Origin of the sequence: Pseudomonas farris, from assembly GCF_019145235.1 — a bacterium.
Lineage (GTDB): Bacteria > Pseudomonadota > Gammaproteobacteria > Pseudomonadales > Pseudomonadaceae > Aquipseudomonas > Aquipseudomonas farris.
In genome coordinates, this window is the sequence record NZ_JAHSTV010000003.1 from 1 (window position 1) to 57671 (window position 57671).

The window sequence follows — 57671 nt, forward strand, 5'->3', positions numbered from 1 at the left end:
TGTGTCGGTCACCGAGGTATCCGCCGACTTGCCGTCGACGTCCAGCTTCTCGTAATTACCGCCCGTTGCGCCGTCGATCTTGACGCTCAGAGAGCTGCCACCGGCCAGCGCATCGTTTGGCGCAACGAAGTCGACAGAACCGCTGCTCGATCCGACCGGAATGGTAATGGTCTGGCCGTTGGACAGGGTGACAACCACTGGCGAACCGGTGACAGGCGAAGTTACGGACGCGGTGTAAACCACGGTCCCGCCCTCAGCGACAGTAGACGTCGCCGTCAGATTGACCGTCGAAGTGTCGAGGGTGTCAGTCACATCGGTGACCGCGGCCGCCGGGTCCGTCACCAGGTTCTCAAAGTTGCCACCGGCGGCGTCCGCGATGGTCACTTCAACCTTGCCGGCATCTTTATAAACATCATCGGCAGGCGCATCGACGCTCACGCTGCCGGTGGTTGCGCCGGCGGCGATGGTGATCACCGCTCCGTTCGACAAGGTCACGGTGACCGGCGTACCGGCCGGATTGGTCAGCGTCGCGGTGTACAGAATCTGACCACCTTCGGCCACTTCGGTGGATGCCGACAGGCTCAGGCTGGTGTCGTCTTTCGAATCGGTAATGGTGGTGAGCGCCGGCTCGGTGCTCGGGGTCAGTTGCTCGAAATTGCCGCCGGTGGTGCCGGTGATCGTAGTGCTGACGGTGCTGCCATTGTTGTAGACGTCGTTGGCCGCGGTATCAACAGTCACGCTGCCGGTGGTTTTGCCCGCTTCGATGGTAATGACCGAGCCGTTGCTCAAGGTCACGGTCATCGGCGTGCCGGCCGGGTTGGTCAGGGTGGCGGTGTAGGTGATCTGGCCGCCTTCGACGACGGTGCCGGTGGCGCTAAGGCTCAGGCCGGTATTGTCGATCGAGTCGGTGATGGTGGTGACTGCCGGCGTGGTGCTCGGTACGAGGTTCTCGAAGTTGCCGCCGGTAGCGCCAGTGATCGTGGTGCTGACGGTGCTGCCGTTGTTGTAGACGTCATTGGCCGAGGTATCGACGTTCACGGAGCCGGCGGTTTTACCGGCTTCGATGGTGATGGTCGAGCCGTTGGACAGGGTCACGGTGACCGGTGTCTGCGCCGGGTTGGTCAGGGTCGCGGTGTAGGTGATCTGGCCACCTTCAGTGACGCTGCCGGTGGCGGACAGGGTCAGGCCAGTATTGTCGACCGAATCGGTAATGGTGGTGACGGCCGGAGTCGGGTTCGGCACCAGATTCTCGAAGTTGCCGCCGGTAGTCCCGGTGATCGTGGTACTGACGGTGCTGCCATTGTTGTAGACGTCGTTGGCCGGTGTTGGAACGTTCACGCTGCCGGTGGTGTTGCCGGCATCGATGGTGATGGTCGAACCGTTGGACAGGGTGACGGTGACGGGCGTCTGCGCCGGGTTGGTCAGGGTCGCGGTGTAGGTGATCTGGCCGCCTTCGGTGACGGTCGAGCCCGCCGTCAGCGTGACGGTGGTGGTGTCGACGGAATCGGTAATGGTGGTGACGGCCGGGGTCGGGTTCGGCACCAGATTTTCGAAGTTGCCGCCGGTAGCGCCGGTAATCGGGGTGCTGACGGTACTGCCGTTGTTGTAGACGTCGTTGGCCGGTGTTGGAACGTTCACGCTGCCGGTGGTGTTGCCCGCGGCGATGATGATGGTCGAACCGTTGGACAAGGTGACGGTGACCGGCGTCTGCGCCGGGTTGGTCAACGTCGCGGTGTAGGTGATCTGCCCGCCTTCAGTGACGGTCGAGCCCGCTGACAGCGTGACGGTGGTGGTGTCGACGGTGTCGGTGACCTGGGTCACGGCCGGAACGGTTGGCGGGGTGACCACGATACCGCTGCCGCCCGTGGTGCCGGTGACGGTCACGGTGATTTGGGTTGGATCGTTATAAACCGTGTCGTTCGGTGCCAGCGGAACGTTGACGGTGCCGGTGGTTTGGCCGGCTGCAATCACGATCACCGAGCCATTGGACAGGGTGATGGTCAGGTCGGTCAGCGGTGCCTGGGTCAGGGTCGCGGTGTAAACCAGCACGCCACCGGCCTCGGTGATGGTCGGCGTGGCGCTCAGGCTCAGGGTCGATTCGCGCAGGGCATTGGCGCTGGTATCAGCAGTCTGGCCGCCGGTGGTGTCTTGGGTTGCCAACGCGGCAGTGGCGAGACCCTCAGTCGGGAAGCCGATAGTTGGGTCGACCCGGCCAGCGGTTGCCTCCAGGGCCACGAAGGTGTGGCCGCCACCGGCAGCGCCGCCTGAGCTCGCAGCCGTAGGGCCGGCCGCGGTGGCTTCAAGAGCAGTGGTCGGGTCGACGCCGGCGGCGATGGCTTGCTGCAATTCGTCAACCGATGGCGCGGCTTGTGCAGTGGCTTGCGCAAGGTCGGTGCTGGAATCCGGATCGCTGCCGCTCCACTGAGTGTCGCGGCCCAGGTCCAGGGTCCGGCCATCAGCCAGCTCGAGCGTAATGGCGCCGGCGCCACCGGTGTCTACCTGATCGCCGACCAACAACCGGTCGCCTTCAACGAGTACGCGGCGGACGCCTTCTGGCGACACCGCGAAAACCTGACCAACAATGCTTTTGACGATGGCAACAACACTGCTCATTGAAGACTCTCCGGGTGTCACGTTCAGTTGACCTCCATGAACCGCTCGGCGTGTTCGCCGATCGGGGCTGGACGTACTTTCTAAGATGTTTGATGCATAACTTTGACGCGGTATTCGTCAATAATTTGGCTATATTTTTTCGAAATTAACTTTATGCCAAACTATTGACCTTATGGGAGCCATCCTAAACAATCGCCCCAGTAATGTCACATTGATATTTAAGCGGCGACCTGTCCTACAGCGTGTGATCCAGTTCCGATTTTGAACTTTCCGACATACGGTCATTCCGGTTGCCATCATCCGATGCAGCGCCACGTTCTGCAGTGATTCAAGACAAGAAGTCTCGGGAAATTCCAACTATGCGTTTGCACCTGTTCAAGGTTCTACCCTTCGCCCTTACCGCCAGCTTTGTTCAGGCGCAAAGCCTCCCGCAGGCCATGCAGCAGGCGCTGGATGTCCATCCGGAAATTCAGGCAGGGGTTAACAGCCGATTGGCCGCGGATTATCAGTTAAAGGCTGCTAAAGGGGGATACCTGCCAAGGGTCGATCTGCTCGGCGGTTATGGTCGCGAAGGCACCGACAGCGTCACCACCCGTGCCGCGGGCAACAACAATCACTGGGAAACGCTGAACCGCAGTGAGTCAAGTTTACGTCTGTCGCAGATGGTATTTGACGGTTTTGCGACGTCCAGCGAAGTGGGGCGTCAACAAGCCACCGTTAATTCCCGCGCTTATTCCTTGCTGGGTACGTCGGAACGTACCGGGCTGACCGTCGCTCAGGTCTATCTCGATGTGTTGACCCGCCGCGAATTCGTGCGCCTGGCCGAAGACAATCTGAAGAACCACGAACGGATTCTTGACCAGATCAAGTTGCGCACCCAGCGCGGCGTGGGCAGCGGCGCCGACCTTGATCAGGCTGACGCGCGCATGGCCCAGGCCCGCAACAACCTGATCACTGAACAGACCAACCTGGCTGATGCCGAAACCAACTTCCTCAGCGCCGTCGGCCAGATGCCCGATCAACTGGAGCGGCCTGCCGATTTCATGGCGCTGTTGCCGGCCAACCTGAATGAAGCCCGGGCGCAGATGCTGGAAAACAGCCCGATTCTGCGCTCCGCCGAATCCGATATCGCTGCCGCCGAGAAACAGTATGAAGCCGCCAAGTCGAGCTTCTACCCGCGCTTCGATGCCGAACTGGGTCGCAGCGCCGACAATGATCTCGATGGTCAGAACGGTCACAGCAACGAATGGCAGGCCATGCTGCGCATGCGCTTCAATTTGTTTGCCGGTGGCAGCAACAAGGCTGATCTGGAATCCAAGTCCTACTTGTCGAACCAGGCGCTGGATATTCGCAACAACGCCCTGCGTGTATTGAACGAAGAACTGGGCCTGGCCTGGAATGCCTTGAATAACGCCAACGCCCAAGTGCCGATCGCCCAGCAATATGTCGATCGCAGCGCCAGTGTGCGCAGTGCGTATCAGAAGCAGTTCAGCCTTGGCGAACGGACCTTGCTCGACCTGCTCGACAGTGAAAACGAGCTGTTCAGCGCTTCCCGTCGGCTGGCTGAGATCAAAAACATTCAGTTATTTACTCAGTACCGAATCAAGGCGACCATGGGCGAATTGCTCAAAAGTCAGGGCGTGGTCGCACCATTGGCATCCGTTGTGCAAAACGACGTGAAGCCCAAGGTTCAGCTGCCCGGGATGAATTGAGTCCTGCCCCATTTTAATCGTTAGCCAAGAGTGTCGAGCGTGGAATCAGAAGTCAGTCGAGTTCAACTCATTCATGATCCGCGCGCGCTGCATGACGATCCGTTACTGGACGGCCTGTTAGCCCTTTGCACTTTGCACCAGAAACCGGCCAGCGCCGCGATGCTGACCACCGGCCTGCCATTACCCAAACAACGCCTGAGCGTCGAACTGCTGCCCCGTGCGGCTGCTCGCGCCGGGCTGCAAGGGCGGGTGTTGCAGCGCAAGCTGGAGCAGATTCCGGCGATTGCCATGCCGGCGCTGTTGCTGCTCAAGGACGGTCGCAGTGCGGTGCTGCTCGGCTGGCACGGTGAAGACCAGGCCCGCCTGCTGCTTAGCGAAAGCGATGGTGGCGAGGTCTGTGTCAGCCGTGAACTGCTCGCCGACGATTACAGCGGCAAAGTCTTCTTCGCCCAACCCCAACACAAATTCGACGTCAATCACGGCACGCTGATCCCGCGCGCGCGTTCGTGGTTTCGCGACACCCTCAAGCGTTCGCGCTGGCTGTACGCCGACGCCATCGCTGCCAGTTTTCTGATCAACATCATTGCCATGGCCGCGCCGCTGTTCGTGATGAATGTCTACGACCGCGTGGTGCCGAACCAGGCTGAGTCGACCCTGTGGGTCCTGGCGATCGGCATCACGGGCGCTTACCTGTTCGACCTGATTCTCAAGAGCCTGCGCAGCCTGTGCCTGGACCTGGCCGGCAAGAAAACCGACCTGATCATCTCCGCGACGCTGTTCGAGCGCATCGTCGGCATGGCCATGAAGTACCGCCCGGCGCGGGTCGGCAGCTTCGCCCAGAACATCCATGAGTTTCAGAGCCTGCGAGACTTCCTCGCGTCGCTGACCCTCACCAGCCTGATCGACCTGCCGTTTACGCTGTTGATCTTCATGGTCATCGCGATTCTGGGCGGGCATCTGGTGTGGATTCCGGTGCTGGCGTTCCCGATTGCCCTGCTGATCGGTTATGCCTTGCAGAAGCCGCTGGTGGCGACCATGGAACGAACCATGGCCCTGGGCGCCGAGCGCCAGTCGAGCCTGATCGAAACCCTCGCCGGTCTCGATGCGGTGAAGGTCAATAACGCCGAAAGCGAACGCCAGTATCAGTGGGAGCAAACCATCGGTACCCTCAGCCGCCTCGAGCTGCGGGTGAAAATGCTGTCCGGTCTGGCGATGAACATCACCTTGCTGATTCAGCAACTGGCCGGGGTGATCATGATCGTCTTCGGCGTGTACCAGATCATTGACGGCCACCTGAGCATGGGCGGCTTGATCGCTTGCTACATGCTCAGTGGTCGTGCCCTCAGCCCATTGGCTTCGTTGTCTGGCCTGCTGACCCGCTACCAGCAGGCCCGCGTGACCATGACCTCGGTCGATCAGATGATGGAGCTGCCCCAGGAGCGCAATTTCGACGAGCGTCCGCTGAGCCGCAAAGTGCTGCAAGGCGCCATTGAATGCCGTCAACTGAGCTTCACTTACCCGGATCAGCAGAACCCCGCGCTGAAGAACATCAACCTGATCATCAAGCCCGGCGAGAAGATCGGCATCATCGGTCGCAGCGGCTCGGGCAAAAGCTCCCTGGCCAAATTGCTGGTGGGCCTCTATCAACCGGACGACGGCGCGTTGCTGGTCGATGGCGTGGATATCCGTCAGATCGACGTCAGCGAATTGCGCCACAACATCGGCTACGTGCCCCAGGATATCCAATTGCTCGCCGGTACCCTGCGCGACAATCTAGTGTCGGGCGCGCGCTATGTCGAAGACGAACTGGTGCTGCAAGCCGCGGAACTGGCCGGCGTCCACGAATTCGCCCGTCTGCACCCGCAAGGTTATGAGCTGCAAGTCGGTGAGCGTGGGCAGAACCTGTCTGGCGGTCAGCGTCAGAACGTCGCCCTGGCCCGAGCGCTGCTGCTCAACCCGCCAATCCTGTTGCTGGACGAACCGACCAGCGCCATGGACAACACTGGCGAAGAACGCCTCAAGCAACGCCTCGCTGCAGTGGTTGAAAACAAGACCGTGGTGCTGGTGACGCACCGGGCTTCGCTGTTGTCGCTGGTGGATCGGCTGCTGGTGATCGACCGTGGGCAGATACTCGCCGACGGCCCGAAAGCCGCCGTGATGGAAGCGTTGAAGAAGGGGCAGATCAGTGTTGCTTAAGTCCGGGGTCAAAGATTCCATCCGCCGCTACTTCAAAGGCTCCGCATCGCTGCAAGGCCAGCCACTTCCCGAGGTCAACAAAGCGCTGATCGAAGACGCCCCGCGCGTGGTGCGATTGACGATCTGGGCGATCATCGGCTTCTTCGTGTTCCTGATGCTCTGGGCCAACTTCGCGGTGATCGATGAAGTCACCAAGGGCGACGGCAAGGCGATTCCGTCATCGAAGATCCAGAAAATCCAGAACCTTGAGGGCGGCATCGTCTCCGAGCTGTTCGTCACTGAAGGGCAGATCGTCGAGGCCGGCGCGCCGCTGATTCGTCTGGACGACACGCGGTTTGCCTCCAACGTCGGTGAAACCGAGGCCGATCGGCTGTCGATGCTGCTGCGTGTGGAGCGCTTGAGCGCCGAAGTTGATGACCGTCCGCTGAACTTCCCCGCCGACGTGCTCCAGGCAGTTCCCACTCAGGCTGCCAGTGAAGAGTCGCTGTACATCAGTCGTCGTCAGCAACTGCACGATGAAATCGGTGGCTTGAAGGAGCAGTTGATCCAGCGTCAACAAGAGCTGCGCGAGTTCACCTCCAAACAGGCTCAGTACCGCAGCGGTCTGGCCTTGCAGCGTCAGGAAATCAACATGTCCGAGCCGTTGGTGGCTCAGGGCGCGGTGTCACCGGTGGAGGTTTTGCGACTCAAGCGTGCCGAGGTCGAAACCCGCGGGCAGCTGGACGCCACCACCCTGGCGATCCCTCGCGCCGAATCGGCGATCAAGGAAGTGCAGCGCAAGATCGACGAGACTCGCGGCAAATTCCGCAGCGAAGCCCTGACCCAACTCAATGAAGCGCGTACCGATCTGAACAAGGCCCAAGCCACCGGTAAGGCCCTGGAAGACCGGGTCAGCCGGACGCTGGTGACATCGCCGGTGCGCGGCATCGTCAACAAGTTGCTGGTGAACACCATCGGCGGCGTGATCCAGCCGGGCAGCGATCTGGTGGAGATCGTGCCACTGGATGACACCTTGCTGGTAGAAGCCAAGATTCGTCCGCAAGACATTGCGTTCCTGCATCCGGGGCAAGACGCCACAGTGAAGTTCACGGCTTACGACTACACCATTTACGGTGGGCTGAAGGCCAAGCTGGAGCAGATCGGTGCCGACACCATCACCGACGAAGACAAGAAGACCACGTACTACATCATCAAGCTGCGCACCGAGCGCAGTCACCTGGGGACGGATGAAAAACCGTTGCTGATCATCCCGGGGATGGTGGCGTCGGTGGATATCATTACCGGCAAGAAGACTGTGCTCAGTTATTTGCTCAAGCCGATTATTCGGGCTCGGGCCGAGGCGTTGCACGAGCGGTAGTTTTCCGGCGCGGTTGATGGCCTCTTCGCGAGCAAGCCCGCTCCCACATGGGATCTGTGTTGATCACAAGACCCCTGTGGGAGCGGGCTTGCTCGCGAAGGCGGCCCCCTAGACGCTGCATGCCAAAAGCCATATCGTTATTCACTAACGGTATTTAAATTTAAATTCTTATACCTATAAAGTCACTCCCCTGCGTACCTGCCGACCAATCGGCGCGCCGCACGACACGAACCAACACGGGACCTCCGTGAGTTTCTGATCGACGCGCGCCTTTGAGCGTGCCGTGCGTGGGAGTGATTTTTATGTCAGCTGTCTCTTTTTCTCCAAAGCCCGCATCAACCAGCGCCGCCACCATCGCGTCGCAAGTCTTCGAAGTCCGACCATTCAGCGGCGCTGTCGGTGCCGAAATCATCGGCCTGGACCTGTCCCGCCCGATCAATGACCAGGACTTCGCCCGCGTCCATCGCGCGCACCTGGACCATCACGTGGTGGTGTTCCGCGACCAGCGCATTACCCCCGAACAGCAGATCGCCTTCAGCCGCCGTTTCGGTGTGTTGCAGATCCACGTGCTCAAACAGTTCCTGCTGGCCGGGCATCCGGAAATCCTCATCGTTTCCAACATCATCGAAAACGGCCAATCCATCGGCCTCGGTGATGCCGGCAAGTTCTGGCATTCGGACCTGTCCTATAAAGAACTGCCAAGCCTGGGCTCGATGCTGCATGCCCAGGAGTTGCCGTCCGAAGGCGGCGACACGCTGTTCGCCGACATGCACAAAGCCTGGGACAGCCTGCCCGAGGCGCTGCGTAAAGCCGTCGAAGGCCGCTCGGCCGCGCATTCCTACACAGCGCGCTACAGCGAGACAAAATTCGAGGGCAACTGGCGCCCGACCCTGACGCCGGAGCAGCTCGCTCAGGTCGCCGAAGTGGTTCACCCCATCGTCCGCACTCATCCGGAAAACGGCCGCAAGGCGTTGTTCGTCAGCGAAGGCTTCACCACCCGTATCGTCGGTTTGCCGGAAGACGAGAGCAAACAATTGCTCGACGAGCTCTACGCCCACAGCGTGCTGCCGCAAAACATTTACCGCCATCAATGGCAGGCCCACGACCTGGTGTTCTGGGACAACCGTTCGCTGATTCACCTCGCCACCGGATGCCCCAGCCATCTGCGCCGCAAGTTGTATCGCACCACCATCCAGGGCGACGCGCCTTTCTGATTTCGGAGAATTCCCATGTCCAAACGTCTTCCATTTGCACCATTGGCTGCGGCCATTGGCCTGGGTTTCAGCCTGCTCGCCGGCAGCCTGGTAGCGCCGTCCGTGGCTCACGCCGAAGGTGAAATTCGTATCGCCGAACAGTTCGGCATCGTTTATCTGCTGCTCAACGTAGTGCGCGATCAGAACCTGATCGAGAAGTACGGCAAGCAGGAAGGCATCGACATCAAGGTCGACTGGACTCAGCTCTCCGGCGGTTCGGCGGTCAATGATGCGTTGCTCTCCGGCTCCATCGATATTGCCGGTGCCGGCGTCGGCCCGCTGCTGACCATCTGGGACCGCACTCACGGCAAGCAAAACGTCAAAGCCGTGGCTTCCCTGGGCAACTTCCCTTACTACCTGGTGAGCAACAATCCGAAGGTCAAAACCATCGCCGACTTTACGGAGAAGGACCGCATTGCGGTGCCAGCGGTCGGGGTCTCGGTGCAGTCGCGCTTCCTGCAATACGCGGCAGCCAAGCAATGGGGCGACAAGGAATTCAATCGCCTCGACAAGTACACCATCGCCGTTCCGCACCCGGATGCCACCGCAGCACTGATCGCTGGCGGCACCGAGTTAAGCGGGCACTTCTCCAACCCGCCGTTCCAGGATCAGGCACTGGAGAACCCCAACGTGCATGTGGTGCTGAACACCTATGACTTGCTTGGTCCGAACTCGCCGACCGTGCTGTTCGCCACCGAGAAATTCCGCAACGAGAACCCGAAAACCTACAAAGCCTTCATCGCTGCGCTGACTGAAGCGGCCGAGTTTGCGCAGAACGATAAAGGTGCGGCGGCCGACACTTACATCCGTGTCACCAAGGCCAAAATCGACCGCGCGGCGTTGCTGAAAATTATCGACAACCCGCAGTTCGAATTCAGCGTCACACCGAAAAACACCTACCCGCTGGCCGAGTTCCTCTACCGCGTCGGCGCGATCAAAAACAAACCGGATTCGTGGAAGGATTACTTCTTCCAGGACGCCCAACCGCTGCAAGGGAGCTGACCGACATGAACGCCCCTTTGCAAGGCCACACGGTCAGCAAACCGATCACGACAGCTCAAGCGCTGTTGTCGGTCGACCAGGTCAGCCTGGAATACCGCACGCCTGCGCGGGTGGTTCGAGCGACCCATCAGGTCAGTTTCGAGATCGATCCGGCGGACCGTTTTGTGCTGCTCGGTCCTTCCGGCTGCGGCAAGTCGACGTTGCTCAAAGCCGTTGCCGGGTTCATTCAGCCCTGTGAGGGTGAAATTCGCCTGCAAGGCCAGCGGGTCGATGCGCCAGGACCAGACCGGATCGTGGTGTTTCAGGAGTTCGATCAGCTGCCGCCGTGGAAAACCGTCAAACAGAACGTGATGTTTCCGCTGCTCGCTTCCAAAACCCTCAAACGCAAAGAGGCTGAAGAGCGGGCGCTGCACTATCTGGACAAAGTCGGTCTGGCGGCGTTTGCCGATGCCTATCCGCATACCTTGTCTGGCGGCATGAAAGCTCGCGTGGCCATTGCTCGCGCCTTGGCGATGCAGCCGAAGATCCTGTTGATGGACGAGCCCTTCGCCGCCCTCGACGCGCTGACCCGGCGCAAGATGCAGGAAGAGTTGCTGCTGCTCTGGGAGGAGGTGCGTTTCACGCTGCTGTTCGTCACTCACTCCATCGAAGAGGCGTTGGTGGTGGGCAACCGGATTTTGCTGCTGTCGCCCCATCCGGGTCGGGTGCGGGCGGAAGTCCACAGCCATCAATACGACTTGCACAGCTTGGGTGGCGTGGCGTTCCAGGAATCGGCGCGGCGGATTCATCGGCTGCTGTTCGATGAAGGTCAGTCGCCGGAAACCGAGCGTGAGCTGGATTTCGCCGACATTCGCATCGCTTATTGAGCCATTGGAGGATTGCCCGATGAGCCATTCATCATTTGCGCGTAAAGAGTACGAAACTGTTTTGCAGCCGCTGACGAGTGTGCCGCTGGAGCGCGAATTGCCGCTCGGCCAGCGCCTCTGGCAGCAGGGTTGGCTGCGCAAAAGTCTGATCCTGATTTTGCTCGCGGTGCTTTGGGAGGCCGTCGCCCGATATCAGAACAACGACCTGCTGCTGCCGAGTTTTTTGCAAACCGCCAGCGCGCTGCAGGAGGGCTTGCTCAGCGGCGAACTGCTGAGCAAGGTGTGGATTTCGCTGGTTGTTTTGCTCAAGGGTTACCTGATTGGCATCGTTCTGGCGTTTGTCCTGACGACGCTGGCGGTGTCGACCCGGTTCGGTCGTGATCTGCTGAGTACGCTGACCTCGATGTTCAACCCATTGCCCGCCATTGCGCTGTTGCCGTTAGCGCTGCTGTGGTTCGGGTTGGGGCAGAACAGCCTGATTTTTGTACTGGTGCATTCGGTGCTTTGGGCGTTGGCCTTAAACACCTATGCCGGGTTTCTGGGTGTCTCGGAAACCCTGCGCATGGCCGGCCGCAATTACGGCCTCAAGGGCATGCGTTTCGTGTTGTTCATCCTGATCCCCGCTGCGTTGCCGTCGATTCTTGCCGGGCTGAAAATCGGTTGGGCCTTCGCCTGGCGTACGCTGATCGCTGCTGAATTGGTGTTTGGCGCTACCAGTGGCAAGGGCGGTTTGGGTTGGTACATCTTCCAGAATCGTAATGAGCTGTACACCGACAAGGTATTTGCCGGGTTGGCAGTGGTGATCTTGATTGGGTTGCTGGTGGAGAATCTGGTGTTTGATACGTTGGAGCGGGTGACGGTGAAGCGGTGGGGGATGCAGCGTTAGGCTTCGAGTTCTCTATTGACTGGGCTGACCTCTTCGCGAGCAAGCCCGCTCCCACATGGGTTCTTTGTCGTACACAAAATCTGCAACCACTGAAGATCAACTGTGGGAGCGGGCTTGCTCGCGAAGGGGCCAGCCCTATCACCACCGCATCTAAAGATGTTTGCTAGCATTGCGTCTGAATCAATCCAGATCAGCCACGAGTGCTCAGCATGCAACTCCCGGACATGAACCTGTTAGTTGCCCTCGACGCCTTGCTCGACGAGGGCAGTGTAGTGGGCGCTGCGCGGCGGATGAATCTCAGCCCGGCGGCGATGAGCCGGACGCTGACGCGGATCCGCGAGGCCATTGGCGATCCAATTCTGGTGCGCGCCGGCCGTGGACTGGTGCCAACGCCCAAGGCACTGGAGTTACGCGAGCAAGTGCGGGACCTGGTGGAGCAGGCCGCTTTGCTGTTCCGTTCCGCCGATGACGTCGACTTGGGCAGTTTGCGCCGGCGGTTCAGCATTCGCGCCAATGATTTCTTTGTTGGCGTCTATGGCGGCAAGCTGTTCGACACGATGGAGCGCCAGGCCCCGCATTGTGAATTGCGCTTTGTCCCCGAGGGCGATGGGGACGACGAAGCGTTGCGTGAAGGACGTATCGATTTAAGTGTCAGCAACAATCGGCCGCTGATGCCGGAAGTGAAAGTGCAGAACCTGTTTTCCACTCACTTTGTCGGGCTGGTGCGTGAAGATCATCCGTTGTTCGATGAAGAGATCACCGCCGAACGGTACGCCGGTTTTTCCCATATCAGCATGTCGCGCCGGGGGATCGCCCGCGGGCCGATCGACACGGCGCTCAACGCCTTGGGGCTGGAGCGGCGGGTGGCGGTGATTGCGCCGAGTTTCCATGCTGCGATGTTCGCCTTGCCGGATTCCGATTTGATTCTGCCGGTGCCCAAGGAAGCATTGCTGAGCGTGCGGCGGCTGGGCTTGAAACTGCGCTCATTCACCCTGCCGATTCCGTTACCGACCCTGATGCTGACCCAGGCTTGGCATCCGCGTTTCGACAAGGATCCGGCCCATCGCTGGATGCGTGAAACACTCAAGACCTGTTGTGATGAGACGTGGCTGGCTGCACAGCCTACCTGAGTTGACGCATACCCTTGTGGGAGCGGGCTTGCTCGCGAAAGCGGTGTGTCAGTCAGCGTTGATGTTGAAGGTGATGGCCTCTTCGCGAGCAAGCCCGCTCCCACAGGGGGTTTGTGTTGTTTCAAAATTTGCGGGCCATTCGGATCTAATTGCTGCATAAAGCGCACTTATAACCTGCCAATAAGTCAATTTTCGTAAGCTTCCACGCTCCCTAAAATGCTTCGGTATTCCCCTTCCGGAGCTTGCAGTACATGACTTCCCTCACGGTCTCGGCGCCTCTCGCTGCGGCCAAGCCAGCGGCCGCCATCACGCCACCGGTCTTCGGCCCGCGAATCATCATCGGCCTGGTGGGCGTGTTGCTGGCGGTGCTGGTGTCGGGCTTGAACGAGATGGTAACCAAGGTCGCCTTGGCCGATATCCGCGGCGCGTTGGCCATCGGTTACGACGAAGGCACCTGGCTGGTCGCCAGTTACACCGCGACCTCGGTGGCCGCCATGGCGTTTGCCCCTTGGTGTGCGGTGACGTTCTCGTTGCGGCGCTTCACCCTGTACGCGATCAGTGCGTTCACCCTGTTAGGTGTGTTGTGCCCGTTCGCACCGAATTACGAAAGCCTGCTGGTCATGCACACCTTGCAAGGTCTTGCCGGCGGCGCGCTGCCGCCGATGCTGATGACCGTTGCCCTGCGGTTCCTGCCAGCAAACGTGAAACTCTATGGCCTGGCCGGTTATGCCCTGACGGCGACCTTCGGCCCCGGTCTCGGTACGCCGCTGGCCGGGTTGTGGACCGAGTACGTCGGCTGGCAATGGACCTTCTGGCAAATCGTCGTGCCGTGCCTGATTGCCATGGCGGCGGTGGCTTACGGTTTGCCCCAGGATCCGCTGCGGCTGGAACGCTTCAAACAGTTCAATTGGCGTGGCTTGCTGCTGGGGTTTCCGGCGATCTGCATGTTGGTGATCGGCATTCTGCAAGGCAATCGGCTGGACTGGTTCGAGTCGAGCCTGATTTGCGGACTGCTCGGCAGTGGGCTGCTGTTGCTGGTGCTGTTTCTGATCAATGAATGGTCGCAACCGATTCCGTTCTTCAAGTTACAGATGCTCGGTATCCGTAACCTGTCGTTCGCCCTGTTGACGCTGGCCGGTGTGCTGGTGGTGTTGCTCGCGGTGGTCATCATTCCCTCCAGTTACCTGGCTCAGGTCCAGGGTTATCGCCCGGTGCAGACCGCGCCGATCATGCTGCTGGCGGCGTTGCCTCAGTTGATCGCGCTGCCGTTGGTGGCAGCGCTGTGCAACCTGCGTTGGGTCGATTGTCGCTGGGTGCTGGGGATCGGGCTGAGCATGCTGACGCTGTCTTGCCTCGGTGGTTCGCAGCTGACGTCGGCATGGATTCGCGACGATTTCTATGTCCTGCAATGGCTGCAGATTTTCGGTCAGCCCATGGCCGTGCTGCCGCTGTTGATGCTCTCCACCGGCAGCATCACTCCAATGGAAGGGCCGTTCGCTTCGGCCTGGTTCAATACCGTGAAAGGCCTGGCGGCGGTGATCGCTACGGGTGTGATCGAGGCACTGACCACTGCAAGGCTGCATTTCCATTCGACCATGCTGGTGGACAACCTGGGTAATTCGCCCTTGGTCCAAAGCGACAACGCAGGCCTGGCTCACCGACTGCATCAACAGGCCTTAGTGCTGACCTCCTCCGATCTTTATCTGTGCATGGCCGGCGTCGCCGTGGCGCTGATCCTGCTGATTTTCTGGCTGCCAACGCGGATCTATCCACCGCGCGCGCCGACTTGAATGCTTCACTGAAACAGAAGGTTTTTATGACGACTCAATCACAGCAAAAAGTCGCTGTCGGCGTTGCCGCAGTGATGGCGGTCGGCGTGTTGATTTACCTGCTGGCGCCGGGCTTGTTCGGCAAGCGCACACAGCAGAGCACCAACGATGCTTTCGTCGCGGCGGACTTCACACGGGTGGCGCCGCGCGTGGCGGGGTTTATCAAGGACGTGCTGGTGGAAGACAACCAGATGGTCAAGGCCGGACAACTACTGGCGTTGATCGACGACCGCGATCTGCGCGCCGCCGCTGAGGCCGCCGACGCTGAAACCCTGGTGGCCAGGGCGCAGTTGCAGAATGCTCGGGCCACCCTGGAGCGCCAGACATCGGTGATCGCTCAGGCCCAGGCCACGGTGGTTTCGGCGAAGGCTGAAATGGCTTTCGCCGAGCATGAACTGAACCGCTACAACCACCTCGCCGGGGTGGGTGCCGGTACGGTGCAGAATGCTCAGCAAGCGCGCACGCGCATCGACCAAGCCTCCGCTCGCTTGGCCAATGCCACGGCGGTGCTGGCGGCGGAACGCAAGCAGGTTGAGATTCTGACCGCCCAGCGTGATGCGGCCGAAGGTGGGCTGAAACGAGCACAAGCAGCGCTGGAAATGGCCAGCTATGAGCTGTCCTATACGCGCATTGTTGCGCCACAGGACGGCATGGTCGGCGAGCGCGCGGTTCGGGTTGGCGCCTATGTCACTCCGGGCAGCAAGATTCTCGCTGTGGTGCCGTTGGAGCGGGCTTATGTGGTCGCCAATTTTCAGGAAACCCAACTGACTGACGTACAGCCGGGGCAGAGCGTGCAAGTACACGTCGACAGCCTCGGCGGCGAAGCCCTGCGCGGTCGCGTCGAGAGCATCGCACCCGCCACTGGCGTGACCTTCGCCTCGGTCAAACCGGACAACGCCACCGGCAACTTCACCAAGGTTGTGCAACGGATTCCGGTGAAAATCGTTCTGGAACCGGGTCAGGCATTGGCCGATCGGTTGCGGGTGGGGATGTCGGTGGAGGCGAGGATTGATACTGCAAGCGCCAGCGAGCATGGGGTCGCGCAACGATGAAGATTTTTGTTGATAGGACTGACGTCTTCGCGAGCAAGCTCGCTCCCATATTTGATCTGCTGGGTGCCCAAGCTTTATGCACAAAAGGAGATCCAGTGTGGGAGCGGGCTTGCTCGCGAAGAGGCCAGTGGCCTCGCATTCCCCTTTATGCCTTGCTGGTCATGAGCCTTTCGGCTTGCACTGTCGGCCCAGACTTCCAGAAACCTCAGCCGCAACAAGTGGCTGAATGGACCAAACCAGCCAAAGCCGCCGCCAGTCAGGTCGTTCCCGCTGAAATGGACGAACGCTGGTGGGAGGTATTCCACGACCCGAAACTCTCTGCCCTGACCCAACGTGCCCTGACCGACAACCTCGACCTGAAACTCGCCAGCAGCCGCTTGCAGCAAAGCCGCGTCGCGCGCCAGGTGAACACCGCCAACCGCTATCCCAATACCGCCGCTAGCGGCAGCTATGGGCGCAAGCGCAACAGTGGTGAAGGCCTGAACGATCCGTCGGGCAACAACGGCGACTCGGCGTTCAACCTGTGGGACGCAGGCTTTTCCGCCTCTTGGGAACTGGATTTCTGGGGCCGGGTGCGCCGCGAAACCGAAGCCGCCGATGCCACCCTGGAAGTGGCGGAAAACGATCGTCGCGGCGTGCTGCTGTCGGTGCTTGCCGAAACCGCTCAGGACTACATTCAGCTGCGCGGTGTGCAAAGCACGCGGGCCGTCACCGAGCAGAACCTCGACGTTGCCCGGCATAGTTTGAAACTCTCGCAATTGCGCCTGGCCGACGGTGTGGCGACGGATCTGGACGTTGCCGAAGCCGCTGCGCAAGTCGCGGCCATCGAGTCACGTTTGCCGGCGCTTGAGCAGCGTCAGTCGCAACTGATCAACGCCCTGAGCCTGTTGATGGGCGAACCGCCGCAAGCGCTGTCCGCTGAGTTATCCACAGACGCCCCGGTGCCGCAAACCCCGCGTCAGGTCGCCATCGGCTTGCCGTCGCAATTGGCCGAGCGCCGCCCCGACATCCGTCAGGCCGAAGCCCGTCTGCATGCCGCGACCGCCAGCATCGGCGTGGCCAAGGGCGACTTTTATCCACGGATCACCCTGTCGGGCAATATCGGTTCGCAAGCCATGCAGTTGAGCGATTTCGGTTCCTGGAGCTCGCGCTCGTTCGGCATCGGTCCGCAGTTCAGCCTGCCGCTGTTCGACGGCGGTCGCCTGCGCGGCATGTTGTACCTGCGCGAAGCCCAGCAACAGGAAGCAGCGCTGGCCTACCAGCAAACCGTGCTGCGGGCCTGGCATGAAATCGACGATCAACTCACCGCCTACAATGCCAGCCAACTGCGCCGCGACAGCCTCGCCGAAGCCGTACGCCAGAACCAGATCGCCCTGCGCACCGCGCAACAGCAATACGTCGAAGGGGTGGTGGATTTCGTCAACGTCCTCACCGTGCAAGGCGAATTGCTGGCGACCCAGCAGCAGTGGGTCGAGAGTTCGACCGGGGTGTCGTTGGCAATGGTTGGTTTGTACAAGGCGTTGGGTGGGGGATGGGAGTCGGTGTATCCGGTGGCAGGTGCCGTTACCAATAATCCGGTTTGATCGCGGGTGCTTTATGAGTAGGCACACGAACTGGAAACTGGTGCGACTGAGGTTCTTCTGAGGTTACGACACGTCGCATCCAGTGTGAGTGCTCCTTCAAGGAGCCAGGCGGTGAGCGTTTGAACTCGGTCCTGCATGGGAGAACAACGCCCACTATCATCTGCGGAAAATCCTCTCGGATGGCTTTTAATGCGGGAGCCATATCTGTGTCCCCGGAAACAAGAACGAGCTGTTGAATGCGCTCCGTGTTGTGGTCTTTGGTTTCTCTCGCCGCGGTGCGATACATGCTGATTGCGATATGGACGTCAGTTTCTTTCTCTTCGAGTTTCCAAATAGCGACTTTGTCCTGGCGTGACGCACCAATTTTTTTGTCGATAAAGCGCGGCGCTCTTGCGGGTTCGAGTTGGTGGCGACCATAGTGAACAGACACATTATTGGCCTTGAGTGCTCGAACATAGGTGTCCTGAGCTTCCTTGGAAATTCTGCCGCGAGTAGCCAGCTCCGGCTTGACGGAAGAAGTGAAGTAATCCATTGAAGCGAGTGAACTTTGAGGATTTTCGACGTAGGCGATGTGGGCCAACAACTTTGGCAAATTCAGCCATTTGTAAGGAGTGCCTGCTAGCAATCCGTAGAACACGTTGTAGCCGTCAACGAAGAACGCAGTACGCACAAATCCAATCCTCAGAAACGAAAAAACCGGCCTAAGCCGGTTTTTTCACCCCAACTGCCAGAGAACCTAATCTCTGCGTACGGGGTTGAGTAGTGGGCTGATCCTAAATTGAGTGCGTTAGCACGTCAACCCTCGACTGACCAAGGTACTACTCGACTGGACGATTTCCAGCACCGGCCGACCAGTTTTGTGCAATTGCATGATCGATGGTCAAGGCATTCCCGGGTTCAACTATTTGTGATTGTTGCAGGGAGAAGGTGGAAATGTCCGACTGTCTCTATATCCGCAAAGTGTCTATTGCCGTCTTCAGTTTAGATTGAATGGACGTTCCTGATTTCGTGTGGGATTTAATACCAATGCTCATTACCCCTAGGAATCAAACGACCACACCGAGAATTTCGTCCTTTTTGAAACATTACATTTCTAACCAATGATGGCCATCCGGCTTGACGCTCACCCCCGCTGTCATAGACTCCGCTAATCCGTCAGGGAGTTACGGTTATGCGGCGTGTTCGTATTTTGGTTATTGGATTGACCTTTGTAACGTGCGTAGTACAGGCGCAAACACCTGCGCCAGACGATCCGTTGCTGGAAAACAGCGCGGTCGGCGGTAATGCGTCGGCCAGCAGTGAAGCCCGTGGTGTGCTGCGAGCCCGGGATCAGGCGGTGCTTGCCAGTGAGTTGTCGGGGCGGATTGTGGAGTTGCCGTTCAGTGAGGGCGAGTCGTTCAAAAAGGGCGACACCCTGGCGCGGTTTGACTGTTCGGCTTATCAGGCTCAGCTCAACGCGGCTCAAGCTGCCAGCCGTGGTGCTGGTGAAGAACTGGCGCACAACAAACAACTGGCGGCGTTGAATTCGGTCGGGCGTTTTGAAGTGGCGCGGGCCGAGGCCAAGGTCAGCGAGATTCAGGCGCAGTCTCAGGTCTATCAGGTTCAAGTCAAACGCTGCAGCGTGGTGGCGCCGTTCGATGGTCAGGTCGTCGAGCGCAAGGTCAAGCGCTACGAAAGCGTTGCCGCTGGTACACCGTTGCTGGACGTGGTCGATAACCGCACTCTGGAAATTCACCTGTTGGTGCCGTCGCGCTGGATGGGCAAACTCAAGCCCGGCCAGACGTTCAGTTTTGTCCCCGATGAAACCGGTCAGCCGCTGGATGCGACGGTCAAACGCCTCGGTGCGCGGATCGACGAAGGCAGCCAGACCTTGCTGCTGGTGGCGGCGCTGCCCAACGCCAACGGTCTGTTGGCCGGCATGAGCGGAACGGCGCATTTCGCGGAGTTCAAATGAACGCCCCGGTGACCGGCGGCGCCGAGCAGGTGTTCGCAAGGTTTCTCGACCTCGAACGCCAGACCCGCGCCGCGCGCACGCCTCCACAACTGGCTTACAGCCTGGTGAATGACGGTCAGGCGCTGTTCGGTTTCCGCCATGCCGCACTGTTGATCGCCGGCAAGGTGCAGGCGGTCACCGGTGTCAGTGCCGTGGAACCGAATGCGCCGTTCGTGGCGTTTGTCGAGCAAGCAGTCGCGCAACTGTTCAAGCTTGAGGTGTTGAAACAGGCGCGGGTGATCGCGCCCGATCTTCTCAGTGAATCGATTCTGGCCGATTGGCAAAGTCTGTCAGCCGCTCAGGTGTTCTGGCTGCCACTGATCGATCATCAGGGCGAGGTGTTCGGCGGTCTGTGGCTGGCGCGGGATGTGCCGTGGAACCCTTCCGAACAAGTGCTGCTGTCGCAACTGGGTGACACTTACAGCCATGCCTGGCTCGCACAGCAACCGCGCAAACCCTGGCGACTGCGCTGGACGCGCAAGCGTCAGGTGGCGCTGGTTGCCGTGTTGTTGCTCGGGTTGCTGATCCCGGTGCGCCAATCGGTGTTGGCACCGGCCGAAGTCGTCCCGTTGGGCGGTCGGGTGGTGGCGGCGCCGCTGGACGGGGTGATCGCCGAATTCCTGGTCAAACCCAACCAGGCAGTGAAAACCGGCGACCTGCTGCTGCGCTTCGAAAGCACTACGCTCAAGGCTCAGGCCGATGTGGCCGAGCGCGCTCTGGGCGTTGCCGAAGCGGAACTCAAGGCCAATTCCCAGCGCTCCTTCGCCGATGCCGAATCCAGTTCGAAAATCGATCTGCTGGCGGCGCGAGTGGAGCAGAAGCGCGCCGAACGGGATTACGCCCGTGAACTGCTCAAACGCAGCGAAGTACGCGCCGAGCGGGACGGCATCGCGGTGTTCGCCGACGCCGAACGCTGGACCGGCAAACCCGTGCAAACCGGCGAGCGGCTGATGGAAATCGCCGACCCGAACCAGGCCGAGTTGCGCATCGAATTGGCCGTGGGCGATGCGATTGCCCTGGAACCGGGGGCGCAGGTCGCGCTGTTTCTCGACAGCGATCCGCTGCAGCGGCACTTGGCCAAACTCGAACGTTCGGCCTACGAAGCGCAACCCACTGCTGCCGGGCAACTGGCTTATCGACTGGATGCAACGTTCGACGCCGCACCGCCACGTATCGGCCTGCGCGGCACCGCGAAAGTCTTCGGCGACCGTGCGCCACTGGCGTTGTACCTGTTGCGTCGACCGTTGGCCGGGTTGCGTCAGAGCGTGGGCCTGTAGATGAGCCTGCCGAGCCTGCGGGCAGACCTGCAATTGTCGATGGCGGCACCGGCCCTCGACGGATCGCCGCGCTGGACCCTGGCCGACCCGGTGCGTGGGCGTTATTTCAAACTCGGTGCGGCGGCGATGCGCCTGCTGCGCCATTGGTCCCTGGGGGATCCGGAGCAAGTGCTGCGTGCTGCCAACCGCGAACCGGGGCTGCCGCTGGATGGTGCGGCGCTTGAGCAATTGCTGGAGTTTTTGCGCGGCCATGACCTGATCAGCGCCCTCGACCCGTCGCAACGCGCCAGCTACAGCCTGAAGGCCGCGGCTCAGCGCCAGAGTCTGTGGCAAATCCTGCTGCATCAATACCTGTTTTTCCGGATTTCGCTGTGGCGCCCGGACGCCTTTCTCAATCGCGTCTGGCCGTGGCTGGAGCGTTTCGGCCCGCGCGCATTGCGCTACGGATTGCCCGCGATACTGGGGCTTGGGGTGTTTCTGGTGTCGCGGGACTGGCAGCGGTTTATCGCGACCTTTCCGCACCTGTTCAGCCTCGGCGGTGCGCTGGCGTTTGCTGTGGCGCTGTTTTTCGCCAAGCTTTGCCACGAGTTCGGCCACGCCTTCATGGCCAAGCGCACCGGTTGTCGGGTGCAGAGCATGGGCGTGGCGTTTATGGTGCTGCTGCCGATGTTTTACACGGACGTCAGCGACGCCTGGCGCGTCAATGATCGCCGTGCGCGGTTGCTGATCGGTGCCGGCGGGGTGCTGGCGGAACTGGTGTTGGCGTGTATAGCGCTGCTTGCCTGGTCACTGCTGCCTGACGGCCCCGGGCGCACGGCGGCGTTCATGCTCGCCAGCGCGACCTGGATCACCACGCTGGTGATCAACCTCAACCCGTTCATGCGGTTCGATGGCTACTTCTTGCTAAGCGATTTTTGGGAAGTGGACAACCTTCAAGGGCGGGCCTTTGCCTTGTGCCGCTGGCGGCTGCGCGAGTTTTTGTTCGGCTACGCAGCCCAGGCACCGGAGCCTTGGTCACCGAAGATGCAGCGGCGTTTGTTGATCTGGGGGTATGGCGCTTGGCTGTGGCGCGCGGCGCTGTTTCTCGGGATTGCACTGGCGGTTTATCACCTGTTCTTCAAGGTGTTGGGGATTTTCCTGATGCTGGTGGAGCTGGTGTGGTTCATCTTTCTGCCGATCCTGAGCGAGTGGCGGCAATGGTGGAGCCGTCGCGAACAGGCGCATGCGCCTCGGGTACTGCTCAGCGGTCTGGCGTTGCTTGGGCTGTTGTTGCTGCTGGCGCTGCCATGGCGCAGCGCGGTGGAGTTGCCGACGATGCTAGAGGCCGGACGCGCCAGTGCCCTGCATGCGCCGGTGGCGGCGCGGGTCAAAACGGTGAATGTGCATGATGGCCAGATCGTCGCTCAGGGTGATGTGTTGATCGAGCTGGAATCACCGGATCTGGACTCACGCCAGGCCATCGTCCGTCGAGAAATCCAGATCCAGCAATTACAGATGCGCCGTCAGGCCAGCCGCAGCGAAACCGCCGCCGATGCCGGTATCGTCGAACAGCGCTTGGCCGAAGCCGTGGCTGAATATCGGGGCCTGGCCGCCCAGCGTGAGCGTCTGCTGCTGCGCGCGCCCCACGGCGGCAAGGTGCGCGATCTACTGCCGCAGTTGACGGTCGGTCGCTGGCTTTCGACCAAAGATCCTTTGGCGCGGGTGGTCGAAGACGGCGCGCGGTTGCGCGGTTATCTGGCCGAAGCCGAACTCTGGCGTGTCGCCCCGGGTGCCAACGGGCGGTTCATCGCCGATGACCCGATGCACCCGGCGATCAAAGTGCAATTGAGTGAAATCGATACCAATGGAGTGGCTTATGTCGATCAGGAAGCGCTGACTTCCGATCACCACGGGCCGATTGCCGTGCGGCGCGATCAGCATCAGCGCGCCGAGCCGGTACAGGCGCAGTACGGCGCGCGATTGAGCATCCTCGAAAATACGCCGACGCCGGTGCAGCCGTTGCGCGGCATTGTGGTGTTGCAGGGCAGTGGCGAGTCGTTGCTGGGCGTTGCCTGGCGGCGATTGGCGGCTTTGGGGGTCAGGGAAAGCGGCTTCTAAGGTGAATAGCTAAGGGAGAACAGCGATGGCGAAAACCGATTCAGTGGCAGCGGACGGCTTGGTGGTCAGGCCTTCGCGGACCAGCGATGGGCCTTTTCTGCACAGCCTTTACCAAGCGGCGCGGCCGGATCTGCAATGGATCGACGGTGAGCAAGAGGTGGTTGAGCAGGTGGTTGCCCAGCAATTCAAGGTGCAGGAGCAAGGGCTGGGGGAGAACTTCCCCAACGCCATGCATTACGTGATCGAGAAACTCGACACGGCCATTGGCGCGCTGACCACCGATTTCGGCCCCAATGAAATTCGCGTGCTGTACCTGGCGTTTATCCCACAGGCCCGAGGCAAGGGTTACGGTCGGACGGTGCTGCAAGGCGTGCAGAAAGCCGCGCAACAAATCCGCTGCCCAGTGGCGACCGTGGTCTGGGCCAACAATCCCCATGCGCGCCAGCATTACCTGGCGCTGGGGTTTCAGGTTGAAGAGCGCAACCCGGCTGCGGAGCGGTTGGTGTGGTACCCACAGGGTTGAACACACCGCCGATCAACTGTGGGAGCGGGCTTGCTCGCGAAAGCGGTATAACAGCCAACATTATTTTTGAATGTTAAGCAGTCTTCGCGAGCAAGCCCGCTCCCCCATTGTTCAGTTGAACGCGATGTAGAAGTACCCCAGTTGCGGATCACGCCCCATGGCCGGTACTCGCGAAACAAAAATATCTTCTACCTGACCCAGTTCCGGCAACTCCAGCACGCACAAGCCATCGACAAAATCGGTGGGTTGCAGGCTGTTGAATTCGACGCTGAACGGCATGCGCTCGCTGTTTGGCATCTGTGAGCGGGGCGTTTCTTCAAGGGTGTCAATATGGATCGCCAATTCACTGCCATCGGGCAGCCGCAGCGTCCCCGTTTTGCCCAGCAGTGCCTGAAAGTGTTGGCTTTGAACCTGTTGCAGCATGGCATCACTCCATCAAGCAAAAGTGGCCGGGGGATTTGAACCCCCAGCCAGACCCTCAGTTGCGCGAAGGGAAAAGACCGTTCAGGGCGATGCTGAAGTTGAGTACCAGGAACGGGTTCATCACCTCCATGGGCAAGCCGTTGCCGGCGGACGAGATTTCCCCCGTTACCGTAGTGGCCACGCCCTTGAGCGGTACGGCCGCAGCACCTTGCTGATCGGAGTAAATACTCGCCGAGCCCGGCCCGCCTCCCGAGGCGCCGATGTACGAGTTGGTGGCGGTCGGGTTGGTGACGGGGTTGCTCGCCGGGCTGGCCAGTTGCAGGGTGGTGGTGGCCGTGAGCCCGGCCATGGCGTGGGTGTGATTGGGCAGGTTGGTGATGGTCGCGGTGACGTTCTCGGTCCCGGAGACTTCGCCGATGACGCGCGGGGTCAGGCCCAAGCCGTTGCCCATGGCGACCGGCATGCGACCCTGCAGATTGGGCAGCATGAAACTGGTGGTGCCATTGCCTCCGAAGTTGACGCCCAACAGTGCGAAAACCGTGTTGTATTGTGAGATCGCCAGCGTCTGGCCGTTGCATAGGGCCCAGCCGTTGGGCGCGAAGTTAAAGGCGAATGGCTGAATAGTGCCGATGAAAACTTCCATAGTTCCTCGTCCCTCAGGTTAGTGTCTGATACGTCACGTTGCAGACCCGGTTATCCGGGCAGTTCGCGCTGATCAGCCGACTCCTTTCATCTCCATGGCTGGGTCACGCCACGCCAAAGCGTAGACGCTGATCGGAATGATTGCCGGACGTCGTCCGTCGCAAGGCCAGCATCGACGTCGGGCTCGTGCCTGTCCTACAGTGCTTGGGAAGCTTCGGTTTTCAGTTGGCCGTTGCAAGGGGAGGTAATGGAGGCGCGCAGAGAAACACCGCTGGGCGATACCCAGGACCCGCATGCGATGCCGGGCTCGTGGGCTACTGCCCGTCGCTTGCTTCGATGGGCGCGAGAGCATTGGCTATTTTCTATCCTGGTATTGGCCACGCTGGTGCGCTTTTATCACCTGACCTCGGCAGCGATCTGGGGCGACGAAGGGTCGAGTCTATTGCTGAGCCAGTATTCCCTGGCCGGGATCTGGGAGCACGCGGCCCATGATGTACATCCACCCCTGTATTTCATGTTGCTGCACGGTTGGATCGGCCTGTTCGGCGACGGCATTTTCTCGATTCGCAGCCTGAGTGCGTTGCCGGGGATTGCCACGGTGGGACTCGGCGTCTGGCTGGTGGACTTGCTCGCTACCCGCCGCGCCGCATTGCTGGCCGGGGTTCTGCTGGCGCTGCTGCCCACGGCGGTGCGTTACAGCCAGGAAGTGCGGATGTATTCGCTGCTGGGGCTGTGGCTGATCGGTGCCACGATCGCCTTGATGTATTGGATCAGGCGGCCGCAACGCACACGCTATTTGGTGATTTACACCCTGCTGATGAGTGCGGCGTTCTACACCCATTACTTCACGGCGCTGTGCGTGCTCTGCCACTGGCTGTATCTGGGACTGATCCGTGTGCAGCCAGGATATCGGTTGCGGCACATTCAGCGCTCCGGCTGGTGGCTGGCGAATGTGGCGATTGTGGCGTTGTACCTGCCGTGGCTGCCCAATCTGCTCGATCTTGTGCAGCATATGGACCAGCTCAAAGCCAATGGCGATGTGGGGTGGGAGGCGCCTGTCACGCTCGGCTCATTGCCTTCGATGATCTGGTCGTTCCTGATCCAGGACGATGGCGAGAACCTCCCCACGCTGGTTTTTATCGCGCTGCCACTGGCGCTGCTGATCCTGGCGGGCGTGGCGCTGGCGCGGGATCGCAGTGTTTTCCGTGGCAGTGCGTTGGCGGTGATCTACACCGTTCTCCCGGTGTTCCTGGTGTTTGTGGTGTCGTTCATATCGCCGGTGTTTATCGAGCGTTACCTGACCGCGTACGCCCTGGGCTTACCGATGCTGGTGGCGTTGGCCATCGATCGCTTGTACGCGGGCTCCAAGGTATTGGCGCTGGCCGTGCTGATGCTGTTTGTCGGCATCGAACTAGTGGGCCTGAAAAACAATGCCACGGTGGATACCGACGATCAGATCAGCGTCATGGTCAACTACGTGAATCAGCACTTCTCCCCCGGCGACCGAATCGTCACCAGCGACATGCTCTGGTACTTGAGTTATGTCTATTACAACCGCACTGACGCCAAACCATTGCTGTATACGCCGCTGCTGGCCGATGGCAAGTCGAGCCGGCCGAACGCTTACGGTTTTGGCACGTTGGTGACCGAAGACGTCTATCTGGACAGCCTCGGCGGTTTGCTCAAAGGCGCTGGTCGCGTGTGGCTGGTCGGTAGCGTCGATGGACCGGACGAGTTCGCCCCTTTGCCCGAGGGCTGGCAACGCCTCGGTGAAATCGGGGCGGGAGGCGCCAGGGCACGCTTGTATGTGCTGAAGTAATCCGAGGTATGGGGCTCGCTATATAAATTGCCTTTTCCAGTCGATTTAGCTCCGATTTGATATCAAAACACCACTAGTCGTATGGCTATTCATGGTCTACGCTCGTCATACAAAAGGACTTTTGGCGGGTGAATGGATGCAGCACTTTCACTTTATTTCCGGCTTGCCGCGCTCAGGCTCGACCCTGCTTTCTGCCATTCTTTTGCAGAACCCGCGCTTTCATGCCGGCATGACCAGCCCCGTAGGTGCGCTCTTTTCCGGTGTTCTGGAACAATGCAGCGCCGGCAGCGAGTTCGGTGCGGTGATCGACACCGACTTGCGTCGCCGCCTATTGCGCGGCTTGTTCGACTCTTTCTACGCCGACAAGGCCGACAAACCGGTGGTGTTCGACACGAACCGCCTGTGGAGTTCGCGCCTGCCGGCAATCAGCGATCTGTTCCCTCAAGCCAAGATCATTGCCTGCGTGCGCAATGTCGCCTGGGTCATGGACAGCATCGAGCGCCTGTACCGCGCCAACCCCTTCGAAAACACTAAGCTGTTCGGCGATGCGGTCGAGCGCAACACGGTCTATAGCCGCTGCGAAACCCTGGCTCAGCGCAATCGGCTGGTGGGGTTTTCCTGGGCCGCCCTCAAGGAAGCCTACTACGGCGAACACGCCGACTCGTTGCTGATCATCGATTACGACCTGCTGAGCCAGGCGCCGGAGCGGGTGATGCGGCTGGTCTACGATTTCATCGGCGAACCCTGGTTCGAACATGACTTCGATCATTTGGCCTACGACGCGCCGGAATTCGATCAGGCCCTCGGCCTCTCGGGGCTGCATAAGGTGAAGGCCAAGGTTCAATTGCAATCCAGGCGCACGATCCTGCCGCCGGACTTGTTCAAGCAGTACGCCGAGTTGTCCTTTTGGCTCGATGGCTCAGCCAGCGCCGCCAATGTCATTCGTATGAAAGCCGACGCCGCGATCAGTTGATCGCGGCGTTTTCATTGATGCGTCAGAAAGTTCGAGTCCGGGTGAGCAGCATGTGGTGGAGCAAAGGCAAGTCGCGGGTTACCGAAGGCGCACGAGCACTGGCCTCGCCAATGATCATGTCCCTGGAGCCACGCATGCTGTTCGATGGCGCGGTGGCCGCCACGGTTGCCGATACTGCCCAGGCTGACAGCCATGCCACCGCCGAGGCGGTCAAGGCACCGACGGCCGATCAACCGGTCGCCAGCAAGGATAGCCACGGCCAGGCCGATGCCACACCGGCGCCAGCACCCGCTGCGGTGCCGGGGCAGAGCGTGGTGTTCGTCGATTCTCGGGTCAAGGACGCCGCCAGCCTGCTTCAGGGTGTTGCGCCCGGTACTCAGGTGGTTCAGCTGGATGCCAGCAAAGATGGCCTGCAGCAAATCGCTGATTATCTGGACGGTCATCAGGGCATCAGCTCGGTGCAGATCATTGCCCACGGCAACGCGGGCGATCTGTGGCTAGGCGATAGTTATCTGTCGGCCGACAACGTCGCGGCCCGCAGCGCGGTGCTGGCGGAAATCGGCAAGGACCTGAACGTCGGCGGCGACATCATGATCTACGGCTGCTACACCGCCGAAGGTGAGCGTGGCTTGAGTTTTATCGACTCGCTGGCTCAATTGACCGGCCGCGATGTGGCTGCTTCCAGCAATCGCACCGGGATCGGTGGCGACTGGGATCTGGAAATTGCCACCGGCAACATCGAAAGCGCCAACGTCCTCTCGACCACGGCCATGAGCGAGTATCAGTGGGGGCTGGCCACATGGACCGCCACCAACAACGCCAACACGGGCGTCGGCTCACTGCGTGCGGCCATCGCCTCGGCGCAGAACGGCGATATCGTTACCTTTAACAGCAGCATGACGGTGCAGCTGACGTCCGAACTGCTGATCAACAAGAACATCACCGTTGATGGCGACTTGAACAACGACGGCGCGGCTGACGTGATTCTCGATGGTCAGTATAGGACCCGTGTGATTGAGGTGGCGTCCGGCAGCATCGTGACTCTCGATGGTCTGGTAATCACCCGTGGCCTGGTGTCGGGCACGGGCGGCAACGGTGGCTACGGTGCCACTGGCGCGATGGCCGGGGGGATTTTCAACGCAGGGATTCTGACCCTGAACAACGTTACCGTGACTTCCAACGGCGCTTCCGGTGGCGGTGGCGGCGGCGGTGTCACCGGCGCTTTTTACGGCGGTGGCGGTGGCGGCGGCGGCGGTTTGGGCGGCCAGGGCGGCGGGCATGGCGGTTCGGCAGGGCCGGGTACCGGCACGTTGGGTGGTGGTGCGGGCGGCGGCGGCGCCGGTGGTTATGGCGGCGGTTATGACGCGACCCACATGGGCGGTCGCGGCGGTACCACCACTGGCGGGGCGGGCGGGGTGGGCGTTTCCTATTACAGCAACGGCGGTAACGGTGCGACGGCCACCAATGGCACGATTTCCATTGGCGGTGGCGGCGGCGGGGCCGGTTGGGACAAGGTGGGGGGCGTCGGCGGCAATGCGGTGGGCGGCATTTACAACGCCAGCAGCGGCACCATCACCATCGTCGGCACGTCGACCATCAGCAACAACATCGGCGCCGGTGGCGGCGGTGGCGGTGGCGGCGGCCAGGGCAGCAATGCCAGCAATGGCGGCGAGGGCGGCCGGGGCGTCGGTGCGATCTGGAACAAAGGCACATTGTTGATCACGGCAGCCAACTTCGCCGCCCTGGCCGGTAATGCCGCGGCCAGTGGTGCCGGTGGCACTGCGCAGGGCGGGGGGGCAACCGGCACCTCGCCGACCTCCGCCGCGACAATCTATAACGATGGCGGTGTACTCAACACCGCGTATTCGCCGCCGCCGACCGCGACCATTGTGGTCGCTGATACCACACTGAGCATCGGCGAAACGTCCTTGGTGACGATCACATTCTCCGAGGCTGTGACCGGTCTCACCAATGCGGATCTGACCATCGCCAACGGTACGTTGACGGCAGTGAGCAGCGGCGATGGCGGCATCACCTGGACAGCAACGTTCACGCCGACCGCCAGTCTTTCCGATACCACCAACGTCATTACCCTGGACAACACCGGGGTGATCAACGGTCTGGGCACTGCCGGCGTCGGTACGACCAACTCCAATAACTATGTCGTCGATACGGCGCGGCCAACCGCCAGCATTGTGTTCACCGACACGGCCCTCAGGGCCGGCGAAACCTCGCTGGTGACCATCACCTTCAACGAAGCGGTCACCGGTCTCACCAACGCCGACCTGACGATTGTCAACGGCACGTTGACTGCCGTGAGCAGCAGCGATGGCGGCATCACCTGGACGGGGACCTTCACCCCGACCGCCAGCATCACCGATGCGACCAACCTGATTACCCTGGACAACACTGGGGTCAGCGACCTGGCAGGTAACGCCGGCAGTGGCACCACCGACTCGAACAACTACGCCATCGATACCGTGCGGCCAACGGCAACCATCGTGGTGACGGACACCGCGCTGAGAATCGGCGAAACCTCTCTGGTAACGATCACCTTCTCCGAAGCAGTGAGCGGTTTCACCAACGCCGACCTGACCATTACCAATGGCACGTTGACCTCGGTGAGCAGCAGCGACGGCGGCATCACCTGGACCGCCACGTTCACCCCGAACGCGAGCATCAATGACACGACCAACCTGATCACCCTGAACAACACCGGGGTCAGCGACCTGGCGGGCAACGCTGGCAGCGGCACCACTGATTCCAACAACTATGCCATCGATACCGTGCGCCCAACGGCCACCATCGTGGTCGCGGACACGGCGCTGAGAATCGGCGAAACCTCTCTGGTCACGATCACCTTCAGTGAAGCGGTCAGCGGTTTCACCAATGCGGACCTGACGATTACCAACGGCACGTTGACCGCGGTGAGCAGCAGCGACGGCGGTATCACCTGGACCGCGACCTTCACCCCGACCGCAAGCATTAACGACACGACCAACCTGATCACCCTGGACAACACCGGCGTGGCCGATCTAGCGGGTAACGCCGGCAGCGGCACTACCGACTCCAACAATTACGCCATCGACACCGTGCGCCCAACGGCCACCATCGTGGTCGCGGACACGGCGCTGAGAATCGGCGAAACGTCGCTGGTGACGATCACGTTCTCCGAAGCGGTGAGCGGTTTCACCAACGCGGATCTGACCATCACCAATGGCACGTTGACTGCGGTGAGCAGCAGCAACGGCGGCATCACCTGGACGGCGACCTTCACGCCTTCCGCGAGCATCAACGACACCACCAACCTGATTACCCTGGACAACACTGGCGTGGCTGATCTGGGGGGTAACGCCGGCAGCGGCACCACCGATTCCAACAACTACGCCATCGACACGCTGCGCCCGACCGCCACGATTGTGCTGGCCGATACGGCGCTGACCGCGGGCGAAACCTCGCTGGTGACCATCACCTTCTCCGAGGCAGTGACCGGTTTCACCAACGCTGACCTGAGCATCGCCAACGGTACGTTGACCGCGGTGAGCAGCAGTGACGGCGGCATTACCTGGACTGCCACGTTTACCCCGACAGCCGGCATCATCAGCGCGACCAACGTCATCAGCCTGGCCAACACCGGCGTGGCGGATCTGGCGGGCAATACCGGTAGCGGGATCAGTTCCTCGGGCAACTACGCCATCGACACCGCCCCGCCGACCGCGACAATTGTGCTGGCGGACACGGCGTTGAGAATCGGTGAAACGTCACTGGTGACCATCACCTTCAACCAGGCCGTGACCGGTTTCACCAACGCCGACCTGACGATTGCCAACGGCACATTGACCGCGGTGAGCAGCAGTGACGGAGGCATCACTTGGACGGCGACTTTCACCCCGACTGCCAGCGTCACCGACACGACCAACCTGATCACCCTGGCCAACACCGGCGTGCAGGCTGCCGCCACCGGTAACGTGGGCAGCGGCACCACCGACTCCAACAACTACGCCATCGACACGGTGCGCCCAACGGCCACCATCGTGGTCGCGGACACCGCACTGAGAATCGGCGAAACTTCGCTGGTGACGATCACCTTCAGTGAAGCGGTCAGCGGTTTCACCAACGCGGATCTGACCATTACCAACGGCACGTTGACCTCGGTGAGCAGCAGCGACGGCGGGATCACCTGGACCGCAACCTTCACACCTTCCGCGAGCATCAACGACACCACCAACCTGATCACCCTGGACAACACCGGGGTCAGCGATCTGTCGGGCAACGCCGGCAGCGGCACCACCGATTCCAACAACTACGCCATCGACACGCTGCGCCCGACCGCCACGATTGTGCTGGCCGATACGGCGCTGACCGCGGGCGAAACGTCGCTGGTGACCATCACCTTCTCCGAGGCGGTGACCGGTTTCACCAACGCTGACCTGAGCATCGCCAACGGCACCTTGAGCGCCGTCAGCAGCAGTGACGGCGGCATCACCTGGACCGCCACGTTTACCCCGACAGCAGGCATCGTCAGCGCGACCAACGTCATCAGTCTGGCTAACACCGGCGTGGCGGATCTGGCGGGCAATACCGGCAGCGGGATCAGTTCCTCGGGCAACTACGCCATCGACACCGCCCCGCCGACCGCGACGATTGTGGTGGCGGACACTGCGTTGAGAATCGGTGAAACGTCACTGGTGACCATTACCTTCAACCAGGCCGTGAGCGGTTTCACCAACGCGGACCTGACCATTGCCAACGGCACGTTGACCGCGGTGAGCAGCAGCGACGGCGGCATCACCTGGACGGCGACTTTCACCCCGACCGCCAGCGTCACCGATACGACCAACCTGATCACCCTGGACAACACCGGCGTGCAGGCTGCCGCCACCGGTAACGTGGGTAGCGGCACTACCGATTCCAACAACTACGCCATCGACACCGTGCGCCCGACGGCCACCATCGTGGTCGCAGACACGGCGCTGAGAATCGGCGAAACCTCTCTGGTGACGATCACCTTCAGTGAGGCGGTCAGCGGTTTCACCAACGCGGATCTGACCATTACCAACGGCACGTTGACCTCGGTGAGCAGCAGCGACGGCGGCGTCACCTGGACGGCGACGTTCACCCCGACTGCCAGCATCACCGATACGACGAACCTGATCACCTTGGACAACACCGGTGTGGCCGATCTGGCGGGCAACGCCGGCAGCGGCACCACTGATTCCAACAACTACGCCATCGACACCGTCCGACCCACCGCGACCATCGTTGTGGCCGACGCTACCCTGAGCGCCGGCGAAACCTCGCTGGTGACCATCACGTTCAGCGAAGCGGTGAGCGGTTTCACCAATGCCGACCTGACCGTCGCCAACGGCACGTTGAGCGCGGTCAGCAGCAGTGACGGCGGCATCACCTGGACGGCCACTTTCACGCCAACCGCCAGCATTACCGACGCCACCAACCTGATCACCCTGAACAACACCGGGGTCAGCGATCTGTCCGGCAATGCCGGTAGCGGTACCACCGATTCCAACAACTACGCCATCGACACCACTCTGCCGACCGCGACGATCGTGGTGGCCGACAATGCGCTGAAAATCGGTGAAACGTCGCTGGTGACCATTACCTTCAGTGAAGCGGTCAGCGGTTTCACCAACGCCGACCTGACCATTGCCAACGGCACCTTGACTGCGGTGAGCAGCAGTGATGGCGGCATTACCTGGACGGCCACGTTCACGCCAACCACCAGCATTACCGACGCAACCAACCTGATCACCCTGGACAACACCGGCGTGCAGGCTGTCGGCACCGGTAACGTGGGCATCGGCACCACCGATTCCAACAACTACGCCATCGACACAGTGCGGGCAACGGCCACCATCGTGGTGTCGGACACGGCGCTGAGAATCGGCGAAACCTCGCTGGTGACCATCACCTTCAGCGAAGCGGTCAGCGGCTTCACCAACGTCGACCTGACCATCACCAACGGGACATTGAGCGCGGTGAGCAGCAGTGACGGTGGCATCACCTGGACCGCGACCTTCACCCCGAACGCGAGCATCAACGACACCACCAACCTGATCACCCTGGACAACACCGGCGTGGCAGATCTGTCGGGCAATGCCGGGAGCGGCACCACCGATTCCAACAACTACGCGATCGACACCGTGCGCCCGACCGCGACCATCGTCCTGGCCGACGCTACCCTGAGTGCCGGCGAAACCTCGCTGGTGACCATTACCTTCTCCGAGGCAGTAACGGGTTTCACCAACGCCGACCTGAGCATCGCCAACGGCACTTTGACCGCGGTGAGTAGCAGCGACGGTGGCATCACCTGGACCGCGACCTTCACCCCGACCGTCGGCGTGAATGACTCGAGCAACGTCATTACCCTGGCCAATACCGGTGTGACCGACGTGGCCGGCAACACCGGCAGCGGCACCACCAATTCCGGCAACTACACCATCGATACGGTGCTGCCGACCGCCACCATCGTCGTCGCCGACAATGCGTTGAGCATCGGTGAAACGTCGCTGGTGACCATTACCTTCAGTGAAGCGGTCAGCGGTTTCAGCAATGCCGACCTGACCATCGCCAACGGTACGTTGACCTCGGTGAGCAGCGGCGATGGCGGCATCACCTGGACCGCAACCTTTACGCCGACCAATGCCATCTCCGATACCAGTAACGTCATTACCCTGGATAACAGCGGAGTACAAAACGGCTCGGGCAACGCCGGTAGCGGCACCACCGATTCCAATAACTACGCCATCGACACCGTGCGCCCGACGGCCACCATCGTGGTCGCGGACGCGGCGCTGGCGGTGGGTCAAACATCGGTGGTGACCATCACGTTCTCTGAGGCGGTGACCGGATTTACCACAGCCGACCTGACGGTGAGCAACGGTACCCTGAGCAATCTGAGCACCAGCGATAACATCACCTATACCGCAACCCTTACGCCGACGGCGAGCGTCACCGACTCGACCAACCTGATTACCCTGGACAACACCGGAGTGATCGATGGGGCCGGCAACACGGGCGCCGGTACCACCGATTCCAATAACTACGCCATCGACAGCCAGCGCCCGACCGCCACCATAGTGCTGAGCGATACGACCCTGAAACCGGGCGAAACTGCGTTGGTGACCATCACCTTCAGCGAGGCGGTAACAGGTTTCGACAACAGTGACTTGAGCGTCGCCAACGGCACTTTGAGTGCAGTCAGTAGCAGCGATGGTGGCATCACATGGACCGGGACCTTTACTCCGACTATCGGGATTACCGACGCCAGCAACATCATCACCCTGGCCAATACTGGTGTGACTGATGTGGCCGGCAATACCGGGGCCGGCACCACCAACTCGGCTAACTATGTAGTGGAAACCCAGGTGCCGACCGCCAGCATCGTGGTTGCCGACAATGCCCTCAAGGTCGGTGAAACTTCGCTGGTGACGATCACCTTCAGTGAAGCGGTCAGCGGTTTCACCAACGCCGACCTGACCGTTGCCAACGGCACACTCAGCAACGTTTCGTCCGTCGATGGTGGCGTGACCTGGACCGCGACTTTCACACCTACAGCCAGCGTGACGGACACCACTAACCTGATCAGCCTGGACAACAGCGGAGTGATCAACGCGTCGGGCAACAGCGGCGTCGGCGTGACCGATTCCAACAACTACGCGATCGATACCGCTCGCCCGACCGCAACCATTGTGGTCGCGGACAATAAACTGGGTATCGGCGAGACCACTACCGTCACCATTACTTTCAGCGAAGCGGTGTCCGGTTTCGACCTGTCGGACCTCAGCGTGGCCAATGGCGTGCTGTCCAACCTGGCCAGCAGCAACGGAGGTGTGACCTGGACGGCCACGCTCACTCCGACCGCGAGCCTTAACGATGCGACCAACCTGATCCTGCTCGACACCGGCAATGTGCTCGACGCGGCGGGCAATGCCGGCGCCAGCATCGCCATTTCCAACAACTACGCGCTCGATGCGACTCGCCCGACCGTCACCATCGTGGTTGCCAACCCGAACCTGGGCATTGGCCAGACAACGCTGGTGACCTTCACGTTCAGTGAGGCGGTAAGCGACTTCGATTTGTCGGACCTGAGCGTTACCAACGGCGAGCTGACCAACCTGGCCAGCAGCGACGGCGGCAAGACCTGGACCGGGAACTTCACACCTGCCGCGAACATCACCGACCCAAGCAATTTCATTGCGCTGGACACCAGCAATGTGACGGACCTGGCGGGCAACATCGGCGACAGCGTCGCGGTCTCCAACAACTACACGATCAACACCGTGCCGGCGTTTGTGGTCTTACCACCTGTCACCGTGCCCGCCCAACCTAACGTGCCATTGCAGCCAATCGTCTTCACCCCACCCACTGGCGATCTTGGCTCGCCGCTGAGCTTTTCCCCGCTGTTTGAACAACGGGTGATCGGCAATGGTATTCGCCCTCTGGGCGACATCTTCATGAACCACGGGGCGCTGACGCCTAGCTTTATCGCGCAGGTGTTCAGCAGCAGTGAAAACGGTGGCGATGGCTCAGGCCAAGGCTTCCTGGGCTTTGGCGGGGGCGATGGCGGGGTCTTCGGCAGCAGCACACTGTCAAGCCTGTTCAATCAGGACACCAGTAGCGAGGGGGATTCGCTGAACACCTTTGGTAATCAGTCAATCAGGGCGGGAGATGCTTCCCAAGGGCTGCGCGGCGTGTTTGGCGCACCGAGTCTTGGTCAGCAATTGCAACAACTCAAAGACACCGAGCAGCGGCAGGTCGAAAGCCTGGCCGCGGCTTTGCAACAGGTCGGCATCAGTGAAATGCGGGCCTGAAAAAACCATTAAAGCAGGGCGGCACCTGGGGGCTCCAAGGATGAAGAGAAGTCAGAAGTTATTCGGCGCCAGCCTGCTGGCGCTGGCGATCAGCGGGTGTGCAGTCACCAGTGAACCGATCGAACGGGGCGTCAGCCAACAGCGCGCCAAAAGCGATCTGCAAAAGATGTACACGGGTCAGGAGCCCCTCAGCGGCCCACTGACCCTGCACCAGGCCATGGCCCGTGCGGTGAAATACAACCTCGAAGGCCGGCTCAAGATCATGGAAGAGGCCCTGGCCAAGCGCCAACTCGACCTCGCCAGTTTTGACATGCTGCCACGCATGGCGCTGGACGCCGGGTATGTGGGGCGTAATAACGTAAACGCTTCCAGCAGTCAGAGCGTGGAAACCGGCACCCAGTCTCTGGAACCGTCGACCTCCCAGGACCGCGACCGTGAAGTGGCGGACCTGACCATGGTCTGGAACGTGCTCGACTTCGGTGTCAGTTACATCAGTGCCAAGCAGCAGGGCGATCAGCGGCTGATCGTGCAGGAGCGGCGGCGCAAGGTGATCAACACCATCGTTCAGGACGTACGCTCGGCCTATTGGCGAGCGATGGCCGCCGAACGTTTGCTCAAGCAAATCGACAGCCTGATGGCCCGGGTCGAAACCGCTCGCAACAATAGCCAGAACATGAGCGAACAGCGCATCGGCGATCCGATTCAGGCGTTGGGTTATCAGCGCTCACTGATCGAAGCCACCCGGCAGCTGGAAGAGCAACGCCGCGCACTGTCGCTGGCGAAAACCGAACTGGCGACCTTGATCAACCTGCCTCCGAGTACCAACCTGACGCTGGCGACCCAGGACGATTACGTCATTCCGGAACTCAAGGTCGACCTCGCCAGCCTGGAACAGGAAGCCCTGACCAGTCGGCCGGAGTTGCGAGAGCAGGATTACCAGACCCGCATCAGCGCCGCCGAAACCCGCAAAGCCATGCTGCGTCTGCTGCCGGGGCTGGAGTTTTCCGCCGGTGGGCATTACGACAGCAACTCGTTTTTGGTGGAGCAGGGCTGGGCGGATTACGGGGTGAAAGTCACCTGGAACCTGTTCAATGTGATTTCCGCGCCTGCCGCGATTGACGTCGCCAAGGCGGGTGAAGAAGTTGCCACGGCACGCCGGCAGGCGATGTCGATTGCCATCCTGGCGCAGCTTTACGTGGCCAACGCCAACTATCGCGAGGCGATGCGACAGTTCAAGACCAATCAGCAACTGTCAGACATCGATGGGCAAATCGTCGGTCAACTGCGCAACCGCTATCAGGCGGCCGGGCTGGGCGAACTGGATCTGATCCAGGGCGAGTTGAACACCTTGCAGGCCGATCTGCGTCGCGACCTGTCTTACGCCGACCTGCGCAACGCTTACGGGCAAATCTTCGCCAGCGCCGGTCTCGATCCGCTGCCGGACGAAGTGCAATCGACCGAAGTCCAGTCCATCGCCACCGCCCTGGCCAATCGCGAAGAGGCGTGGGCGGCGGGCAACATCTCAGTGCCGGTGGCCCATGCCCCGGTCCAATAACCTGCTGGCGCCGACAGCGAGCATCAGCCGCGCCCAAAGGGAGATCCGCAACGGCCATCGTGGCGCGGCGATTCTGCTGACCGGTTTACCGGCCGCGGGCAAGTCGACATTGGCCCAGGCACTGCACGCCGAGCTATTCGAACATGGCGTGCAGAGTGTGGTGCTTGATGGCGACGGATTGCGGGTAGGGCTCAATCGCGATCTGGGGTTTACCGACAGCGATCGTCTGGAAAACATCCGCCGCGCCAGCGAACTTGCGGCGCTGTTGGTCGAGAACGGACAGATTGTCATCCTCGCGATGATCGCGCCCTTGGTGGAGTTGCGTGAGTTGTTCGCCCGACGGTTGGGCGAGGATTACCGCGAAGTCTGGTGCAGCGCCTCGCTGGCGGTGTGCGAACAGCGTGATCCAAAAGGTCATTACGCCAAGGCTCGACGGGGAGAATTGGCGGGGTTTACCGGTGTTTCCGCGCCTTACGAACCACCGCCGTGCGCGTCGCTGGTGCTCGACACGGGCGCGCAGTCGGTGGAGGCCTGTCTCGACCGTTTGCTGACCTGGCTCGGCGAATGCGCGGTGCTGCCGAAACGATGAGTCGGCCGGCCTTCTCCCGCTTGCCGGTGACGGTGGATTTACCGTTGCTGTTGCAGGCGCTGGCGGCGATTGGCGAGGACCACTGGCACGGTCATTTCAATAGCGCTTATTACGCTGGCGACTGGAGTGGCGTGGCATTGATTTCCGCGGCCGATGCCTTGACTGAACTGTCGCCCGGTCGCGGTGAGTCTTTATTGCGTGCGCTCTGGCGGCAGGATGTTCGATGGCAGCAAGGGCTGCGGGATCTGCCGCTGGAAATCGTCTGCGCACGTCTGCTGCGGCTCGGCCCCGGCGGGCGGATTCACGAGCATCGCGACTATGATCTGGGCGAACCAGACGCTGATTTGCGTCTGCACATTCCGCTGCTCAGTCCACCCCAAGTGGACTTTCTGCTGGACGGCCAACGCATGCCGATGGCCGCTGGCGAATGCTGGTTTCTCGACCTGTCGCGGCCTCATCGCGTGGACAATCGCGATATTCAGGCACGGATTCATCTGGTACTCGATTGCCGGCCTGGTGCCTGGCTGGAGCAGGCGATCATTGACGGGCTGGCAACCACGCCGTCGCCGGAAATCGGTCCTGACGCTTTTGCACAGTTCAAGGCATTGGTGGCCAGCGATCCGCAGCTGTGCAAGTCCTTGCAGGGGTTGCAGGACAACCAAGCCTTTATCACCCGCACCCTGGAACTGGCCGCTGAGCGTGGACTTGCGTTCACCCGTGAAGAACTGCGCGCGGCGATGCGCGACGGCCGCCGTCAATGGAATGAACAATGGCGCGCCTGAACCTCGAAGGCTGGTTGCCGATCCGCATCTGGCAAGAGGCCGGGCAATGGCAAGTCGACTGGTGCTGGTTCGGTGACACGCGGCTGCATCAGCCGTTTTTTCGTGATGCGGTGGAGGATGCGCTGCGGCTGCCGTTCAATCAGGCGTTTCGCCGGAAAACCGCATTGTCGACCCTTGCTGACTGGCAGGTTTGCAGCCCCGGTCTGACGCCGAGCGCTTTTATCTTTCACGCCTCCCGCTGCGGCTCGACCCTGATCAGCCAGATGCTGGCGCAACTCGACAACCACCTCGTCATCAGCGAGCCACCGCCGCTGGATGCGTTGCTGCGCAGTGATTTGCCCGCCGTCGAGCACCGTGCGGCCATCAAAGGATTGCTGTCTGCCTACGGGCAACGTCGGCTTGGCGTGGAGCAACGGCTGGTGATCAAACTCGACGCCTGGAACATCGGTGAACTGCCGTTGCTGCGCGAGTGCTTCCCCGAAACGCCGTGGTTGTTTCTTTATCGCGATCCGCTGGAAATTGCCGTCTCGCATCTGCGTCGCCCGGGCATGCACATGGTGCCGGGGATGATCGGAGCGAGCGTGCTGGATGAGGAATGGCCGTTCAGCAGCCGTGAGGATTATATCGCCCGGCGATTGGGCCGATTGCTGGCGTCGGGGTTGGCGCAATGCCAGGCGTTTGGCGGTCTGGCGGTGAATTACAGCGAATTGCCGCAGGCTATGGCAGGGCGGTTGGCGGCGTTCTTTGCGGTGGATATCGAGCAGCGCAGGCAGGTGTTTGCGGCGGTGGGACAACATGCCAAGCAGCCGTCGCAGGTGTTTGTCGGTGACAGCGATGACAAGCGTCGTGAAGCCTCGGCGCTGCTTCGTGAGCGGGTGGAGCACTGGGCGCGCGAGCCTTATGAGGCATTGGAAAAGGATCGCAGCCTTCGGCAGCTCCCACAATGGCCCGGCGTACACCTGTAGGAGCTGCCGAAGGCTGCGATCTTTGGGGCCGACAGATTAATTCCTTAGGGTTTTGACGACAAATCCGCCATCCCCTTGAGCAATTCGATCGGCAGCGGGAAGACGATGGTCGAACTCTTGTCCCCGGCAATCGAACTCAGCGTCTGCATGTAACGTAATTGCATGGCCCCCGGCTGACGCCCGAGCATTTCAGCAGCCTGCATGAGTTTCTCCGAGGCCTGCAATTCGCCTTCGGCGTGGATCACCTTGGCACGACGTTCCCGTTCGGCTTCGGCCTGTTTGGCGATGGCGCGAATCATCGATTCATTGAGGTCCACGTGCTTGATCTCGACATTGGCGACCTTGATGCCCCAGGCGTCAGTTTGAGCATCGAGCACTTGCTGGATATCAACGTTCAACCGCTCCCGTTCCGCCAGCAATTCATCGAGTTCATGTTTACCGAGCACCGCCCGCAACGTGGTCTGCGCCAGTTGGCTGGTGGCCATGAGAAAGTCTTCGACCTGAATGATCGCCCTTTGCGGATCGAGCACGCGGAAATACAGCACCGCATTGACCTTGACCGAGACGTTGTCGCGGGTGATCACGTCTTGCGGCGGTACGTCGAGCACCACGGTACGCAGGTCGACACGAACCATTTGCTGAACCACCGGAATCAGCAGGATCAGGCCAGGGCCCTTGACCTGCCAGAAGCGTCCGAGCTGGAACACCACGCCGCGTTCGTATTCGCGCAGGATGCGGAAGGCCGACCCTGCCAGTGCAATCAGCAATAACAGCAGCGCGGCAAAACCCAGTTGCAAGCCCATAATTATTCTCCGCCATCTTTGTTCATTGCGGGCGCCGCGTCAGCCGCGGCCACTTCCAGCAGTAGGCCCTTGCGTGCCACCACCCGGACCTGTTGACCCGGTCGCAGCGGTGTTTCGCTCGACACCTGCCATTGCTCGCCTTGCAGGTGCACCCAGCCGACATAAACATTGTCGGCCTGCAACGACGTTACCGGCGTCACGGCGCCCAGTAATTCGGCATCACCGCTGACGTTGCGGCGCGGTCGGGTTTTTAAGGCGCGGATCACCAGGAAAATCAGCAGCAGTGCACTGATCAACCCCAGGCCGATCATCAGCGGAACAGGAATTTCGGCATTCGTCAGAATCACCGCGCCGATCACGAACATCACCAAGCCGCCCAAACCGACCACGCCGTAATTGGGCAAGGCCGCCTCGGCGATCAGAAACACAATGCCGAACGTGATCAGCCAGATCCCGAGAGGATTGGGGACCAGCACAATGATGGTGTCCGCCGCGAAAACCGACCCGCTGAAGGTCAATAGCCACGCTATTGCACAGCGACAAGTGTTCACTTGACCCTCCGCAAGAGTCATTTCGTCCACTAATCGTTCCTGACTCTGTACACAAGTCTAGTTGAGCCTGCACTTGTATGAACTTTGACCAGTTGTCGACAGCGTCCGACGGGCGGATTTCCCGCCGGATCCCACCAGCGGGCCTAGACTTTTAAGGGAGACCAAAAGCTAACCACCGTCCGCGATTCGTTGCTGCGGACACCGAGGTGCATCATGCGTATGGCAAAAACCGTGCAGAACAGCCTCAATAAGGCTCACTGCGAATATGACATCGTTTCTCACCCGCACTCGGCCAGCAGTCTTGAAACGGCTCGGCTCGCGGGCATTCCTGCCGAACGGGTCGCCAAATCGGTGATTCTCGACGACCGTCACGGCCACTACTTGATGGCCGTACTGCCCGCCAGCTGTCACCTGGACCTGAGCAAAGTACGTGGCAGCAGCGAATGGCAAATCACCCGTGAAAGCAACCTGCCGCGCCTGTTCGACGATTGCGAACGCGGCGCCGTGCCGGCACTGGGCGAATCCTACGGGATGGACATGGTCATCGACCCACTGCTGACCCGGCAGAAAGACATCTACCTCGAAGCCGGCAACCACAACAATCTGGTACACATGAGCGTGCCGGAATTTTTGAAAATGGTGCCGCATGCCGAGGTGTGCGAGTTGAGCCAGTCGGCGTAGCGTCGACGTCACTGCCGTCATCGCGGGCAAGCCTCGTTCCTACAGGAATTGCGAAAACCCTGTGGGAGCGAGGCTTGCCCGCGAATAGCCGCGCCACGGTCACCCATCCAATACGCAATCACGAAGGAGCCAAACATGGAATCCCCTACCCACAGCCTCCCATCTCTTTTCAAACAACTCGGCCTGCCCGATGACGCCGAAAGCATCGATAAATTCATCGCTACCCATTCACCACTCAAACCCGAACTGCACCTGGCGGACGCGTTCTTCTGGAGCGAGAGCCAGGCAGAGTTGCTGCGTGAGGAGATTCTGGATGATGCGGATTGGGCGGAGGTGGTGGATCAGCTGGATGTGCTGCTGAGGAAGGGGCGGGGGGTGTAAAAAAATCTGGATAAAAAATCGCGAAATGTAAAAAAACTGGTGAGTGGTAAAAAAATCTGAGCAAAAACTTAATTTGTTAGCTTTTTCCAGGGTTGCTCAGAAACAGGTAATAGACCAGAATCAAGACCTGAATTGAGGTCTTAATTATGCAAAGTGTTCTGGCCGACATGGCGGTTAGCGTGTCTGAGTTGAAGAAAAACCCATCTGCAGTTCTGAGCGGTGCTCACGGTGGGCCTGTGGCAGTGCTGAACCATAACCGAGTGATGGGATACATGGTTCCGGCCGATGTTTTCGAGCAAATGATGGAGCGCCTCGATGACTTCGAGTTGGCGGAAATTGTTCGCTCTCGTAGAAATGAAACGCCGGTCCCGGTAAGCCTGGATGACCTATAAGCTTGAATTCCTGCCCTCCGCACGCAAGGAGTGGGACAAGCTGGGGCATACATTGCGTGAGCAGTTCAAAAAGAAACTGGCGGAACGGCTTGAATTGCCTCGAATCCCTTCCGACTCACTGCATGGGATGCCTGATTGCTACAAAATCAAATTGAAGTCATCGGGATACAGGCTTGTGTATCAAGTTTTTGATGAGCGCGTAGTCGTTTCTGTGGTGGCGGTTGGTAAGCGCGAACGCAGCGATGTGTACGACCGAGCCAAGAAGCGCTGATAGTTCTAGACCTCTCTTATTTTTGCCGCTTGCGTCCGCATAGCGGCAAATTCGGTTTCGATCTCTTCGTTACTGCGGCACTGTCCTTCGTTTTGCGAGAATCGTGCAGCATCCACTTTCCTTTGCAGGAAGTTGTGGTAACGATCCGATTCTCCGAAATCGAAGATATTGTCAGTTTCTGTTGTATCACCAGGCATTGTTCGATTCTCGGTTCGGATAGCGAACGTTACACAGATTTCAAACTCGACAGCGATCCCTGTGGAGCTCCCATGTCTGACCATTGCTCGCCAATATGTTTCAAAACTTGACCAACTTTCCCCTCCAATGCCATATTGATAGTTAGCAAACTAACAGTGTGTGCATCCCCTCGTGCCAAAGAACCTCGACGCTCTCCAGATGAACATCAGCAGCTCCATGGTGGTGGCCGCCAGGCATTGGCGGAAGATCTGTCAGACCACGCTGGTCAACTATGGAATCTCCGAAGCCTGCGCCGTGCCGTTGTTGATGATCGGGCGTTTGGGCGAGGGTGTGCGGCAGGTGACGGTCGCGCAGGCGGCGGGGATGGAGAGTCCTTCTCTGGTGCGTTTGCTGGATCAGCTGTGCCATGCCGGTTACGTCTGTCGTACCGAAGACACCCAAGACCGCCGCGCCAAGTGCCTGAGCCTGACCGAGACCGGTCGCGAGCTGGTGCAGGCAGTCGAAGTCGAGTTGGTGCGTTTGCGCCACGAAGTACTCGAAGGGATCGCCCCGAGTGATCTGGAAGCGGCGCTGCGGGTACTGAAAGCATTCGAAGCGGCCAATCATCCAGCGGTAGCTCAACCTTGAGCGGATTTTTCACCGGCGTGCCCCCGGCGCGAGACTGGTTCTACGGTGTGCGCACGTTCGCGGCATCGATGATTGCGCTGTACATCGCCATGCTCATGCAAATGCCCCGTCCGTATTGGGCAATGGCCACGGTGTACATCGTTTCCAGTCCGTTCGTCGGCCCTACCAGTTCCAAGGCGTTGTACCGCGCCGTTGGCACTTTGCTCGGTGCGGCGGCGGCGGTTTTTTTCGTGCCGATGTTTGTGCAAAGCCCTTATGTGTTGGTGGTGGTCATTGCGCTGTGGACCGGGATTTTGCTGTTCCTGTCCTTGCACTTGCGCACCGCCAACAGCTACGCCTTGATGCTCGCCGGTTACACCTTGCCGCTGATCGCCCTGCCGGTGGTAGATAACCCGCTGGCGGTGTGGGACGTGGCCGAGGCGCGCACCGAAGAGATCTTCCTCGGCATCGCCTGCGCGGCAGTGGTCGGCGCGATGTTCTGGCCTCGGCGGCTGGCGCCGGTGTTCAACGATTCGGTGAACAAATGGTTCGCCGATGCCTCGACCTACAGCCTGCGCTTCCTCAGTCGCAACGTGCAGCCGGACGAAGTCAGCACCCTGCGTTCATTGATGGTGGCGAACTTCAACAGCCTGGAATTGATGATCGGTCAGTTGCCCCACGAGGGCGCGCGGCCGCAGACAGTGCGTAATACCAAGGAACTGCGCGGGCGAATGATCCATCTGCTGCCGGTGATCGATGCCCTCGACGACGCGCTCTATGCCCTCGAGCGGCGCACGCCGGAGCTTGTGGATAAGTTCGCGCCACTGCTGACCGCGACCGCCGAATGGCTCGACCATAAAGACGCGGACCTCGACCGCTGGCAGGCCCTGAAAAACCAGCTCGAAGCGCTGCAACCGAATGCCGAGGCGCTGGACGACCGCAAGCAGCTGCTGTTCTCCAACGCCCTGTATCGCCTCGGCGAATGGATCGATGTGTGGCAAGACTGCCGCAGCCTTCAACATGCCATTCAGTGCGAGAGCCAGGACAGTTGGCGCGCGGTGTATCGGCACTGGCGCCTCGGTCGGCTGTCACCGTTTCTCGACCGTGGCTTGATGCTCTATTCGGCCGCGTCCACGGTCACCGCCATCATCGTCGCCTCGGTGCTGTGGATTCTGCTCGGCTGGACCGACGGCGGTAGTGCGGTGATTCTGGCGGCGGTGGCGTGCAGTTTTTTTGCTTCGATGGACGACCCGGCGCCGCAGATCTACCGGTTCTTTTTCTGGACCGCGATGTCGGTGCTGTTCGCCAGCCTCTATCTGTTTCTGATCCTGCCGAACCTGCATGACTTCCCGATGCTGGTGCTGGCATTCGCCATCCCGTTCATCTGCGTTGGCACCCTGACGGTGCAGCCGCGTTTCTACCTGGGCATGCTGCTGACCATCGTCAACACGTCATCTTTCATCAGCATTCAGGGCGCCTACGACGCGGACTTCCTCAGCTTCGCCAACTCCAACCTGGCTGGTCCCATGGGTTTGCTGTTCGCGTTCATCTGGACCCTGATCGCCCGGCCATTCGGCGCGGAATTGGCGGCCAAGCGCCTGACCCGTTTTAGCTGGCGCGACATCGTCAGCCTCACCGAGCCGGCTTCGTTGGCCGAACACCGGCAATTGGGCGTGCAGGTCCTCGATCGCCTGATGCAGCACTTGCCGCGGCTGGCCATGACCGGCCAGGACACCGGGATCGCGCTGCGGGAAGTACGCGTGGCGTTGAATCTTCTCGACCTGCTGGCCTATACGCCGCGTGTGGTGGGCATGCCGCAGGTGCTGCTGCAGCAAGTGGTGGTCGAAGTCGGTGAGTACTTCAAGGCCTGTCTCAAGGCCGACGAACGTCTGCCAGCGCCGAGCCCGTTGCTGATGACTCTCGACCGCACCCGTCGCGCCCTCGACACCGAGTGCGACGACGGCGCCCGTCTGCATTTGCTGCATGCCCTGAGCGGCTTGCGCCTGGCCTTACTGCCGGGTGTGGAGTTCGTCGGCACAGGCGAGCTCGAAGAACCGCTTCCCCATGGCATCGATGGAGCGCCTTTATGATCGGTGATCTGGATATCAGCGGGGTGTTCCTGCCGACGCTGCTGGTGCTGATGGGCATTACCTACGTGTTGTACCTGTTGGTGCACGGGTTGCTGACGCGCCTGCACTTTTACCGTCTGGTCTGGCACCGGGCATTGTTCAACGTGGGTCTCTACGCCTTGCTCCTCGGCGCCGTGGACTCACTCAGTCGATACCTGATGACATGAAAAAACCTTTTTTGACCCTCGGCCGCGTGGTCCTGACGCTGTTGATCGTGACCTTCGCCGTTGTCGTGGTCTGGCGCATGGTCATGTATTACATGTTCGCGCCCTGGACCCGGGACGGGCACATCCGCGCCGACATCGTGCAGATCGCCCCGGATGTGTCGGGACTGATCCAGCAAGTAGAGGTTCGCGACAACCAATGGGTGAAACGCGGCCAGGTGCTGTTCAGCATCGATCAGGACCGTTTCAAACTGGCGTTGCGCCAAGCAAAAGCGGCCGTCGCCGACCGCCAGGAAACCCTGGCCCAGGCTCAGCGCGAGGCCAAGCGTAACCGTGGCCTTGGCAACCTGGTCCCGGCCGAACAACTGGAAGAAAGCCAGTCCCGTGTCGCCCGCGCCGAAGTGGCGTTAATGGAGGCGCAGGTGGCGGTGGACAGCGCTCAGCTCAACCTTGACCGCTCGCTGATTCGCAGCCCGGTGGATGGCTACGTTAACGACCGGGCGCCGCGTTCCCAGGAGTTCGTCACCGCCGGGCGGCCGGTATTGTCGGTGGTGGACAGCAACTCGTTCCACATCGATGGTTATTTCGAAGAAACCAAGCTGGACGGCATTCATGTCGGCCAAGGCGTCGATATTCGGGTCGTCGGCGACCGCGCTCGGCTGCGCGGGCATGTGGAAAGCATCGTCGCCGGTATCGAAGACCGCGACCGCAGCAGCGGCAGCAACCTGTTGCCCAACGTCAATCCGGCGTTCAGCTGGGTGCGGCTGGCGCAGCGGATTCCGGTACGAATCGCTTTCGACGAGGTGCCAGAGGACTTCCGCATGATTGCCGGCCGCACGGCCACGGTGTCGATCATCGACGATCAAACCCGGGAGCCGGCGCAATGAGCAGGGCCTCGGGTTTGGCGGTGGCCGGGTTAGGGCTGCTGCTGTCGGCCTGTCAGGTGGTCGGGCCGGATTATCACTTGCCGGACGAGGCCGCCGTGCGCCGTGACGACTTTCAGAGCGATCTGGCGGTGAACGGCAAAAATGTCGTTTCGGCACCGGTGCCCAGCGATTGGTGGCGCTTGTATCAGGATCCGCGTCTGGACCAATTGGTGCAGCAAGCCATGGCCTCCAACACCGATTTGCGGGTGGCGGCGGCGAATCTTTCGCGGGCTCGCGCTCAAGTCGACGAAGCGCAGGCGGCGGGCGGTTGGAGCGGCGGCGTGAAAGTCGGTGCCCAGCGTTTGCAGGAGTCTGGCGAGGCGTTCTTGCTGGCGGATAAAGTGCCGGTGGCCAACGTCGGTGACATCGGCATCACCACGTCCTATCAGTTCGACCTGTTTGGCACGTTGCAGCGCGGCATCGAAGCGGCCAAAGCTAATGCCGATGCGACTCAGGCGGCAGCGGACACCGCGCGTATCACGCTGGTGGCCGATGTGGTGCGGGCTTACACCCAAGTCTGCGCGGCCAACGAAGAGCGGGAGATCGCTCAGCATTCCCTCGACCTGCAAGCCCAGAGCACCACGCTGACCCAGCGCTTGAGCGATGCCGGGCGCGGCGATGAAACCCAGGTCACCCGTTCGCAAACCCAATTCAAATCCTTGCGCGCCGAGTTGCCGCGTTATGAAGCGGCACGTCAGGCCGGGCTGTTCCGCTTGTCGATGCTGTTGGCCAAACCGGTCGAGCAATTGCCTGTGGGCACCAGCGACTGCGCTGAGCTGCCAAAAATTGCGCAATTGTTGCCGGTGGGTGACGGCGCCACGCTGCTCAAGCGTCGACCCGACGTGCGGCAAGCCGAGCGTAGATTGGCGGCCGCGACGGCCGGTATCGGCATTGCAACCGGCGAGTTGTACCCGGATATCAGCATCGGCGCGACCGTTGGTACGGTCGGGATTCTGGAAAACCTCGGTAAACCGGCGACCAATCGCTGGGGCTTCGGCCCGTTGCTGAGCTGGACCGTGCCGTCCAACGGCTCCCGCGCGCGAATCCGTGAGGCCGAGGCCGCGACCCAAGGCGCGCTGGCGCATTTCGATGGCGTGGTGCTCAACGCCATCCGCGAGACTCAGACCGGCCTGGCGCAATATTCCGCGCAGCTTCAGCGCCGCGATGCGTTGGCGGATGCCGAGCAATCGGCGCAACTGGCGGCAGACCAGACCCACCGCTTCTTTCAGGCTGGCCGCGCGTCGTTTTTGGCGGACCTGCAAGCCACCCGCACCTACACCGACGTACGGGCGCAACTGGCCTCGGCCAACACCCAAGTCGCGATGAGCCAGATCGATTTGTTCCTTGCTTTGGGTGGCGGCTGGGAAAGCGGACGAACGCAAGGGTCACAACCCGGCAAACCCTGAGGCCGTTGCTATGCTTTGATTTGATGGGGGCGCGCGGCGAACCCGTCGATCAAGGCTTGCGTTGGTCATGGGGATCTAATAATGAAAAACCCTTATGCTCCCGGCTTCTGGTGCGCCATTGCGGCATTGGTTTTGCTGTCGGCCACCTATTTCTACGGCGTCATGCTGGCCCACCAGCTCGACACGGCGCTGATATTCCTCGACAGCGCAGTGGCGTTGATCGCCGTGATGGCTATCGTGGTGGTCGCCTGGGCTTCATTACAGGGCCAGCGCATCAAGAAACGACAACTCGAACAAGGCAAGACCCTGGTGCTGATCTGGGACACCAAGGTGGCTTTGCGTCGTGTCGAAACGGTGTTCGACCGGTATTTCTGGGGCAGTTACTGGCAACCGGGGCGCACGTTCCAGGAAGTGATGGGCGAACTCACCGGCACACCGCTGGAAAAAAGCCTCGAAACCTTGAAAAAACAATGCCTGGCGCTGGACAAGCAAGTGGCCGACGAGGGGTGGCACTGGCTCAACAATGCGCGAGAGCTTTCCGATGTCGCCACCGCCATGGCCCGCGAACGTTATCAGCTGGATTTCTGCGACCCGCGCGCGGAAGTGACCGGCGGGGCGGTGATCAATCGGGATTTTGAAGTGCTGGTGTATACGTGGACCGCACGGCTCAAGAGCTTTGATCATCAATTGGATGAGATTGAGGTTCAGTATTCATAAAGATGTATTGGCAGGGCTGACGCTTTCGCGAGCAAGCCCGCTCCCACATTGGAATGCGTTCCCCTGTGGGAGCGGGCTTGCTCGCGAAAGCGATTGCATGACCGCCGGAATTCTTGCCCTCTGCCAGTTGTCCACAAGCAGCAATACCCCATAGACACTCTTTCACCTTTAATCAATGGGCCGCTTTGCGGCGCAAATGCTAATCTCCATCCCACTTTTAGCGCAGTCGTGACCGCAACCTGTCATGGGTTCAGGGAAGACGACCACACTTTCAACAACGGACATTGAACGGGTACTTCATGAATAAATCAGCAGGCGTGCTTCTAGGAATTGTCGTGGCCATCGGTGCAATCAGCGCTGGCGGTGCGTGGTACACCGGCTCCAAACTCGATGGGGTGCTGAATACCTCGATCGCCGACGCCAACAAAGAGCTGCAAGCCGCGCTGGCTGGTTCCAACGGTACGGCATCGCTGGAGCTGGTGTCGCTGGACCGCCATGTGTTCAGCAGCACCGCGCACTACCGCCTCAAGGGTGAAGGCGAGATGTTTGGTGAAGCGCCGGTCGAGTTGCTGTTCGTCGACCGCATCGAACACGGCCCGCTGCCGTTCTCGCGTCTGGTATCGCTGAAGTGGTTGCCGGTCCTGGCCACCAGTCACTACGAGTTGGAAAAGACTCCGCTGACCGAGAAGTGGTTTGCGGCCGCCAAGGACAATTCCCCGGTCAAAGGCGTGGTCAACATCGGCTACGACAACTCCACGAAGGGCACCCTCGAATTCTTGCCGCTGGAAACAGCACTGGATGACAAATCCAAGCTGACCTTCTCCGGTATGAAACTCGACGTAGCCGCCAGTGCCCAGGCGCAAAAGGTCAAGGCTGACGGTTACATGGACAGCCTGAAGCTGACCACCGTGGCCGAAGATCAGACCCCGGTGCAGGTCGAGCTCAACGGCTTGACCGTGGCCAGTAACCTGAACAAAAGCACGTACGGCTATTACACCGGCGAAAACACCATCGAGCTGACCAACAGCAAGACCACCTTCGGCGCCAAACAGTCGATACTCGGCGTCAAGAACTTTGAAATGAAGAACAAGACTGAGGAATCGGGCACCAACGCTTCAGGGCGTGCCGATTACAAGGTTGGTGAAGTGTCCTTGAACGGCAAAGTTATCGGCTCTGCGCAGATGGCCATGAGCCTGAAAAACCTCGACATCCCGTCAACGATGTCGCTGATGCAGATCTACCAGACCAAACTGCAACCGTACGAGAAGGCCGCCGCTGAAGCCGCAGCCGCTGGTCTACCGGCGCCGGAACTGAACCTGACGCCGGCCGAAGAGGCACAGGTCAAGACCGGCCTGGAGAAACTGCTGGCCGCCGGCCCGCAGGTGGCTCTGGAAAACCTGTCGTTCAATACCAGCAACGGCGAAAGCCGCGCCAACCTGGTGCTGGACCTGACCAAACCGCAGTCCATGGACCTGCCGCCAGACCAGTTGGTCAAGCAATTGATCGCGCTGCTGGACTTCAACCTATTGGTGTCCAAGCCAATGCTGGTTGACGTGCTCACCGTGCAGTCGCAAATCGACGGCCAGACCGACGCCAAGCTGATCGCCGATCAGGCGAGCGCAACCGCCGACATGTTCAGCAGCATGGCGGTCGGCACGCAATTGGCGAAACTGGACGGTAACAATGTCGTCACCAAGCTGCACTACGCCAACAATCAGGTGGACTTCAACGGCCAGAAAATGACCCTCGAAGAATTTGTCGGCTTCGTGATGAGCAAACTCGGCGGCACGGGCGACGTCACCATCCAGTAAAACCGCAAGCTTCAGCGCAACGCCCGGCCTCTGCAACACGCAGACGCCGGGCGTTTTGCTGTCTGGGGTTTCGAAACGGGGAGAGGGGGAGGAGGTTCCAATGCCTGTCAATCAAACGCAATCCATGTGGGAGCGGGCTTGCTCGCGAAGGCGTCGTGTCAGTCAATATCAATGTCTACTGACAGACCGTCTTCGCGAGCAAGCCCGCTCCCACAGGTTCCGCACCTTGACTGACTGGCACCAGAGAAGAGCCGAGCGACACGAATCTGAAGAATTATTGTGCTCTGAATAATCGACTACGTTTGCATGCAAGACTGCTTCGATAAAGCTTGGCTGGGTCTTTCGACCCGGCTTTCCGCTACGAATGGGCAAGGGACATTGCGACCCGGCTGGCCATGTAAGGATGCTGACGAATGCCGTGTATTGCTGGTCCCTTTATTCATCGTGGTTTGCGCCCCTTGTTTCGCGTTGCGCTGTGCGGCCAGTTGCTGTGGCCGATGCTGGCGCTCGCCGACACCCCCTACGACCAAATGGTTCGCGATGCACGGGCCGGCAACTACACGCCTGCGCTGACTGTGTTGCGCCAAGTACCGGGAAACCAGGCCACCACCGGTCAGATCAGCGATCACTTGCAGATCGCCAGCTGGGCGGGTCTGGACGCCGAAGTGGTCCAGGTCTATGAAACCCAAGGGCACAATCGGGCGCTGCCGGTTCAGGCTCTGACCGCCACCGCGCGATCCTATCGCAACCTCAAGCGCTGGGACTCGGCGACCCAGGTGTACAACAAGGCCCTGGCCCTTGAACCGCAAAATGCCGACCTGCAGCTGGGGCTGGCGATGACCCAGGCCGACGCCGGTAAACCTGACGAGGCGGTTGCCCGCGCCAGGGCGCTGGTGGCGGCGAAACCGGATGATCCTTCCCGCCGCTTGGCCCTGGCCTATGCCTTGACCCGCGCCGGCGCCACCTACGACGCATTGTTTGAATACGACCAGGCCTTCATCCGCGCTGGCACCAAACCCGACGTCGCTCGGGAATACGTGATTGCCCTGCAACGCGCCCGTTTACCGGAGCCGGCCTTGCGCCTGGCGCGTCAGCGGCCGGGATTGCTGGACCCGGTTACACTGCGACGCCTCGAAGGTGACCTGGCCGCAGAACGCGTGCGCCTGGCGGAGCTGGCCACTCGCAGCGAAAAAGAACGTTATCTGATCGCCGATCGGGCTCTGTCCGATTACGACCAGTTGCTGACGACCTGGACGCCAGATCCTCAGGCCCACGATGACGTCATCCGCTGGCGAATCGATCGCATGGGCGCCCTCAAGGCCCGTGCACGCACCGCCGATGTGATCGCCGAATACCAGAAGCTGCTCGCCGAAGGCGTGAAGATTCCGACCTACGCCCTGCGTTGGGTGGCGTCGTCCTATCTTGACCAGCGTCAGCCAGAAATCGCCACCGATTTGTATCGTCAGGTGCTGGTGGCGCCGGATGCCGATGTCGGCGACCGCCTGGAAGACAGCACCGCGCTCTATTACGCCTTGCTCGAAAGCGATAAGGCCGATGAAGCGCGTAAGGTCGCTGAAGACTTGGCCAAGACCCAGAAGCCACGGGTCGAGCTCAAGGGCTTGCCGGTGGGCAATCCCAACGATGAATGGATGGACGCGCAGCAACTCGCTGCCCAGGCCGGCACCTACGGCGCTGATCTGCCGTCGGGCGAGCAGCGTTTGCAGGTGCTGGTGAATCAGGCGCCCGGCAACCTCGGCCTGCGTCTGGCCCAGGCCGATTTGTACCTGGCTCGGGACTGGCCACGGCGCGCCGAAAATCAGCTCAAGGAAACCGAGAGCATGGCCCCGCGGGACATCGGCCTGGAAGTTACGCAAGGTCACACCGCCATGGATCTGCAGGAATGGCGGCAGATGGATGCGCTGACCGACGATGTGGTCGCGCGTTTTCCGGACAACCGTCAGGTCCAGCGTTTGCAGCGTCAGCGTGCAGTCCATGACATGGCCGAGCTGCGGGTAGAGGCCTACGGCGGCAAGAGTTATGGCGGGGGCAACGGCGATGCCGGGGCGGTCAACGGCAGTCGCGATTTCGGCATCGAAACCACGCTGTACAGCCCGCCCATCGATGAAGACTGGCGTGTGTTCGCCGGTGCCGGTTACGCCACCGGCGATTTCCAGGAAGGCACCGGTCACCATCGTTTTCAGCGCGTCGGGCTAGAACGCCGGACCCGCGACATGACCCTGGAAGCGGAAGTCTCCAACCATTCCTATGGCTTCGGTGACAAGCAGGGCGCGCGCCTGGCGATTGCCCGAGACATCGACGATCACTGGCAGTACGGCGGCAGCCTCGAATACCTGTCGGCGCAAACGCCGTTGCGGGCCTTGAACAGCGACATCACCGCCAATGGCGGCAGCGGTTTCATCCGTTGGCGCGCCAATGAGAGCCGCGAGTGGAGGCTGGCGGTCAGCCCCTCGCACTTCAGTGACGGCAACAACCGTGTCGAAGCGTTGCTCACCGGTCGCGAGGGTGTTTACCGCGCGCCGGGGTTACAAGTCGACCTCGGCCTGGAGGTCGGCACCAGCCATAACTCCAAGTCCGACGACGTGCCGTACTTCAACCCAAAATCCGACTTCAGCGTGCTGCCGACGGTGAACGTCAACCATGTGCTCTATCACCGCTACGAAACTTCCTGGAGCCAGCAGTTCCAGGCCGGTGCGGGCACCTATAGCCAGCGTGATCACGGGACCGGCGGCGTCGGCCTGCTGGGTTACGGCCAGCGCTACAGCTGGAACGACGTATTCGAGGTGGGTGGCCTGCTGAGCGTGATCAACCGGCCTTATGACGGTGACCGCGAAACCGATCTGCGCCTGCTCGTCGACCTCACTTACCGCTTCTAGAAGAGTTTGAAGATGCCTTTTATTTCGCGTTTCATCCTTCTGCTGGGAGCGCTGTTGATCAGCGCCTGCGCCCAGCAAGCCCCGGCCTTCGCACCGCCGTCCGAACGCCCGGTGTCGGCCAATGAAAAGCCGTGGCCGAAAAACCACGTACTCGGGATCTCTTACCACGATGTCGAAGACCGTGATCCCGATCAGGCGGTAGTGGCCGTGCGCACCGAACGCCTGCTCGAGCAACTGGCGTGGCTGCGGGAGAACAACTACAAACCGGTCACCGTCGACCAGGTCATGGCCGCTCGCAACGGCGGCCCTGAACTGCCACCACGGGCGATCATGCTGAGTTTCGACGACGGTTATTCGAGCTTCTACACCCGCGTGTTGCCAGTGCTGCGCGCCTATAACTGGCATGCCTTGCTGGCGCCGGTCGGGGTATGGATCGATACGCCGCTGAGCCAGCCGGTGGATTTCGCCGGTACACCGCGCAAGCGTTCGGACTTCCTGACCTGGGAGCAGATCCGCGAGATTTCCCGATCCGGCCTGGTGGAAATCGCCGCCCACACCGACGCCAGCCACAAAGGCGTGTTGGCCAACCCGCAAGGCAACCTGCAACCGGCGGCCGCGACCCGGCGCTATGACGCTGTTAACGGACGCTATGAAACCGAAGCCCAATTCCAGGCCCGGATGCGCGCCGACGTGGCGGCCATCTCGGAGAAAATCCGCAAGGTCACCGGTTACAAACCACGTGTCTGGGTCTGGCCATACGGCGCGGCGGACGGCACCTCGCTGCAAGTGGTCAACGAACAGGGTTATCAGATGGCCCTGACCCTGGAAGACGGCCTCGATGCCCTCGACAACCTAATGAGCAGCCCGCGCTTTTTGGTGGCCTCGGACCCGGATGGCGAACACTTCGCCAACAGCATCGTCTCGGTGCAGACCGAATCGCCGATGCGCGTGGTGCATGTGGACCTGGACAACGTCTACGACGCGGACCCGGCCCAACAGGAAATCAATCTCGGCAAACTGATCCAGCGCATGGCCGACATGGGCGCCAACACCGTATTCCTGCAAGCCTTCGCCGACCCTGTGGGCGATGGCCTGGTGCATTCGCTGTACTTCCCCAACCGTCACCTGCCGGTGCGCGCCGATCTCTTCGACCGCGTGGCCTGGCAGTTGCGTACTCGGGCTAACGTCAAGGTCTTCGCGTGGATGCCGGTGCTGAGTTTTGCCCTGGACTCGAAGTTGCCACGGGTCACTCGCTGGGACCCGAAAACCGCTACCACGTCGATCGATCCGGATCAGTACAAACGCTTGTCGCCATTCGATCCAAACGTGCGGCGCATCATCGGTGAAATCTACGAAGACGTGGCACGCCTGACCTCGGTCGACGGCATCCTCTATCACGATGACGCAGTGCTGTCGGACTTCGAAGACGCTGGGCCTGAAGCCCTGAAGGTTTATGCCGCCAACGGTCTGCCCGGTTCGATCGCCACCCTGCGCGACGATCCAGCCATGCTGCAACGCTGGACGCGATTCAAGAGCCGCTACCTGATCGATTTCACTCACGAGCTGACCGCCAAGGTTCGCGCCATTCGTGGCCCGCAAGTAAAAACGGCGCGCAATATTTTCGCCGAGCCAATGCTCAACCCCGAGAGCGAAGCCTGGTTCGCGCAGAACCTCGATGACTTCCTGAGCGCCTACGACTGGACGGCGCCAATGGCCATGCCACTCATGGAAAAACAGAGCCTCCAGCAATCCGGCCCTTGGCTCGAAACGCTGGTGGCGACGGTGAAATCGCGCCCCGGCGCACTCGACCGCACGGTGTTCGAATTGCAGGCCCGTGACTGGACGAAAAACGCCGACGCCGACATCGACGGCGAACAGTTGGCTGACTGGATGGGCCGCCTCAAGCGTCAGGGCGCCACCAGTTTCGGCTACTACCCGGACAACTTCCTCGAGAACCAGCCGGACCTGAAAGCCGTGCGGCCCGCGCTCTCCAACAAGTGGAATCCATAACATGCTGGACAGACTTCTAGCCCTGCTGGTTCTGGCGATCGTCCTTGGGGTTCCCCTCGGGCTGATCTTTCTGCTCACCGGGCAATTCCTGATGGACTTCGTGTTCTTCTATCCACTGTTCATGTCGGGACTGTGGATCGCCGGCGGCCTGTATTTCTGGCTGCATTGGGAGCGGCACTGGCCGTGGCAGGACGACACTTTGCCGCCACCGCTGGCCGGCGAACCGCTGATCTCGATCCTGATCCCTTGCTACAACGAAGGCGACAACGCCGCCGATACCATCCACGCGGCGCTGGCCCAGCATTACCCGAACATCGAAGTGATCGCGATCAACGACGGCTCCAAGGACAACACCGCCGCGGTGCTCGATGCACTGGCGTTGCAGGATCCGCGTCTGCGGGTGCTGCACCTGGCGGAAAACCAGGGCAAGGCCGTGGCCCTGCGCATGGGCGCCATTGCGGCGCGCAGCGAATATCTGGTGTGCATCGACGGTGACGCATTGCTGGCGCCGAACACCGCGGCGTATCTGGTGGCGCCGATGCTCGACAATGCGCGACTGGGCGCCGTGACCGGCAACCCGCGAATCCGCACCCGTTCGACCTTGATCGGCCGTGTGCAGGTTGGCGAGTTCTCGTCGATCATCGGCCTGATCAAGCGCACCCAACGGGTGTTCGGGCGGATCTTTACCGTCTCCGGGGTGATCGTCGCGTTCCGTCGTACGGCCCTGAACCGGGTCGGTTACTGGAGCCCGGACATGATCACCGAAGACATCGACATCAGTTGGAAGCTGCAACTGGATCACTGGAGCATTTTCTACGAGCCCCGCGCGTTGTGCTGGATCCTCATGCCGGAAACCCTCGGTGGCCTGTGGAAGCAGCGTCTGCGCTGGGCCCAGGGCGGCGCCGAGGTGCTGTTCAAAAACATCCGTGGCATCTGGCAATACCGCCATCGTTACCTCTGGCCGCTGCTGTTCGAATACTGCCTGTCCACCGGTTGGGCGTTCACCTTTCTGCTGTCGGTGATTTTCTGGGGCGTCGGCAAATTTGTCGAAATGCCGCCAGCCATTGCCGTCGATCACCTGATGCCGCCGGCGTTTACCGGTCTGCTATTGGCGGTGGTCTGCCTGGTGCAGTTCGCGGTCAGCATCCTGATCGACCGCCGTTATGAAAAGGGCCTGGGCAAGACCATGTTCTGGGTGGTCTGGTATCCGCTGGTGTTCTGGCTTATCAGCTTGTTCACCACCCTGGTCAGTTTTCCCAAAGTGCTGTTCGGCCAACATCAGAAGCGCGCGCGCTGGGTCAGCCCGGACCGGGGCATCAAGCCGCTGAATGACGATGAAGAGGAGGTCATCAAATGAAAATCATCAGAACCCGGCAGCGGCCCTTTCTGGTCGTGATCGATGTTCTTCTCACCGTGCTCGCCTGGGTCGGTCTGCTGTATTTGCTGGCGCGGGGTTTGTGGCCGTTGATCGATACCCATGAGGGCCCGCGCATCGATGCGTCTTTTTTCGACGCCCTCGGCACGTTGCAGATTTACCTGTGGGTAGCGTTGTTGAATGCGGTGATCCTGATCACGTGGGCGCGTTATCAACAGCGTAAAAGCAAGAGCTTCGCCCAGCGCCGTTTGCCGGCGCCGGTGGTGGATGATCAGGGGCTCAGCAAAAGCTTCAAGCTGACCGGCGACCGGCTGGCGAAACTGCGCACGCCGGGTTCTATGACCATTCATAACGATCAGGATGGCGATGTCAGTCATGTCGTGACGCACTTCTTCCCGGTTGACCCGG

Annotated in this window: 43 protein-coding genes (1 of these 43 running past the window's edge); 37 read left to right on the top strand and 6 right to left on the bottom strand. The window is 60.8% G+C overall.

Annotated elements, in window-relative coordinates:
• On the bottom strand, nt 1-2613 hold a 2613-nt coding region (locus KVG95_RS06320; RefSeq protein WP_217854992.1), incomplete at its 3' end, for a retention module-containing protein.
• Between the two features lie 359 nt (nt 2614-2972).
• Between KVG95_RS06320 and KVG95_RS06325 the strand changes: the two genes are divergently transcribed.
• The 11 genes from KVG95_RS06325 to KVG95_RS06375 all read left to right on the top strand — a co-directional run bounded on the left by KVG95_RS06325 (nt 2973) and on the right by KVG95_RS06375 (nt 17479).
• Nucleotides 2973-4325, top strand: coding sequence for a TolC family outer membrane protein (locus tag KVG95_RS06325; protein WP_217854994.1), 1353 nt, complete (start codon nt 2973-2975; stop codon nt 4323-4325).
• Nucleotides 4326-4364: 39 nt separating this feature from the next.
• Nucleotides 4365-6521, top strand: coding sequence for a type I secretion system permease/ATPase (locus KVG95_RS06330; RefSeq protein ID WP_217854996.1), 2157 nt, complete (start codon nt 4365-4367; stop codon nt 6519-6521).
• The gene (locus tag KVG95_RS06335; protein WP_217854998.1) at nt 6511-7878 is read left to right on the top strand and encodes an HlyD family type I secretion periplasmic adaptor subunit; all 1368 of its coding nucleotides are present in this window, start codon (nt 6511-6513) and stop codon (nt 7876-7878) included. Before KVG95_RS06330 ends, KVG95_RS06335 begins: the two co-directional genes overlap by 11 nt.
• 302 nt (nt 7879-8180) lie before the next feature.
• Nucleotides 8181-9092: a TauD/TfdA dioxygenase family protein gene (locus KVG95_RS06340; protein WP_217855000.1), complete on the top strand. Its 912-nt coding sequence runs from the start codon at nt 8181-8183 to the stop codon at nt 9090-9092.
• Between the two features lie 15 nt (nt 9093-9107).
• A complete protein-coding gene (locus KVG95_RS06345) occupies nt 9108-10133 on the top strand; it encodes an ABC transporter substrate-binding protein (protein WP_217855002.1) in 1026 nt (341 codons plus the stop codon).
• Between the two features lie 5 nt (nt 10134-10138).
• A complete protein-coding gene (locus tag KVG95_RS06350; protein ID WP_217855004.1) occupies nt 10139-10999 on the top strand; it encodes an ABC transporter ATP-binding protein in 861 nt (286 codons plus the stop codon).
• 19 nt (nt 11000-11018) lie between these two features.
• Nucleotides 11019-11885: an ABC transporter permease gene (locus KVG95_RS06355; protein WP_217855006.1), complete on the top strand. Its 867-nt coding sequence runs from the start codon at nt 11019-11021 to the stop codon at nt 11883-11885.
• Between the two features lie 209 nt (nt 11886-12094).
• Nucleotides 12095-13015, top strand: a complete 921-nt coding sequence (locus KVG95_RS06360) for a LysR family transcriptional regulator (RefSeq protein ID WP_217855015.1) — start codon at nt 12095-12097, stop codon at nt 13013-13015.
• A 251-nt stretch (nt 13016-13266) separates the two neighbouring features.
• Nucleotides 13267-14805 carry an MFS transporter gene (locus KVG95_RS06365; RefSeq protein ID WP_217855018.1) on the top strand — a complete coding sequence of 513 codons (1539 nt, stop codon included), beginning with the start codon at nt 13267-13269 and terminating at the stop codon, nt 14803-14805.
• Nucleotides 14806-14831: 26 nt separating this feature from the next.
• Nucleotides 14832-15896, top strand: coding sequence for an HlyD family secretion protein (locus KVG95_RS06370; RefSeq protein WP_217855020.1), 1065 nt, complete (start codon nt 14832-14834; stop codon nt 15894-15896).
• Nucleotides 15893-17479: an efflux transporter outer membrane subunit gene (locus KVG95_RS06375; protein ID WP_217855022.1), complete on the top strand. Its 1587-nt coding sequence runs from the start codon at nt 15893-15895 to the stop codon at nt 17477-17479. The genes KVG95_RS06370 and KVG95_RS06375 overlap by 4 nt, the downstream gene beginning before the upstream one ends.
• Here KVG95_RS06375 and KVG95_RS06380 read toward each other — a convergent pair.
• The gene (locus KVG95_RS06380; RefSeq protein WP_217855024.1) at nt 17460-18149 is read right to left on the bottom strand and encodes an NYN domain-containing protein; all 690 of its coding nucleotides are present in this window, start codon (nt 18147-18149) and stop codon (nt 17460-17462) included. The two genes, KVG95_RS06375 and KVG95_RS06380, sit on opposite strands and share 20 nt — an antisense overlap.
• A 501-nt stretch (nt 18150-18650) precedes the next feature.
• On the opposite strand from KVG95_RS06380, the gene KVG95_RS06385 reads away from it, so the two are divergent.
• The 4 genes from KVG95_RS06385 to KVG95_RS06400 are packed head-to-tail and all read left to right on the top strand — an operon-like array spanning nt 18651 to nt 23369.
• Nucleotides 18651-19433 carry an efflux RND transporter periplasmic adaptor subunit gene (locus KVG95_RS06385; RefSeq protein WP_217855026.1) on the top strand — a complete coding sequence of 261 codons (783 nt, stop codon included), beginning with the start codon at nt 18651-18653 and terminating at the stop codon, nt 19431-19433.
• On the top strand, nt 19430-20749 hold the full coding sequence (locus tag KVG95_RS06390) for an efflux RND transporter periplasmic adaptor subunit (RefSeq protein WP_217855028.1): 1320 nt from the start codon (nt 19430-19432) through the stop codon (nt 20747-20749). Before KVG95_RS06385 ends, KVG95_RS06390 begins: the two co-directional genes overlap by 4 nt.
• Complete coding sequence (locus tag KVG95_RS06395; RefSeq protein ID WP_217855030.1) at nt 20750-22846, top strand: site-2 protease family protein; 2097 nt, start codon at nt 20750-20752, stop codon at nt 22844-22846.
• A gap of 25 nt (nt 22847-22871) precedes the next feature.
• The gene (locus KVG95_RS06400; protein WP_050682093.1) at nt 22872-23369 is read left to right on the top strand and encodes a GNAT family N-acetyltransferase; all 498 of its coding nucleotides are present in this window, start codon (nt 22872-22874) and stop codon (nt 23367-23369) included.
• A 111-nt stretch (nt 23370-23480) separates the two neighbouring features.
• Here KVG95_RS06400 and KVG95_RS06405 read toward each other — a convergent pair whose 3' ends face one another.
• Nucleotides 23481-23792: a DUF6916 family protein gene (locus tag KVG95_RS06405; protein WP_217855032.1), complete on the bottom strand. Its 312-nt coding sequence runs from the start codon at nt 23790-23792 to the stop codon at nt 23481-23483.
• Nucleotides 23793-23847: 55 nt separating this feature from the next.
• Nucleotides 23848-24435 (bottom strand): phage tail protein, encoded by a 588-nt coding sequence (locus tag KVG95_RS06410; protein ID WP_217855034.1) that lies wholly within the window; start codon nt 24433-24435, stop codon nt 23848-23850.
• A gap of 246 nt (nt 24436-24681) precedes the next feature.
• Between KVG95_RS06410 and KVG95_RS06415 the strand changes: the two genes are divergently transcribed.
• The 7 genes from KVG95_RS06415 to KVG95_RS06445 all read left to right on the top strand — a co-directional run bounded on the left by KVG95_RS06415 (nt 24682) and on the right by KVG95_RS06445 (nt 39948).
• Nucleotides 24682-26253 (top strand): glycosyltransferase family 39 protein, encoded by a 1572-nt coding sequence (locus tag KVG95_RS06415; protein ID WP_217855036.1) that lies wholly within the window; start codon nt 24682-24684, stop codon nt 26251-26253.
• 136 nt (nt 26254-26389) lie between these two features.
• Nucleotides 26390-27226 carry a sulfotransferase family protein gene (locus KVG95_RS06420; protein WP_038978410.1) on the top strand — a complete coding sequence of 279 codons (837 nt, stop codon included), beginning with the start codon at nt 26390-26392 and terminating at the stop codon, nt 27224-27226.
• 50 nt (nt 27227-27276) lie between these two features.
• Entirely contained in the window at nt 27277-36057 is an 8781-nt protein-coding gene (locus KVG95_RS06425) for an Ig-like domain-containing protein (RefSeq protein WP_217855797.1), read from the top strand.
• Nucleotides 36058-36097: 40 nt separating this feature from the next.
• Nucleotides 36098-37612, top strand: a complete 1515-nt coding sequence (locus tag KVG95_RS06430) for a TolC family protein (protein WP_217855038.1) — start codon at nt 36098-36100, stop codon at nt 37610-37612.
• Nucleotides 37596-38201: an adenylyl-sulfate kinase gene (gene cysC / locus KVG95_RS06435; RefSeq protein WP_217855040.1), complete on the top strand. Its 606-nt coding sequence runs from the start codon at nt 37596-37598 to the stop codon at nt 38199-38201. Before KVG95_RS06430 ends, cysC begins: the two co-directional genes overlap by 17 nt.
• A complete protein-coding gene (locus tag KVG95_RS06440) occupies nt 38198-38983 on the top strand; it encodes an aspartyl/asparaginyl beta-hydroxylase domain-containing protein (RefSeq protein WP_217855799.1) in 786 nt (261 codons plus the stop codon). The genes cysC and KVG95_RS06440 overlap by 4 nt, the downstream gene beginning before the upstream one ends.
• Complete coding sequence (locus KVG95_RS06445) at nt 38971-39948, top strand: sulfotransferase family protein (RefSeq protein ID WP_217855042.1); 978 nt, start codon at nt 38971-38973, stop codon at nt 39946-39948. Before KVG95_RS06440 ends, KVG95_RS06445 begins: the two co-directional genes overlap by 13 nt.
• A 44-nt stretch (nt 39949-39992) precedes the next feature.
• On the opposite strand, the gene KVG95_RS06450 is transcribed toward KVG95_RS06445, so the two are convergent.
• Together KVG95_RS06450 and KVG95_RS06455 are read right to left on the bottom strand one after the other, a co-directional pair.
• Complete coding sequence (locus KVG95_RS06450) at nt 39993-40751, bottom strand: slipin family protein (protein WP_225922941.1); 759 nt, start codon at nt 40749-40751, stop codon at nt 39993-39995.
• A gap of 2 nt (nt 40752-40753) precedes the next feature.
• On the bottom strand, nt 40754-41302 hold the full coding sequence (locus KVG95_RS06455) for an NfeD family protein (RefSeq protein ID WP_367616723.1): 549 nt from the start codon (nt 41300-41302) through the stop codon (nt 40754-40756).
• Between the two features lie 213 nt (nt 41303-41515).
• Here KVG95_RS06455 and KVG95_RS06460 point away from each other — a divergent pair, with 213 nt between their 5' ends.
• From KVG95_RS06460 to pgaD, 15 genes are all read left to right on the top strand, one after another.
• Nucleotides 41516-41983 (top strand): aminoacyl-tRNA deacylase, encoded by a 468-nt coding sequence (locus KVG95_RS06460; RefSeq protein WP_217855044.1) that lies wholly within the window; start codon nt 41516-41518, stop codon nt 41981-41983.
• A gap of 135 nt (nt 41984-42118) precedes the next feature.
• The gene (locus tag KVG95_RS06465) at nt 42119-42364 is read left to right on the top strand and encodes a DUF2789 domain-containing protein (RefSeq protein WP_008068578.1); all 246 of its coding nucleotides are present in this window, start codon (nt 42119-42121) and stop codon (nt 42362-42364) included.
• A gap of 146 nt (nt 42365-42510) precedes the next feature.
• A complete protein-coding gene (locus KVG95_RS06470; RefSeq protein WP_007899564.1) occupies nt 42511-42756 on the top strand; it encodes a type II toxin-antitoxin system Phd/YefM family antitoxin in 246 nt (81 codons plus the stop codon).
• A complete protein-coding gene (locus KVG95_RS06475; protein ID WP_007899567.1) occupies nt 42746-43027 on the top strand; it encodes a type II toxin-antitoxin system RelE family toxin in 282 nt (93 codons plus the stop codon). Before KVG95_RS06470 ends, KVG95_RS06475 begins: the two co-directional genes overlap by 11 nt.
• Nucleotides 43028-43423: 396 nt before the next feature.
• Nucleotides 43424-43852: a MarR family winged helix-turn-helix transcriptional regulator gene (locus KVG95_RS06480; RefSeq protein WP_038978419.1), complete on the top strand. Its 429-nt coding sequence runs from the start codon at nt 43424-43426 to the stop codon at nt 43850-43852.
• Nucleotides 43849-45921, top strand: coding sequence for an FUSC family protein (locus KVG95_RS06485; RefSeq protein ID WP_217855046.1), 2073 nt, complete (start codon nt 43849-43851; stop codon nt 45919-45921). The genes KVG95_RS06480 and KVG95_RS06485 overlap by 4 nt, the downstream gene beginning before the upstream one ends.
• Complete coding sequence (locus KVG95_RS06490; protein WP_030128598.1) at nt 45918-46127, top strand: DUF1656 domain-containing protein; 210 nt, start codon at nt 45918-45920, stop codon at nt 46125-46127. Before KVG95_RS06485 ends, KVG95_RS06490 begins: the two co-directional genes overlap by 4 nt.
• Nucleotides 46124-47011, top strand: a complete 888-nt coding sequence (locus KVG95_RS06495; RefSeq protein WP_217855048.1) for an efflux RND transporter periplasmic adaptor subunit — start codon at nt 46124-46126, stop codon at nt 47009-47011. The genes KVG95_RS06490 and KVG95_RS06495 overlap by 4 nt, the downstream gene beginning before the upstream one ends.
• Nucleotides 47008-48456, top strand: a complete 1449-nt coding sequence (locus KVG95_RS06500) for an efflux transporter outer membrane subunit (protein ID WP_217855050.1) — start codon at nt 47008-47010, stop codon at nt 48454-48456. The genes KVG95_RS06495 and KVG95_RS06500 overlap by 4 nt, the downstream gene beginning before the upstream one ends.
• 81 nt (nt 48457-48537) lie before the next feature.
• On the top strand, nt 48538-49173 hold the full coding sequence (locus KVG95_RS06505; RefSeq protein ID WP_052962941.1) for a hypothetical protein: 636 nt from the start codon (nt 48538-48540) through the stop codon (nt 49171-49173).
• A gap of 299 nt (nt 49174-49472) precedes the next feature.
• Entirely contained in the window at nt 49473-50984 is a 1512-nt protein-coding gene (locus KVG95_RS06510; protein ID WP_217855052.1) for a YdgA family protein, read from the top strand.
• Between the two features lie 413 nt (nt 50985-51397).
• Nucleotides 51398-53878, top strand: a complete 2481-nt coding sequence (pgaA, locus tag KVG95_RS06515; protein WP_217855054.1) for a poly-beta-1,6 N-acetyl-D-glucosamine export porin PgaA — start codon at nt 51398-51400, stop codon at nt 53876-53878.
• A gap of 12 nt (nt 53879-53890) precedes the next feature.
• Entirely contained in the window at nt 53891-55888 is a 1998-nt protein-coding gene (gene pgaB / locus KVG95_RS06520) for a poly-beta-1,6-N-acetyl-D-glucosamine N-deacetylase PgaB (RefSeq protein WP_217855056.1), read from the top strand.
• Nucleotide 55889: 1 nt separating this feature from the next.
• Nucleotides 55890-57245, top strand: a complete 1356-nt coding sequence (gene pgaC, locus KVG95_RS06525; protein WP_052962937.1) for a poly-beta-1,6-N-acetyl-D-glucosamine synthase — start codon at nt 55890-55892, stop codon at nt 57243-57245.
• Nucleotides 57242-57671: the 5' portion of a poly-beta-1,6-N-acetyl-D-glucosamine biosynthesis protein PgaD gene (gene pgaD, locus KVG95_RS06530; RefSeq protein WP_217855058.1), read on the top strand. 98 nt of this gene lie beyond the right edge of the window; only the first 430 of its 528 coding nucleotides appear in the window; it begins with the start codon at nt 57242-57244; the stop codon falls past the right edge of the window. The genes pgaC and pgaD overlap by 4 nt, the downstream gene beginning before the upstream one ends.

Excerpts from the sequence above, each read along its gene's own strand:
- KVG95_RS06325 (WP_217854994.1), top strand. The coding sequence starts at position 2,973 with ATGCGTTTGCACCTGTTCAAGGTTCTACCCTTCGCCCTTACCGCCAGC.
- KVG95_RS06340 (WP_217855000.1), top strand. The coding sequence starts at position 8,181 with ATGTCAGCTGTCTCTTTTTCTCCAAAGCCCGCATCAACCAGCGCCGCC.
- KVG95_RS06345 (WP_217855002.1), top strand. The coding sequence starts at position 9,108 with ATGTCCAAACGTCTTCCATTTGCACCATTGGCTGCGGCCATTGGCCTG.
- KVG95_RS06350 (WP_217855004.1), top strand. The coding sequence starts at position 10,139 with ATGAACGCCCCTTTGCAAGGCCACACGGTCAGCAAACCGATCACGACA.
- KVG95_RS06355 (WP_217855006.1), top strand. The coding sequence starts at position 11,019 with ATGAGCCATTCATCATTTGCGCGTAAAGAGTACGAAACTGTTTTGCAG.
- KVG95_RS06360 (WP_217855015.1), top strand. The coding sequence starts at position 12,095 with ATGCAACTCCCGGACATGAACCTGTTAGTTGCCCTCGACGCCTTGCTC.
- KVG95_RS06365 (WP_217855018.1), top strand. The coding sequence starts at position 13,267 with ATGACTTCCCTCACGGTCTCGGCGCCTCTCGCTGCGGCCAAGCCAGCG.
- KVG95_RS06370 (WP_217855020.1), top strand. The coding sequence starts at position 14,832 with ATGACGACTCAATCACAGCAAAAAGTCGCTGTCGGCGTTGCCGCAGTG.
- KVG95_RS06375 (WP_217855022.1), top strand. The coding sequence starts at position 15,893 with ATGAAGATTTTTGTTGATAGGACTGACGTCTTCGCGAGCAAGCTCGCT.
- KVG95_RS06385 (WP_217855026.1), top strand. The coding sequence starts at position 18,651 with ATGCGGCGTGTTCGTATTTTGGTTATTGGATTGACCTTTGTAACGTGC.
- KVG95_RS06390 (WP_217855028.1), top strand. The coding sequence starts at position 19,430 with ATGAACGCCCCGGTGACCGGCGGCGCCGAGCAGGTGTTCGCAAGGTTT.
- KVG95_RS06395 (WP_217855030.1), top strand. The coding sequence starts at position 20,750 with ATGAGCCTGCCGAGCCTGCGGGCAGACCTGCAATTGTCGATGGCGGCA.
- KVG95_RS06400 (WP_050682093.1), top strand. The coding sequence starts at position 22,872 with ATGGCGAAAACCGATTCAGTGGCAGCGGACGGCTTGGTGGTCAGGCCT.
- KVG95_RS06405 (WP_217855032.1), bottom strand. The coding sequence starts at position 23,792 with ATGCTGCAACAGGTTCAAAGCCAACACTTTCAGGCACTGCTGGGCAAA.
- KVG95_RS06410 (WP_217855034.1), bottom strand. The coding sequence starts at position 24,435 with ATGGAAGTTTTCATCGGCACTATTCAGCCATTCGCCTTTAACTTCGCG.
- KVG95_RS06415 (WP_217855036.1), top strand. The coding sequence starts at position 24,682 with ATGGAGGCGCGCAGAGAAACACCGCTGGGCGATACCCAGGACCCGCAT.
- KVG95_RS06420 (WP_038978410.1), top strand. The coding sequence starts at position 26,390 with ATGCAGCACTTTCACTTTATTTCCGGCTTGCCGCGCTCAGGCTCGACC.
- KVG95_RS06425 (WP_217855797.1), top strand. The coding sequence starts at position 27,277 with ATGTGGTGGAGCAAAGGCAAGTCGCGGGTTACCGAAGGCGCACGAGCA.
- KVG95_RS06430 (WP_217855038.1), top strand. The coding sequence starts at position 36,098 with ATGAAGAGAAGTCAGAAGTTATTCGGCGCCAGCCTGCTGGCGCTGGCG.
- cysC (WP_217855040.1), top strand. The coding sequence starts at position 37,596 with ATGCCCCGGTCCAATAACCTGCTGGCGCCGACAGCGAGCATCAGCCGC.
- KVG95_RS06440 (WP_217855799.1), top strand. The coding sequence starts at position 38,198 with ATGAGTCGGCCGGCCTTCTCCCGCTTGCCGGTGACGGTGGATTTACCG.
- KVG95_RS06445 (WP_217855042.1), top strand. The coding sequence starts at position 38,971 with ATGGCGCGCCTGAACCTCGAAGGCTGGTTGCCGATCCGCATCTGGCAA.
- KVG95_RS06450 (WP_225922941.1), bottom strand. The coding sequence starts at position 40,751 with ATGGGCTTGCAACTGGGTTTTGCCGCGCTGCTGTTATTGCTGATTGCA.
- KVG95_RS06460 (WP_217855044.1), top strand. The coding sequence starts at position 41,516 with ATGCGTATGGCAAAAACCGTGCAGAACAGCCTCAATAAGGCTCACTGC.
- KVG95_RS06465 (WP_008068578.1), top strand. The coding sequence starts at position 42,119 with ATGGAATCCCCTACCCACAGCCTCCCATCTCTTTTCAAACAACTCGGC.
- KVG95_RS06470 (WP_007899564.1), top strand. The coding sequence starts at position 42,511 with ATGCAAAGTGTTCTGGCCGACATGGCGGTTAGCGTGTCTGAGTTGAAG.
- KVG95_RS06475 (WP_007899567.1), top strand. The coding sequence starts at position 42,746 with ATGACCTATAAGCTTGAATTCCTGCCCTCCGCACGCAAGGAGTGGGAC.
- KVG95_RS06480 (WP_038978419.1), top strand. The coding sequence starts at position 43,424 with ATGAACATCAGCAGCTCCATGGTGGTGGCCGCCAGGCATTGGCGGAAG.
- KVG95_RS06490 (WP_030128598.1), top strand. The coding sequence starts at position 45,918 with ATGATCGGTGATCTGGATATCAGCGGGGTGTTCCTGCCGACGCTGCTG.
- KVG95_RS06495 (WP_217855048.1), top strand. The coding sequence starts at position 46,124 with ATGAAAAAACCTTTTTTGACCCTCGGCCGCGTGGTCCTGACGCTGTTG.
- KVG95_RS06500 (WP_217855050.1), top strand. The coding sequence starts at position 47,008 with ATGAGCAGGGCCTCGGGTTTGGCGGTGGCCGGGTTAGGGCTGCTGCTG.
- KVG95_RS06505 (WP_052962941.1), top strand. The coding sequence starts at position 48,538 with ATGAAAAACCCTTATGCTCCCGGCTTCTGGTGCGCCATTGCGGCATTG.
- KVG95_RS06510 (WP_217855052.1), top strand. The coding sequence starts at position 49,473 with ATGAATAAATCAGCAGGCGTGCTTCTAGGAATTGTCGTGGCCATCGGT.
- pgaA (WP_217855054.1), top strand. The coding sequence starts at position 51,398 with ATGCCGTGTATTGCTGGTCCCTTTATTCATCGTGGTTTGCGCCCCTTG.
- pgaB (WP_217855056.1), top strand. The coding sequence starts at position 53,891 with ATGCCTTTTATTTCGCGTTTCATCCTTCTGCTGGGAGCGCTGTTGATC.
- pgaC (WP_052962937.1), top strand. The coding sequence starts at position 55,890 with ATGCTGGACAGACTTCTAGCCCTGCTGGTTCTGGCGATCGTCCTTGGG.